This is a genomic window from Aerococcus sp. HMSC062A02, assembly GCF_001809535.1.
GTDB lineage: Bacteria > Bacillota > Bacilli > Lactobacillales > Aerococcaceae > Aerococcus.
In genome coordinates this window covers 21,957-79,627 of sequence record NZ_KV797910.1, presented here as the reverse complement: position 1 = coordinate 79,627, position 57,671 = coordinate 21,957, and the positions used below count along the sequence as shown (strand labels likewise).

General features: G+C 47.5%; 53 protein-coding genes (1 of these 53 only partly in view). 11 read left to right on the top strand and 42 right to left on the bottom strand.

Annotation, left to right across the window (positions count from 1 at the left end; translation table 11 throughout):
* From HMPREF2626_RS01185 to nagA, 13 genes are all read right to left on the bottom strand, one after another.
* On the bottom strand, window positions 1–677 hold the 5' portion of the coding sequence (locus HMPREF2626_RS01185) for a DHH family phosphoesterase (RefSeq protein WP_070616793.1). It extends 283 nt beyond the left edge of the window; 677 of the gene's 960 nt are visible here — the first part of the coding sequence; its start codon is at window positions 675–677; its stop codon lies off the left edge, out of view.
* Window positions 678–684: 7 nt separating this feature from the next.
* Window positions 685–2,007 carry a DRTGG domain-containing protein gene (locus HMPREF2626_RS01180; protein ID WP_070616792.1) on the bottom strand — a complete coding sequence of 441 codons (1,323 nt, stop codon included), beginning with the start codon at window positions 2,005–2,007 and terminating at the stop codon, window positions 685–687.
* Window positions 1,997–3,166 (bottom strand): DNA polymerase IV, encoded by a 1,170-nt coding sequence (gene dinB, locus HMPREF2626_RS01175; RefSeq protein ID WP_070616790.1) that lies wholly within the window; start codon window positions 3,164–3,166, stop codon window positions 1,997–1,999. Before dinB ends, HMPREF2626_RS01180 begins: the two co-directional genes overlap by 11 nt.
* A gap of 143 nt (window positions 3,167–3,309) precedes the next feature.
* On the bottom strand, window positions 3,310–3,966 hold the full coding sequence (locus tag HMPREF2626_RS01170; protein ID WP_070616788.1) for a metal-dependent transcriptional regulator: 657 nt from the start codon (window positions 3,964–3,966) through the stop codon (window positions 3,310–3,312).
* Between the two features lie 186 nt (window positions 3,967–4,152).
* Window positions 4,153–4,449 carry a post-transcriptional regulator gene (locus HMPREF2626_RS01165; protein ID WP_067975630.1) on the bottom strand — a complete coding sequence of 99 codons (297 nt, stop codon included), beginning with the start codon at window positions 4,447–4,449 and terminating at the stop codon, window positions 4,153–4,155.
* A gap of 6 nt (window positions 4,450–4,455) precedes the next feature.
* Complete coding sequence (gene yajC / locus HMPREF2626_RS01160) at window positions 4,456–4,917, bottom strand: preprotein translocase subunit YajC (RefSeq protein WP_070616786.1); 462 nt, start codon at window positions 4,915–4,917, stop codon at window positions 4,456–4,458.
* Window positions 4,918–5,009: 92 nt separating this feature from the next.
* Window positions 5,010–6,149, bottom strand: a complete 1,140-nt coding sequence (tgt, locus tag HMPREF2626_RS01155) for a tRNA guanosine(34) transglycosylase Tgt (protein ID WP_070616784.1) — start codon at window positions 6,147–6,149, stop codon at window positions 5,010–5,012.
* Window positions 6,150–6,452: 303 nt separating this feature from the next.
* Complete coding sequence (gene ptsP / locus HMPREF2626_RS01150; RefSeq protein ID WP_070616782.1) at window positions 6,453–8,180, bottom strand: phosphoenolpyruvate--protein phosphotransferase; 1,728 nt, start codon at window positions 8,178–8,180, stop codon at window positions 6,453–6,455.
* Window positions 8,181–8,259: 79 nt separating this feature from the next.
* Window positions 8,260–10,218 (bottom strand): PTS fructose transporter subunit IIABC, encoded by a 1,959-nt coding sequence (locus HMPREF2626_RS01145; protein WP_070616780.1) that lies wholly within the window; start codon window positions 10,216–10,218, stop codon window positions 8,260–8,262.
* A 25-nt stretch (window positions 10,219–10,243) separates the two neighbouring features.
* A complete protein-coding gene (gene pfkB, locus HMPREF2626_RS01140; RefSeq protein WP_070616778.1) occupies window positions 10,244–11,167 on the bottom strand; it encodes a 1-phosphofructokinase in 924 nt (307 codons plus the stop codon).
* A complete protein-coding gene (locus tag HMPREF2626_RS01135; RefSeq protein ID WP_256374727.1) occupies window positions 11,164–11,925 on the bottom strand; it encodes a DeoR/GlpR family DNA-binding transcription regulator in 762 nt (253 codons plus the stop codon). Before HMPREF2626_RS01135 ends, pfkB begins: the two co-directional genes overlap by 4 nt.
* 174 nt (window positions 11,926–12,099) lie before the next feature.
* Window positions 12,100–13,170 (bottom strand): alpha/beta fold hydrolase, encoded by a 1,071-nt coding sequence (locus tag HMPREF2626_RS01130; protein WP_070616775.1) that lies wholly within the window; start codon window positions 13,168–13,170, stop codon window positions 12,100–12,102.
* 28 nt (window positions 13,171–13,198) lie between these two features.
* A complete protein-coding gene (gene nagA, locus HMPREF2626_RS01125) occupies window positions 13,199–14,347 on the bottom strand; it encodes an N-acetylglucosamine-6-phosphate deacetylase (protein ID WP_070616773.1) in 1,149 nt (382 codons plus the stop codon).
* 202 nt (window positions 14,348–14,549) lie between these two features.
* Between nagA and HMPREF2626_RS01120 the strand changes: the two genes are divergently transcribed.
* Window positions 14,550–15,257, top strand: a complete 708-nt coding sequence (locus HMPREF2626_RS01120; protein ID WP_070616771.1) for a glucosamine-6-phosphate deaminase — start codon at window positions 14,550–14,552, stop codon at window positions 15,255–15,257.
* A gap of 59 nt (window positions 15,258–15,316) precedes the next feature.
* Here HMPREF2626_RS01120 and thrB read toward each other — a convergent pair whose 3' ends face one another.
* The 5 genes from thrB to HMPREF2626_RS01095 form a co-directional block, all read right to left on the bottom strand.
* A complete protein-coding gene (thrB, locus tag HMPREF2626_RS01115; RefSeq protein ID WP_070616769.1) occupies window positions 15,317–16,192 on the bottom strand; it encodes a homoserine kinase in 876 nt (291 codons plus the stop codon).
* Window positions 16,193–16,204: 12 nt separating this feature from the next.
* Window positions 16,205–17,485 (bottom strand): homoserine dehydrogenase, encoded by a 1,281-nt coding sequence (locus HMPREF2626_RS01110; protein ID WP_070616768.1) that lies wholly within the window; start codon window positions 17,483–17,485, stop codon window positions 16,205–16,207.
* Window positions 17,486–17,506: 21 nt separating this feature from the next.
* Window positions 17,507–19,042, bottom strand: coding sequence for a Mur ligase family protein (locus HMPREF2626_RS01105; protein ID WP_070616765.1), 1,536 nt, complete (start codon window positions 19,040–19,042; stop codon window positions 17,507–17,509).
* Window positions 19,043–19,139: 97 nt separating this feature from the next.
* A complete protein-coding gene (locus HMPREF2626_RS01100; RefSeq protein WP_067975593.1) occupies window positions 19,140–19,367 on the bottom strand; it encodes a YkuJ family protein in 228 nt (75 codons plus the stop codon).
* Between the two features lie 444 nt (window positions 19,368–19,811).
* Complete coding sequence (locus HMPREF2626_RS01095) at window positions 19,812–20,078, bottom strand: phosphocarrier protein HPr (RefSeq protein WP_067975590.1); 267 nt, start codon at window positions 20,076–20,078, stop codon at window positions 19,812–19,814.
* A gap of 367 nt (window positions 20,079–20,445) precedes the next feature.
* Here HMPREF2626_RS01095 and HMPREF2626_RS01090 point away from each other — a divergent pair, with 367 nt between their 5' ends.
* The gene (locus HMPREF2626_RS01090; RefSeq protein WP_070616763.1) at window positions 20,446–22,704 is read left to right on the top strand and encodes an ATP-dependent Clp protease ATP-binding subunit; all 2,259 of its coding nucleotides are present in this window, start codon (window positions 20,446–20,448) and stop codon (window positions 22,702–22,704) included.
* Between the two features lie 66 nt (window positions 22,705–22,770).
* Here HMPREF2626_RS01090 and HMPREF2626_RS01085 read toward each other — a convergent pair whose 3' ends face one another.
* Window positions 22,771–24,345, bottom strand: a complete 1,575-nt coding sequence (locus HMPREF2626_RS01085; protein ID WP_070616761.1) for a peptide chain release factor 3 — start codon at window positions 24,343–24,345, stop codon at window positions 22,771–22,773.
* Window positions 24,346–24,488: 143 nt separating this feature from the next.
* On the opposite strand from HMPREF2626_RS01085, the gene HMPREF2626_RS01080 reads away from it, so the two are divergent.
* The 4 genes from HMPREF2626_RS01080 (at window position 24,489) to HMPREF2626_RS01065 (ending at window position 29,307) form a co-directional block, all read left to right on the top strand.
* Window positions 24,489–24,929 carry a GNAT family N-acetyltransferase gene (locus HMPREF2626_RS01080; RefSeq protein WP_070616759.1) on the top strand — a complete coding sequence of 147 codons (441 nt, stop codon included), beginning with the start codon at window positions 24,489–24,491 and terminating at the stop codon, window positions 24,927–24,929.
* Between the two features lie 268 nt (window positions 24,930–25,197).
* Window positions 25,198–27,828, top strand: a complete 2,631-nt coding sequence (gene ppdK, locus HMPREF2626_RS01075; protein ID WP_070616756.1) for a pyruvate, phosphate dikinase — start codon at window positions 25,198–25,200, stop codon at window positions 27,826–27,828.
* A 40-nt stretch (window positions 27,829–27,868) separates the two neighbouring features.
* The gene (locus HMPREF2626_RS01070; protein WP_070616755.1) at window positions 27,869–28,501 is read left to right on the top strand and encodes a CBS domain-containing protein; all 633 of its coding nucleotides are present in this window, start codon (window positions 27,869–27,871) and stop codon (window positions 28,499–28,501) included.
* Window positions 28,498–29,307 carry a pyruvate, water dikinase regulatory protein gene (locus tag HMPREF2626_RS01065; protein ID WP_070616753.1) on the top strand — a complete coding sequence of 270 codons (810 nt, stop codon included), beginning with the start codon at window positions 28,498–28,500 and terminating at the stop codon, window positions 29,305–29,307. The genes HMPREF2626_RS01070 and HMPREF2626_RS01065 overlap by 4 nt, the downstream gene beginning before the upstream one ends.
* A gap of 156 nt (window positions 29,308–29,463) precedes the next feature.
* Here HMPREF2626_RS01065 and metA read toward each other — a convergent pair whose 3' ends face one another.
* The 4 genes from metA to HMPREF2626_RS01045 form a co-directional block, all read right to left on the bottom strand.
* The gene (gene metA, locus HMPREF2626_RS01060; RefSeq protein ID WP_070616751.1) at window positions 29,464–30,402 is read right to left on the bottom strand and encodes a homoserine O-acetyltransferase MetA; all 939 of its coding nucleotides are present in this window, start codon (window positions 30,400–30,402) and stop codon (window positions 29,464–29,466) included.
* Window positions 30,403–30,868: 466 nt separating this feature from the next.
* Window positions 30,869–32,239, bottom strand: coding sequence for a magnesium transporter (mgtE, locus tag HMPREF2626_RS01055; protein ID WP_210382781.1), 1,371 nt, complete (start codon window positions 32,237–32,239; stop codon window positions 30,869–30,871).
* Between the two features lie 31 nt (window positions 32,240–32,270).
* A complete protein-coding gene (locus HMPREF2626_RS01050) occupies window positions 32,271–33,194 on the bottom strand; it encodes an RluA family pseudouridine synthase (protein WP_083294276.1) in 924 nt (307 codons plus the stop codon).
* 34 nt (window positions 33,195–33,228) lie between these two features.
* Window positions 33,229–34,023 (bottom strand): NAD kinase, encoded by a 795-nt coding sequence (locus tag HMPREF2626_RS01045; RefSeq protein WP_067975559.1) that lies wholly within the window; start codon window positions 34,021–34,023, stop codon window positions 33,229–33,231.
* 357 nt (window positions 34,024–34,380) lie between these two features.
* On the opposite strand from HMPREF2626_RS01045, the gene HMPREF2626_RS01040 reads away from it, so the two are divergent.
* Window positions 34,381–34,971 carry a CYTH domain-containing protein gene (locus tag HMPREF2626_RS01040; protein ID WP_070616747.1) on the top strand — a complete coding sequence of 197 codons (591 nt, stop codon included), beginning with the start codon at window positions 34,381–34,383 and terminating at the stop codon, window positions 34,969–34,971.
* 33 nt (window positions 34,972–35,004) lie between these two features.
* Window positions 35,005–35,742, top strand: a complete 738-nt coding sequence (locus tag HMPREF2626_RS01035; protein WP_070616746.1) for a DsbA family protein — start codon at window positions 35,005–35,007, stop codon at window positions 35,740–35,742.
* Window positions 35,743–35,838: 96 nt separating this feature from the next.
* Here the strand turns inward: HMPREF2626_RS01035 and pepF are convergent, their stop codons facing one another.
* From pepF to trpS, 3 genes are all read right to left on the bottom strand, one after another.
* On the bottom strand, window positions 35,839–37,635 hold the full coding sequence (gene pepF, locus HMPREF2626_RS01030) for an oligoendopeptidase F (RefSeq protein WP_070616745.1): 1,797 nt from the start codon (window positions 37,633–37,635) through the stop codon (window positions 35,839–35,841).
* A 26-nt stretch (window positions 37,636–37,661) separates the two neighbouring features.
* Window positions 37,662–38,681, bottom strand: coding sequence for a competence protein CoiA (locus HMPREF2626_RS01025; protein ID WP_070616744.1), 1,020 nt, complete (start codon window positions 38,679–38,681; stop codon window positions 37,662–37,664).
* A gap of 245 nt (window positions 38,682–38,926) precedes the next feature.
* A complete protein-coding gene (trpS, locus tag HMPREF2626_RS01020) occupies window positions 38,927–39,919 on the bottom strand; it encodes a tryptophan--tRNA ligase (protein WP_070616743.1) in 993 nt (330 codons plus the stop codon).
* 450 nt (window positions 39,920–40,369) lie between these two features.
* Here trpS and spxA point away from each other — a divergent pair, with 450 nt between their 5' ends.
* A complete protein-coding gene (spxA, locus tag HMPREF2626_RS01015) occupies window positions 40,370–40,765 on the top strand; it encodes a transcriptional regulator SpxA (RefSeq protein WP_070430294.1) in 396 nt (131 codons plus the stop codon).
* A gap of 270 nt (window positions 40,766–41,035) precedes the next feature.
* A complete protein-coding gene (locus HMPREF2626_RS01010) occupies window positions 41,036–41,683 on the top strand; it encodes an adaptor protein MecA (protein WP_070616742.1) in 648 nt (215 codons plus the stop codon).
* A gap of 472 nt (window positions 41,684–42,155) precedes the next feature.
* On the opposite strand, the gene HMPREF2626_RS01005 is transcribed toward HMPREF2626_RS01010, so the two are convergent.
* From HMPREF2626_RS01005 to HMPREF2626_RS00945, 13 genes are all read right to left on the bottom strand, one after another.
* Window positions 42,156–43,175, bottom strand: coding sequence for a lipoate--protein ligase (locus tag HMPREF2626_RS01005; protein WP_070616741.1), 1,020 nt, complete (start codon window positions 43,173–43,175; stop codon window positions 42,156–42,158).
* 10 nt (window positions 43,176–43,185) lie between these two features.
* On the bottom strand, window positions 43,186–43,701 hold the full coding sequence (locus tag HMPREF2626_RS01000; RefSeq protein WP_070616738.1) for a GNAT family N-acetyltransferase: 516 nt from the start codon (window positions 43,699–43,701) through the stop codon (window positions 43,186–43,188).
* Window positions 43,702–43,839: 138 nt separating this feature from the next.
* Window positions 43,840–44,757, bottom strand: coding sequence for a MetQ/NlpA family ABC transporter substrate-binding protein (locus tag HMPREF2626_RS00995; RefSeq protein ID WP_070616736.1), 918 nt, complete (start codon window positions 44,755–44,757; stop codon window positions 43,840–43,842).
* A gap of 26 nt (window positions 44,758–44,783) precedes the next feature.
* Window positions 44,784–45,464 (bottom strand): methionine ABC transporter permease, encoded by a 681-nt coding sequence (locus HMPREF2626_RS00990; RefSeq protein ID WP_371325972.1) that lies wholly within the window; start codon window positions 45,462–45,464, stop codon window positions 44,784–44,786.
* On the bottom strand, window positions 45,461–46,513 hold the full coding sequence (locus HMPREF2626_RS00985) for a methionine ABC transporter ATP-binding protein (RefSeq protein WP_070616734.1): 1,053 nt from the start codon (window positions 46,511–46,513) through the stop codon (window positions 45,461–45,463). Before HMPREF2626_RS00985 ends, HMPREF2626_RS00990 begins: the two co-directional genes overlap by 4 nt.
* 343 nt (window positions 46,514–46,856) lie before the next feature.
* Complete coding sequence (locus HMPREF2626_RS00980; protein ID WP_070616732.1) at window positions 46,857–47,768, bottom strand: DUF975 family protein; 912 nt, start codon at window positions 47,766–47,768, stop codon at window positions 46,857–46,859.
* 54 nt (window positions 47,769–47,822) lie between these two features.
* Window positions 47,823–48,770: an LCP family glycopolymer transferase gene (locus tag HMPREF2626_RS00975; RefSeq protein ID WP_168162683.1), complete on the bottom strand. Its 948-nt coding sequence runs from the start codon at window positions 48,768–48,770 to the stop codon at window positions 47,823–47,825.
* 115 nt (window positions 48,771–48,885) lie between these two features.
* Window positions 48,886–50,217 (bottom strand): branched-chain amino acid transport system II carrier protein, encoded by a 1,332-nt coding sequence (gene brnQ, locus HMPREF2626_RS00970; protein ID WP_083294273.1) that lies wholly within the window; start codon window positions 50,215–50,217, stop codon window positions 48,886–48,888.
* 237 nt (window positions 50,218–50,454) lie between these two features.
* Complete coding sequence (locus HMPREF2626_RS00965) at window positions 50,455–51,045, bottom strand: YdcF family protein (RefSeq protein WP_070616728.1); 591 nt, start codon at window positions 51,043–51,045, stop codon at window positions 50,455–50,457.
* Window positions 51,046–51,183: 138 nt separating this feature from the next.
* On the bottom strand, window positions 51,184–51,543 hold the full coding sequence (locus HMPREF2626_RS00960) for a metal-sulfur cluster assembly factor (RefSeq protein ID WP_070616726.1): 360 nt from the start codon (window positions 51,541–51,543) through the stop codon (window positions 51,184–51,186).
* Window positions 51,544–51,558: 15 nt separating this feature from the next.
* A complete protein-coding gene (locus HMPREF2626_RS00955) occupies window positions 51,559–52,023 on the bottom strand; it encodes a hypothetical protein (protein ID WP_070616724.1) in 465 nt (154 codons plus the stop codon).
* A 59-nt stretch (window positions 52,024–52,082) separates the two neighbouring features.
* On the bottom strand, window positions 52,083–52,676 hold the full coding sequence (locus HMPREF2626_RS00950; RefSeq protein WP_070616723.1) for a sugar O-acetyltransferase: 594 nt from the start codon (window positions 52,674–52,676) through the stop codon (window positions 52,083–52,085).
* A 9-nt stretch (window positions 52,677–52,685) separates the two neighbouring features.
* Window positions 52,686–54,173, bottom strand: coding sequence for an FAD/NAD(P)-binding protein (locus HMPREF2626_RS00945; RefSeq protein ID WP_070616720.1), 1,488 nt, complete (start codon window positions 54,171–54,173; stop codon window positions 52,686–52,688).
* 246 nt (window positions 54,174–54,419) lie between these two features.
* Between HMPREF2626_RS00945 and HMPREF2626_RS00940 the strand changes: the two genes are divergently transcribed.
* A complete protein-coding gene (locus HMPREF2626_RS00940) occupies window positions 54,420–54,920 on the top strand; it encodes an ECF transporter S component (protein ID WP_070616719.1) in 501 nt (166 codons plus the stop codon).
* A 72-nt stretch (window positions 54,921–54,992) separates the two neighbouring features.
* Here HMPREF2626_RS00940 and HMPREF2626_RS00935 read toward each other — a convergent pair whose 3' ends face one another.
* From HMPREF2626_RS00935 to HMPREF2626_RS00925, 3 genes are all read right to left on the bottom strand, one after another.
* On the bottom strand, window positions 54,993–55,739 hold the full coding sequence (locus HMPREF2626_RS00935; RefSeq protein ID WP_070616717.1) for an SDR family NAD(P)-dependent oxidoreductase: 747 nt from the start codon (window positions 55,737–55,739) through the stop codon (window positions 54,993–54,995).
* Window positions 55,740–55,767: 28 nt separating this feature from the next.
* The gene (locus tag HMPREF2626_RS10175) at window positions 55,768–56,661 is read right to left on the bottom strand and encodes a methylated-DNA--[protein]-cysteine S-methyltransferase (RefSeq protein WP_070616715.1); all 894 of its coding nucleotides are present in this window, start codon (window positions 56,659–56,661) and stop codon (window positions 55,768–55,770) included.
* 82 nt (window positions 56,662–56,743) lie between these two features.
* The gene (locus tag HMPREF2626_RS00925; protein ID WP_246818909.1) at window positions 56,744–57,400 is read right to left on the bottom strand and encodes a TVP38/TMEM64 family protein; all 657 of its coding nucleotides are present in this window, start codon (window positions 57,398–57,400) and stop codon (window positions 56,744–56,746) included.
* Between the last annotated feature and the right edge of the window lie 271 nt (window positions 57,401–57,671).

The window sequence follows — 57,671 nt, the reverse complement described above, 5'->3', positions numbered from 1 at the left end:
TCACTAAGGCTTGCTTGGCTCAGGCTGACACTAGCAACGAGACCATCTTGACTTCTTTGTGTATGGTCGAGGACATAGGCTTGGAGCCGGGCTTGGCCAGGCGTTATCTCCATGGAGGCCTGCATCAATTGACTAGCCGGGAAGTCAAAGGCCAAAAGTTTACCTGCTATAGCTAAGGTTTCTGGACTTGTATTGTCGAAGAGGAAACGTCCGGTATCTCCTACGATCCCTAAGAAAAAATTCTGAGCAGCTTGATCCGTCATTTTTAAGGCATTTTGCGGGTCTAAGACCGTCCGCGCCCAAATTTCTGAACAAGAGCTCGCTGTGGTATCCACATAAGAAAGATCTCCATAAGCTTCATTATCGGGATGGTGGTCAACTTTGACCAAGCGTTCGCCCGAGCTATAGCGGTCATCATCGATGCGAGCCGTATTGGCTGTGTCGTTAACAATCACTAGGGCCTGATTAAAGGTCTCACCATCTACCTGGTCCATGGCCCCAAACTGGGCTAAGGAAGGCTCCGTTTGCCCAACTGCATATATTTTTTTTTCAGGATAAGTCGCTTCCAGCACTGCCTTTAAGCCGAGCTGGGAGCCTAAAGCATCAGGATCTGGCCGCTGGTGGCGGTGAATAATTATCGTGTCATAGGCTTCAATAGCTTGTAAAATATCTTCCATAAAGAATCTACTCCTTCATATCCAAGGGAATTTGCATGGTTAAAGTGGCTTTGGCCATCAGCTGCTGACCATGGTATACATGGACCTCAACATAGGCATGACGGCGGCCCAAGGTCAAGATACGGGGGTGGATTTCCAAGGTACTATTCAATTGCACCAACCGCAAGTTAAGAAAATTAACACTTTCAATAATGGCTGTTTTTTGGACGACATCGGCAAAGTATTGTTCAACCACTAATTGGATGACTCCTAAGAGCAATCCAGTTGATAGGGTGCCTAATTGGTTAGACATGGTGGCATCTGACAGCATTCGGTAGCGTGGATTTTCTAGGCTATCATCGAGGCATTCTAACTTCTCTTCGAGCATAGACTCCAGGCGACTATTGCGGTTGACCTGGTGTTGCTTGTATTCAAGAGTTCGCAAGACATCTTGGCGGGAGACAATCCCTAGGAGACGGTTGCTGTCATCCACTACCGGCAGGAGCTCCAGACCATCCCATACCATCATGTGGGTCACACTGACCACACTCATAGAGAGCTTAGCTACCAAGGGATCAGCGGTCATACAAGATTCAATAACTTCCCGGTCTTCCTTGCCGAGCAAGTCCTTAGCTGTTACAATCCCCTGCAATTCATAGTTCTTATTCACTACTGGAAAACGACTGTGGCGGGTTTTCTCATTGAGCTTACGATAGTCAACCACATGGCTATCGGTAAAGAGATAAAAGGTCTTCTCAAAAGGAATAAAGATGTCTTCAACTAAGACAATATCTTGCTGGATGGCCCGCTCAATCATGGCCTTATTAATCACCGTCGCTGTAGAATAGGTGTCAAAAGCCACGCTCATGATAGGGATCTGCTTCTGGTTGGCCAGGTCGATGTTAGCTTGAGAGGGTTGGAAGCCCCCGGTAATCAGAACAGCCATTCCATGCTCTAGGGCCACTCGTTGGATATCTTCCCGGTCCCCGACAATCATCAGGGCTTCAGGTCTCAGATAGGTCATCACAGCTTCCTCTTGCATGGCACCAATAATGAATTTGGTAATTTCGCCATCCAGGCCTCGTTCGCCCCCATGGACGGTACAATCCGTCAAGCGGACAATTTCGCGGATGGTCAAGCGCTTGGTTTGGTCGTAATCATAGGGTTCAATCCGAACAGTGCCGACTCGTTCGACAGTCCGGACGAGGTTTTGATTTTCGGCCTCTTTGATGGCCCGATAGGCGGTACCATCGGATACCTTCAAATCACGAGCAATACGCCGCACGGAAATCTTCGTATCAATTGGTAAATCGCGGATATAATTCAATATTTGCTCATGCTTAGTCGTCATCTTTCTTCTCCTTTGTTTCTGCTTGATAGTCTGGAGTTGGCGGCTTAAGGGGCAGGCTCAGATTTTCAAAATCTTGAGCAGTAAGTTCAGACAAACCGACCCCCAAGAGGCGGATGCCCTGGTCAACTTGGCCAAATTCCTCCCATAAGTCTTCGGCGTGGAAGGCGATCTCCTCCGCATCAAAGATAGGCGTCTGCAAAGACCGCTGCCTAGTCATAGTAGCAAAATCTGGGTAACGGAATTTAAGGGTGACCACCTGGCCGTGGAGCCCTTTATCTTCTGCCGATTGACTGACCTCAGCTGCTAGTCGCTGGAGCTGCTGGCGAACCTCATCTTCATGGTAGAGGAAGGGATAGAGTGTGGTTTCCTTACTAATTGACTTGCGTTGGCGCTTGACCCGGACTGGCCGCTCGTCAACGCCTCGGATCCGTTCGTAGATCCGCAAGCCAAGTTTCCCAAAAATGTCCAGGCATTCTTCCTGACTCAAGGCCCGCAAATCGCTTCCCTTATGAACCCCTCGCTCATGGAGGCGCTCAGCTGACTTTTTGCCGATGCCATAGAAGTCATCGACTGGCAGCCCGTCCAAAAAGGCTAGCGCTCGCTTGGGCGTAATTACCGTCATTCCCCCCGGCTTCCGATAATCTGAAGCGAGTTTAGCTAAGAACTTGTTATAAGAAACACCAATACTGGCAGTCAATCGGAGCTCCTGGTAGATACTTTCTTGGATATCACGGGCCAAATACATAGCATAGGGCTGGTTGAGCTTATTCTCCGTCACATCTAGGAAGGCCTCATCAATGGACAAAGGCTCAATTAAATCCGTATAGCGGGCAAAGATTTCCCGGACTTGGGCTGAAACCTCCCGGTAATACGCATGACGGGCAGGAACAAAAATCGCCTGGGGACATAAACGGTAGGCTTCTGCCGCACTCATGGCCGAATGAATGCCAAATTTACGTGCTTCATAGCTGGCCGTTGCGACCACTCCCTTACCGCTATTCTCTTTGGGATGGCGGGCAATCACTAAGGGCTTACCGCGGTAGCTGGGTTCATCCCGCTGCTCGATGGAAGCATAGAAGGCATCCATGTCGACGTGTAAAATTTTTCTTTTAGCTTCAATTTTGGGTTCCTCAAATTCTAGAATCCCAATCGTCCGCATACTAGCCCTCCATTCTCCCTAGACTTAAAAACTTCGGCCTCTTTTTTGACTAAGGAACTTTCTAGCAAAAAGCTGTTCCAAAAATCAATCCTGACACCCAGTTCCATAGTAGGCTCCAATGGTCTAGGCCTAAGCAGCTTTTGTCACAGGCTTACTTCCACAAATATATTTTGACTAGCTCCAGCATTTAAACGTAAGCTCTGCCCTTGGTCTAAATCTTTCAGGACCAGGTCATTACTATAGGCTTCCCGGTCAACAAGTTCATAAGCTTTATTCATGCGCAGGCCATGTTCATCCAAATAGGCTAGGAGCTGGTCATCATCTACCACCCGGCGCACGATAAAGGAAGTCCCTAAGTTAATATTTGCCAAGGCCTCCATGGCTTCATGTTCTGAATGCCCTTCTTGGTCAGGAATCGCACCACCATGAGGACAGTACTTTGGGTAACCCAGATAGGCCTCTAAGCGGTTGATGAAGTCGTCCGAAACATAGTGCTCTAAGACTTCGGCTTCGGGGTGGACTTCATCCCAAGGGTAACGCAATTCATCGTGTAAGAAAACTTCCCAGAGCCGGTGGCGGCGAATAATCTGCGAGGCAAAATAGCTTCCTTCCTCCGTTAAACGAACGCCCTGGTAGGGAACATAGACAAGATAGCCTTCAGCCTGCAGCTTGTTCAACATCTCAGTGACGGAAGCGGCTGAGACATGGAGCGCTTGACTAATTTCCTTATTCGAGATATTACGCTCATCACCCTTCAATTGGTAGATTGCTTTCATGTAATCATCTTTACTTCTAGACATAAGACCTTCATTCACTCCCTCATTTGATATGGTTCAACTTGGCCAAGCCCATAAATTATCTACCCTCTATTATACATGAAATTAATAATTTTCAGAACGATAGAAATTTCCTCCGTCTTGAAATTTAACCAAGAAAAAACAGGATGACCAGCTGGCAAAAGCTTCCTTCTGGCATCCTGTTTCCGACTATAAAAGATTAGAGATATCCATATCATCAAGCTTAGGAACCGACAGTGTGGACGCTTCCAGATAGGCGTAATCGAAGTAGTCATTGGCCGTGAGCGCGTTCACAGCTTGGCGTTTCTGACGAATACGCTTGGGTTTCTCCTTCTTCCAGGCATAAGTCGTAAAGTAGGCTTCAATATCCTGACTCCTAATCTCTGGATAGCCTTCTTCTTGAAATTGCTTGGCCTTACGCTCAAAGGCTGCTTTCAGCCAGAAGCGTTCCCAGTCACTAAGTGCGATCGCTTCCGCTAGTGGCATGTTTCCCTATTCCTCGTCTTGAGGATCCGCTTGACCTTCGCGCACTTCAAGTCCATCCTTTTCTTCAACTTGGTCGGCTTCCTGAGTTTGGACTGTTTCTTCTTCTGCTTTTTCAGCAGCTTGAGCCTCAGCAGCATTAGAAATAGCTGCATTAGCCGCTTCAGTCCCCGCTGGATCCGCCTTTTGTGTCCGAGCAATCGCTGAACGTTCGAATACGAGCAGGACCCCTTCACAATCTAAGGTAATGGTGTTCTTCACTTCATCGATCTCATAGATGACACCATGAAGGCCGCCAATCGTTACCGCATGGTCACCGACGCCCATAGAGGATAACATGTCCTTATGCTTCTCTTGGCGTTTTTTCTGTGGACGGATCATTAAGAAGTACATAATCCCACCAACAACAATAAAGTATAACAAGAGACTCATTAAGCCTCCGCCAGATGCTGCAATATAATATGAATTCATTCTAATTAGTCGCTCCTTTCAAAAGTAAATGCCGTTAATACGTCTATTCTAACATAGCTCGTCTCCTAAGAGGCTAATTAGCCCTTTAATTCCTAAAAGTTTTTAGGATTTTTAGTATTTAGGCCATATGCTTCGAAGAATTCTTCCTTGAAGTCTAAAAGATTATCATCACGGATCGCTTGGCGGACCTGGGCCATGAGATCTAAGAGGAAGTGGAGGTTATGGATAGAAGTTAGGCGCAGACCAAATGTCTCATCCGCCTTAAAGAGGTGGCGGACATAGGCCCGGCTGAAATTCTGGCAGGTATAGCAAGAACAGTTTGGATCGATGGGGTTAAAGTCCCTCTGATAAGGGGCATTCTTAACCACCAAACGCCCTTGACTAGTCATGCATGTCCCATTCCGAGCAATCCGGGTTGCCAAGACGCAGTCAAACATATCGACGCCACGAATGACACCTTCAATTAAGGCATCTGGGCTCCCTACCCCCATCAGGTAACGGGGTTTGTGTTCGGGCATGACGGGGGTCAGATAATCGAGGACTTGGTACATCTCGTCCTTGGATTCCCCTACCGATAAGCCACCAATGGAATAACCTGGGAAGTCCAGACTGATCATATCCTTAGCGTGTTGGAGGCGCAGATCCTTATAACCTGCGCCCTGGAGGATCCCGAAGAGAGCCTGGTCGTCTGGTCTCTGATGGGCCTTGAGCCCCCGTTCAGCCCAGCGTGTCGTCCGATCAATGCTGTGTTTAACATAGTCATAATCATGGTTAAAGTCCGGACACTCATCCAAGGACATGATAATGTCTGCGCCCAAATTATTTTCGATTTCAATCGCTTTTTCAGGGCTCAAGAAGAGCTTACGTCCATCCAAGTGGCTCTTAAAGTGGACCCCTTCTTCGGTCAATTTCCGGCTGTCGCTCAAAGAAAAAACTTGGAAGCCACCGGAATCTGTTAAAATGGGCCGGTCCCAATTCATAAACTGGTGGAGTCCGCCTGCCTCTTTAACAATATCATCACCTGGCCTTAACCAGAGATGGTAGGTATTCGATAGAATAATCTGAGCATTCATAGCCTTTAATTCTTCCGGTGACAAGCTCTTCACCGTGGCCAAGGTACCTACTGGCATAAAGATAGGCGTTTCAATAATGCCGTGGGGGGTCTTAATTTCCCCCAAACGGGCCCCTGTGTGTTTTTCTTTTTTGATTAATCGATATTCCAAAGCTGGCATGGACTGGCATCCTTTCTATCAAAGCTAAAGCCTAGCATTCATTGCTTCAATCATCATTTAATCCTACCACATTCTACGCCCCAGCTGCAAGCTCGGGACATATGTATAAGAAAAAAGAGAGTGTGACAAAAGTCGATCAGGCCTGAACCACTGGAGCGAACTATGAGAAAACGTTTACTAACGATTTCTCATAGTTCGTGAAGTGGATGTCAGGCCTGACTTTTGGAGCAGGTTTTTGAAAAATGTTCGCTATTTAAAAAGAGGTTGGAACTTTTGTCCCAGCCTCTCGCGCATTGGCGCTAATTAATCAATTTTAACAGCTTCCTTGACCAGAGCCACAACTTCATCTGCTGTTGTAGCTTCATTTAAGGCTTTATCAGCCAGAGCTGCCATTTCCTTGGTATCTAATTCCGCCATCAAGGCCTTGGTTCTCAGGATGCTTGAAGCAGACATGGAGAATTCATCCAAGCCCATACCAACGAGCAATGGTGCAGCGATTTGGTCGCCGGCCATTTCCCCACACATCCCGGTCCATTTACCTTCTTTATGTGATGAATCAATCACATGCTTGATCAGACGAAGGACAGATGGATTGTAGGGTTGGTAGAGGTAAGACACATGCTCATTCATCCGGTCTGCTGCCATAGTGTATTGGATCAAGTCATTGGTCCCGATAGAGAAGAAGTCGACTTCCTTAGCGAACTGGTCAGCAAGAACAGCTGCTGCAGGGATTTCAATCATGATACCGACTTCAATATCTGAAGCTACTTCATGGCCTTCTCCTTCAAGTTCTTGGCGCACTTCTTCTAGGAAGGATTTAGCTTCACGAAACTCTTGCAGGCTAGCAATCATTGGGAACATGATCTTCAAGTGACCGTGTGCTGAAGCACGGAGCAGGGCCCGAAGTTGGGTGCGGAAGAGATCCTTTTGGTCGAGGGCAATCCGGATGGCCCGGTAGCCCAAGAAGGGGTTCATCTCTTCAGGCAGGTCCATATAAGGCAATTCCTTATCACCACCGATATCCATGGTCCGGATCACAACCGCCTTGTCGCCCATAGCTTCTAGGACTTTCTTGTAGGATTCATACTGGGCCTCTTCTGTTGGCATTTCATCAGAATCCATGTAGAGGAATTCTGTCCGGTAGAGGCCAATCCCTTCTGCCCCATTATTGAGGGCCCCGTCCACATCCTTAGGGGTCCCAATATTAGCGCAGAGTTCAAAATGTTGACCGTCTTTCGTTACGGTTTCAGCATCTTTTAGGAGTGCCCATTGCTTGCGTTTTTCTTCAAAAGCAGCCGCCTTTTCACGGTAAGTGGCGAGTTCTTCTTCAGTCGGGTTAACAATAACTTCCCCATCTAAACCGTCAATAACAACGATATCGCCATCATTTACGGATTGGGAAATCTTAGCTGTCCCTACGACAGCAGGAATTTCTAAAGAGCGGGCCATAATCGCGGAGTGAGAAGTCCGGCCCCCAATGTCTGTCGCAAAACCGAGCACGTATTGCTTGTTCAATTGCGCCGTATCACTTGGGGTTAAGTCGCGGGCGATCACAATGGCTTCTTCATCGATCGTCGCTGCATTGGGGATGTTCACCCCTAATAACTTAGCTAGGATCCGGTTAGAAACATCACGCACGTCCGCTGCCCGTTCTTGCATATAGGCATTATCTACCATGGCTTCAAAAGTTTGAATAAAGAAGTCTGCCACTTGGCGTAGGGCCGCTTCAGCATTGACTTGGTCGCTCTCGATCTTCGCTGTAATCTGTCCGTTAAATTCAGGGTCATCGATCATCTGTAAGTGAGCATCAAAGACAGCCGCGGCTTCTGGTCCAACATTTTCTAATGCTGACTCATAAACTTTTTCAATTTCTTGACGGGCTTCTAAGCGAGCCGCTTCAAAGCGTTGCTGTTCGGCTTTGATATCTTCAATGGTTTTTTCTTCGAAACTTAAGTCTGGTTCAGCTAGTGAGTAGGCCTTGGCAATTGCAATCCCATCACTTGCTGCAATACCTGTTAATTGTAAGGTCATAGGTCCTCCTTAGTTAAAAAGCTTTTTAATGCGTTTACATATCTATTTTACTATATCTTTCGATAAAAGCCCATAGGAATTACTTAGCTTTTGGGTCACGTTTGAGGAAGAAGTTTAGGAGTAAGGCCCCAACTACAGAACCAACTAACCAAGCAATCACATATTGAACGGGGTTAGTCACACCATTGGTCAATACCGCAAAGATCCCACCGTGTGGTACATAGCTGACACAGTTAAAGAACATGCTCAAGGCACCGGCTACCCCAGCCCCAATGGCTAAGGAAGGAATCACGCGGACTGGGTTAGAGGCTGCAAAAGGAATAGCCCCTTCAGTAATGAAGGCTGCCCCCATCACATAGTTGACCATAGCTGAGTTGCGTTGGGCTTCTGGCCATAGGTTACGGTTTAGGGTTGCTGAGATAGCAATAGCCATTGGTGGCACCATCCCACCGACCATAACGGCAGCCATAACATCTGAACCTGCCCCATTAGCCTGAGTAACTAAAGCTGTCCCTGTCACATAAGCTGCCTTGTTTAAAGGACCACCCATATCAATAGACATCATGGCACCGACGATGAAGCCGAGGACAACCCCTAATTCGCTAGGAATAGAAGCCAGGCCATTGGTTAAGGCATCCATGATCATGCCCATTGGCGTATTGACAACAAAGAACATGGCTAAGCCCATGAGCAGGACACCGAAGAGTGGGTAGATGAAGATTGGTTTCATCCCTTCCAAGGACTTAGGTAACCAAGCGAAGGCTTTCTTCAAGAGCCAGATAATCCCACCGGCTAAGAAACCTGCAACTAAAGCACCCAAGAAGCCAGATGGCGCTGCAGTGGCGAAGTAGCCTTCTTGGTTAAAGGCAGTCAAAATCCCTGGATTGGCAAAGACGCCCCCCATAGCCCCTACAACTAAACCTGGCGTATCAGCAATAGATTGCCCGATAAAACCAGCCAAGACTGGGAGCATCATGGCAAAGGCTAAACCACCTAGGGTATTTAAAAAGTGGGCGATTGCATTAAAGCTTGGGTCTGCTGGGTCTGCAGAATTAATCCCCCAGAAGAAGGAAATGGCAATTAACATCCCCCCTGCCACAACAAATGGCAGCATGTGGGAAACCCCATTCATCAAGTGCTTGTAGATTTGACGGCCGAGTGATTCATTGCTTGAATCTTCCTCTTCCTCATGGGTAGATTCACTAGCATGGAAGGTCTTCGCTTCCCCTTCTGCTGCCTGACGAATCAATTCATCTGCCATATTAATCCCATCCGCTACCTTACGGAAGATGACAGGTTTACCATCGAAGCGATTAATTTCTACTTTACGGTCAGCAGCTACAATAATAGCTGTGGCTGCATCGATATCCGCCTTGGTCAAGCGGTGGTTAACCCCCCCCTGGCCATTGGTTTCAACTTTGATCTTGTAGCCAGCTTTTTCAGCGGCCTGTTTGAGTTTTTCTTCGGCCATATAGGTATGGGCAATCCCGGTTGGGCAGGCAGTAACGGCTAGGATGTACACATCGTCATCAGCAACAGCTGGTGCGGCTTCCACTTCCTCTTCTTCAGCCTCTTCTTCCTTATCCGGATCAAATTTGTCCATGATAGCAACCACATCGGCAGTTGTTTCAGCTTCTAATAATGCTGCCTTGGCTTCAGGTTTCATCAAGACACCAGATAATTTAGAGAGGGCTTGTAAGTGCTCATTGCCTTCGCCTTCAGGTGCTGCAATCATGAAGATTAATTTAGCCGGTTGCCCGTCCATAGATTCCCATTCGATGCCTTCCTTGCTGCGGCCAAAGATAACCGCTGCTTGCTTAATGGAAGGATGTTGGGCATGCGGAATCGCGATCTCATCGCCTACCCCAGTGGTTGACATTTCTTCGCGGGCCTCTAATTTTGCCACATACTCATCGACATTGGTCACACCGCCAGCTTGGGCAAATTTTTCTGCCAGGTGCTTGAGCGTGTCGGTCTTCGTTGTTGTCTGTAAGTCCAAGTCCATTGCGTCTTGGATAAATAAATCTGCTAATGCCATAAATAACTCCCCTCAAATGCTTCTATTAAATTTCTTTGACATTAATTTCTTGGTAAAGTGCATAAACTTTGTCGGCTGTTGCAATCCCTGCGGAATAAGTGGTGGCAGAGCCAGAAGCCGCACCTTGTTGCAAGCTTTGGGCATAGTCTTCTGTTTCCAAGTACTTGGCCATAAAGCCAGCCAGCATGGAATCCCCAGCACCAGTTGGGTTGACCACTTGGCCATTTGGTACGTCTGACTGGTAAACTTCCCCATTAGCTGCTACCAGGAGGGCACCCTTAGCCCCTAAGGAAACCAGCACATTCTCTGCACCTTCCTCTTGAAGCTTCTTAGCATAGTAGATGATGTCTTCAACACTTTCAATCTTGACATTGAAAATTTCACTCAACTCTTCATTATTCGGCTTAATAATGAAGGGCTTAGAAGCGAGGCAGGCACGCAAGAGATCGCGGTTAGTGTCTAAGACAAAACGCGCGCCCTTGTCCAAGCAAATATCGGCAATTTTCTTGAAGTCATCAGCTGTCATCCCGGGTGCCTTGTTGCCCATTAGGAAAACCACATCACCGGCCTGGAGTTCTTTTTGGAAGAAGACTGCTAGTTCCTCGCGTTTTGCTTGTGGAATCTGAGGGCCTTCGCCGTTAACCTCTGTTGCCGTTGCTTGACGGGTATTGATCTTCGCATTAATCCGGGTAAAGCCATCGACCTCAATAAAATAAGGATCGATGCCTTCAGCTTGGAGCTCATCTTTAATGAACTGACCGGTAAAGCCACCTAGAAAGCCCGTTGCCCGGTTCTCATGACCCAAGCGCCGTAAAAGAATGGACGCATTGACCCCTTTACCCCCAGCGACATAGCTTTCTTCAGCTGAGCGATTCAATCCGCCTTCAACTAATTGATCAAGCTGGTAGACCATGTCGACGGCCGGATTGAAAGTAATTGTATAAATCATCCCTTCACCTCTCTTAAATTAATTTGTTCGCTACATTGTTGCTTGAGCTCAGGGCTCAGCTCGCTCGTTATCACAATTCCTGTGTCCGCATCAGCTACCTTGGCAAAAGACATCTTGTCCAATTTGCTGCTGTCAGCGAGGAAATACACCTGGCCGCCTTGGCTGATCGCCTCTTGCTTAATATTAGCCTCCTCGATATCTGGAGTCGTCATGCCAAAATCGGGGTGGATAGCATTGATCCCCATGAAGACCTTGTTAAAGTGATAATTCGCAAGTTGCTGAAAAGCTTGGGAACCGACGACAGCCCGCGTGTTTTTTTTCAGATTACCGCCCAACATAATCGTATCGATAGCTAAAGCATTCAAAGCCATGGCTTGTTCAATTCCATTGGTAACCACCAAAATATCGAGGCCCGCTAAATGGGGAACCATCTGCAAGGTGGTTGTCCCAGCATCTAAATAAATAATATCCTTATCTTGAACCAAGTCAGCTGCTGCCTTAGCAATCGCTTCTTTCTCTTCAATATGTTGGGTCAACTTCTCGTCGAGTGACTTCTCATTATCCAATGAATAATGCCGTCTAGCGCCACCATGAACGCGGGTTAGCTTCCCTTCATCTTCTAAAGTGGATAAGTCACGTCGGATGGTCGCCTCAGAAGCACCGAGTTGGTCAACCAGACTGGTTACCTTGACTAGGGACTCTTTCTCGAGCATCTCCACAATGAGTTGCCTTCTTTCTGTCGCAAGCGTTTTCAACACCCCCTCTCAATTAATAGAATACCATGTTCGAAGGATCGTTTCAATCATTTTCGATCATATTCGATCACTTTTTTTGATAGTAAAGCCCTTAACTGGTCAATTATGGTCACCATCAATCATATATCGCTCGACATAAAAAGAAAATTATGTAAAAAGAGGCTGAAAATTTCAGCCTCAATCTTTCAAATGATAGTATAAATAATCCTTCAGGCAATGGCTAAAGAGCTTCTCATGCGAGAGGAAGGGACTGTGGCCTGCTCCAGGGATAATACGGAAAGCCTTCTGGGGAGCTTGGACCTGGTCAAAGAAGTCAAAGACTTGGTCTAGGGGGGCCTGCCAGTCCAGAGCTCCTGAGACTAGGAGCAGGGGGACCTCCAAGCGATCGATAGCTGTTAAGTCCATACGCTGGGCCTCTTCCATCAGGTCAGCTTGGATCTGGGTAAAGCGCGTCCCTTGGCAGGCCATAAGCCCGTACCAACGCAGGTCGGCCCAGCTTAGATCAGGTGAGCTGAGAGCTTGCCAAAAGACCTTTGCTTGGGCCTTCCAGGGAATCGTCCGCAGATAATCTTGGGCCAAGCGCTCCACCTTAAGATAGTTCTTCGCTTCGATATAGCGAGACTGAAGGGCATGGCGGGTGGCTCGCTTGGCCTTGGTCAAGGAAGCCAGGGCCTGGCGGTCACCAAGACGGTTGATGACCCCCTCAGCCATATCCAAGATGAGGAAGTTACCGGCAATCATGTCCGTAATCTGACTGATCCCCACATAGGCTAAGAGCTTGCCTGGATGGGCCTTGGCATAGCCTAGACCCAAGATGGACCCAAAAGAATGGCCGACCAAGATCAGCTTATCCTTACCGTAACGCTGGCAAAGTTTATCGACTAAGTCATCCAGGCTCCCTTCCAATTCCTGGTAGCTGGGGCCCTCTTGACAACGGTCCGGATTAAGGTAGTAAGATCGGCCAGATCCAGCCTGGGTCCAGTAGCAAATAATAAAATCGTCTTCCAATGCTTTCTGGTAGCTATAAGTAAGCGCCGGATTAGGAAGACCTGGCCCTCCGTGGATCCATAAGATAAGGGGCTTGGTCCGGTCTTGCCCCCGCACCTGGACTGCCTGCCGGTAAGCTCGAGGTCCGAGGTCAAATACCAAGTCCTCAGCCAGTTCAGCTCGGTAGAGACGCTGGTTGACTTTTCGATAAATATAGAGAAAAGCAAAGGCGAGGACGAGACAAATCAGGCAAATGATCATAAATGAGCTCCTTTTTAGGGCGGTCAGGCTAGGCTTGGTAGCGGCATTCTCCCTTGAGATAGGTAGCTTTAAGATCCAAGTTTTCGTCCAGAATAATGAAGTCCGCATCCAGGCCAGGCTTAATTTGACCGCAGACATTTTCCAAACCTAGCGATTTGGCTGGGTAATAGGAAGCCATCCGGACAGCTTCGGGGAGCGATGCCAAGCCCCATTCCACCACATGCTTAACGGCTGTCTTTAGTTCTAGGATGGAACCAGCCAAGTTACCTCCCTCTTTCAAGCGGGCCGCTCCATCTTTAACGATGACTTCAAACTCACCTAGCTTGGAAGGCCCATCTGCTAAGCCCCCTGCTCGCATGCAGTCGGTTACGAGGAGGCTTTCTTTCGGTCCACGTTGATCGACTAGAATTTGAGCAGCGCGCGGATGGACATGGTAACCATCACAGATGAGTTCGGCATAAACCTCCTTGAAGCTTAGCGCCGCCCCCACCATACCTGGTTCACGATGATGGAGGCCAGACATGCCATTGTAGGTGTGAACGAAGAAGTCAGCCCCCGCTTCATGGCAGGCCTTGGCTTGGTCATAGGTCGCATTAGAGTGGCCTAAGCCAACATGGACGCCCAGTTCTTTGGCAGCTTTGACAAAGTCAACTGACCCTTCACGTTCCGGTGCAATCCCGATCCGGTTAACTAAGCCCTGGGAAAGTTGCCGCCAATTTTTCAGCTGGTCAATTTCTGGATCTAACATGTAATTAGGGTTCTGTGCGCCCTTGTATTTCTCAGTGAAGAAAGGGCCTTCTAGGAAAATTCCTTGAACCCTAGCTCCACTTAAGTGAGGTGCTGTATCACCAATCATCTGGCAAACTTGGTTGAGTTCTTCCGTCGGTGCAGTCAGGGTCGTTGGCAACCAAGAAGTGACCCCACAAGACAATAAGCCTTCCGCAATCGCTGCTAGGCCTTGGGGATCTGCATCCATTACATCATGGCCCAAGAAGCCATGGATATGGAGGTCAAAGAGGCCCGGTGCCAGGGTGACTTCCCCTAGGTCCACATAGTCTCGCCCCTCCTCAAGTTCAGTGTAAATGCCAACGAATTTGCCGTCTGCTACTTCAATATAGGCATCACTTAGGTCTTCCTGGCTGAGGATCACCCGCTTGGCCCTGTAAATTTCTGACATCTCTGTTCATTCCTTTCTCATATCTACCCCGATCACTTATCACATGGCAGAGCTTATTACTGACCTTTATTTTACTCTGTCCCCCTAGAAATTCAAGGCTCTTTCACCCGCTAATTTTTCTTTAATTACAGAATGAAAGTTTTTTCACCGGCATTCATGGTAAAATAGTCCTAAAGCTTAAAATAGAAAGAAGGACTTAGACATGCCCTACCAAGTATATGCCGACAAAGAGACTGCCTCACAAGCCGTATTTGAGCTTTTTAAGGAAGAGCTCAGCACTAATCCGCAGACCGTCTTTGGCTTAGCAACCGGCTCAACGCCAGAAAAACTCTACCAGTTACTCAGAGAATCTGATCTTGATTTCAGCCAGGCCACTTCAATCAACCTGGATGAATACTACGGTCTGCCGGCTGACCATCCCCAGTCCTACCATTATTTCATGCAAAAAGAACTTTTTGCTGCCAAGCCATTCCGAGCTTCCTACCTTCCTGACGGTAGTACGGATGACCCTCAAGCAGAAGTTAAGGCCTATGAAGCCATTATTGACCAAAACCCCATCCAGGTCCAAATACTAGGCATCGGCCACAATGGCCACATTGGCTTCAATGAACCAGGTTCACCTTTCGATAGTTTAACCCGCCTAGTTGACCTCACCCAATCGACCATCGAAGCTAACCAACGCTTCTTCGATAGCATTGACGAGGTCCCCACCCAGGCTTTGAGCATGGGGATTGCGAGCATTATGAAGGCGGACAAGGTTATTCTCATGGCCTTCGGTGAAGAAAAAGCCAAAATCGTCCAAGCGGCATTAGAAGGGCCGGTGACCGAAGAGGTGCCAGCCAGCATCCTCCAAAACCACCCCAATGCCCTCTTCATCCTCGACCAAGCTGCCGCTAAATACCTAAAGTAAAACTTAATAGGCGATTAAAAAGGCAGCCCGCAAATTTTCTGTGGGCTGCCTTTTTTCATTTAATCTAGCCATCGTGCCCCCTCTTCGTCGAGGTCCAGTACACGAATTTGAGCATCTTGGATGTCATGGCTGAGTATGTCAGCTAAGTCTTCGGCATTCTCCTTATGGGCCAGGGTCATGATCGTTGGACCGGCACCACTTAAGTAAGTACCATAAAGACCAGGCTGTCCGTCTAAGGCTTGGCGCACTTGCTTAAGTTCAGGAACCAAGGGGCTACGGTAAGTCTCATGCAAGAGGTCCATCTCCATAAGATGGCCAGCTTCTTCCAATTCACCGATAGCTAGCTTACTGGCTAGGACATTGCCAATACCATTAGCTCTCACGGCTTGGGCGAAGTCCAATTTTTTGGGGAGGACAGCCCTTGCCTGACTAGTTAGGAGCTGCTTATTAGGAATGGTCACCACGAAGGCAATGTGGGGGAAGGTATGCTTGGTCCATAAGACCCGGTCGGCTTCCAAGGCCACCCCTATCACTAAGCCCCCTGCAAGAGCGGGCGCCACATTATCCGGGTGTCCCTCAATAGCATTGGCCATATTAATCTTCTCTCCTTCTGACCAGCCTTTTTGTCCCAAACGGTCGGCCAGTTCAATGCCTGCAATAATGGCACTAGAACTTGAACCTAAGCCTCGTGCTGAAGGAATGTCGGAATGCATGGCTAATTTATGGGCAGGCACTTCTGGCGCCAATTTTTGGATGGTTTGGATGATTAGGTTGTCCTCACCGTGAGGAATATCATCGCCCAAGTCATGGTCAATCCACCAAGCATCAGCCGGCTCTAATACATCCATGGTTAAGTAGAGGCTAACCGCTACACCAATTGAATCAAAGCCAGGGCCCAGATTAGCTGACGTCGCAGGTACAAGTAAACGCGTCATCATCTGCCTCCCCTAGTCTAAGACATTATAAGAAGCAGCGCATGCCATCTGGTCAGCTTCCTCAACGAGTTCAAGCAAATAGGCCTTCTCTTCCATAGTCATCAAATCTGTCACCACAACTACTTCAGCTTCTTCACTTTCGCTAGGCAGTTGGAGGACATGAGCTAGGCTGATATTCGCCTTGGCAAAAAGTTCCGTCAAACGGGCAAAAGAGCCAGTTTGGTTGACCAATTTAAAGCGGAAAAAGGCTCTTCCCGTCACATCCTTGGCTTTTGACCAAGTGCTTGCTCGGTTAAAGCGGGCGAAAGGTGCGCCAACTGTGCTTTCATTCATGTTGCGGCCAATCGCAATAATGTCAGCCACAACTGCAGAGCCAGTTGGTAGGGCGCCAGCCCCCGCACCATAGAACATCAATTCCCCACTAGCTTGGCCAACCGTATAAACAGCATTCATTTCTGCATTAACCGTAGCAAGGGGGTGGCTATTAGGAACAAGGGTAGGAGCCACTTCAGCATAAATCTGGCCATCCTGGCAAGAAGTCGAACCTAATAATTTGATGGTATAACCGAGCTGCTTAGCCACTTGAATATCAGCTTGTTTAATTTGACTAATCCCTTGAATGGGAAGGTCATCTAAGCTAATTTCAGCTCCAAAAGCCATCTTAGTCAGAATAACTACCTTACGGGCTGCATCCAGACCTTCAACATCAGCGGTTGGATCAGCTTCTGCGAAGCCAAGTTCTTGGGCATCCTTTAAGACCCTTGCATAGTCTGCCCCCTCTTGGGTCATCCGGCTGAGGATATAATTCGTGGTTCCATTGAGGATGCCCCGCACCTGGACCAATTCATCAGCCACAAGCGAATTAGATAGGGCACGGAGAATAGGAATACCCCCAGCAACAGCCGCTTCGTAATAAAGGTCGAGACCTTTTTCTTGGGCTAAGTGACTGAGACTTGCACCATGGACAGCGATCAAGTCTTTATTCGCTGTCACCACATGCTTGCCGGCATTAAGGGCCGCTTCAATACAGTGTTTAGGGAAATCTATCCCCCCCATCAATTCAGCTACAATCGCAATTTCAGGGTCATTTAGGATATCATCCAGCGATTCTGTTAAAGGAATTTGTTCAGCTAAAGGCCCAGTGACTTCATCCACAGACTTCACCAAGGCCGCCTTCACAACAACTTCCTTACCGAGGATAGCTTGCATCTTCTCCTGGTGTTGGAGGATAATTTCTGCCGTTCCTCCCCCTACTGTCCCTAAACCTAGTAATCCAATATATAGTTTATCCATCTTTCGGACCTCCTCTTTCTCTTACTTAGAAGCTGACTGCGCTTTATCATAGGCTTTCAGTTCAGCCTGGGCATAGTGCACATCCCCTAAATAGTCTTCTTTATTACCATTAATCTTCATAAAACATTCATCGCCTTTGCCGGCTAAAAGAACTACATTTGGCGCTTGGTCAGCCGCTGCATCCACAAAAGCTTGGTGGATGGCTTGAGGTCGGTCCAGTATAATCTCTGCTTGGCCACCAGCCTCTAAGACATGTTGGTGGAGAGTTTGGCAGATCGCTTCAACAGACTCGGTATCCGGATCATCCATGGTCAAGTAAATGGCGTCCGCCTCCTGGGCAGCAACCTGGGGCAAGTCTTCGCGCCGACCAATCCCGCGATTACCCGGTGCCCCAAAGACAATCCGGTAGCGGTGGTCAGGAAACATCTGCTTAGCGGCGTGAAAGAGCTGCTCAAAACTCAAGAGATTGTGGGCAAAGTCCACGATAGCCTTCAGCTGGCCATCAGCTGACTGAAAAACCTCCATGCGTCCTGGTGCTTTAATTTGAGCCAAGGCTTGGTTAATCAAGGCATAAGGAACACCGTAATGACGGGCAATGGCGATAGCGACCAGGGCATTTTCTACATTGAAGATTCCCTGCATGCTCATGGTCATTTCTTCCTGGCCTTCCGGATCGTGGAGGGTAAAACGCTGGCCATCCGTTTGCGCCTGGATATCTGTCGCATAATAATCAGCGCTCGCATCATTGAGACTTACTGTAATAATTTCTTCGACTTCAGGACTCCTTTGGGCACGGTCTAGAATACGGTCATAGTGGTCGCTATCTTTAGCGAGAACGGCACACTTGGCCCGGTCAAAAATTTTAAGCTTACTTTCAAAATAATCCTCAAAATTAGGGTGTTCATTAGGGCTGATATGGTCCCTTGAAATATTTAAAAAGGCTGCCACATCAAATACAACTTGATCCACCCGACGATACTTCAAGGCCTGGCTGGATACTTCCATGGTCATGAAATCGCGCTGGCTCTGACGGGCATGGTCGAAGTGCTTAAACAAGGGCAAGGATTCCGGCGTCGTTAGCTGGGAAGCGCCCCGATCAACCCCATCATCGAAACGATTAGAGGAGAGGAAGGCTGTTGCTGGCTTGCCCTGGTCCTCCTGGTAGGCATCGAGGATGGCATGGAGATAGGCTGTGGTCGTCGTCTTGCCCTTGGTTCCCGTAATCCCAATCAAGTCAAAGGCCCGGTAGGGAGCCCCATAGAAAGCGTCAGCCACTAAGGGCATCGCCCGCCGGACATCGTGCACCTGGCAGTAAGGAAGGTCAACTTGGGGATAATGATCTTCCGCTATATAAGCGACCGCTCCCTTGGCCTTAGCCTGGTCAAGAAATTTCGGATCAAAATGTGCCCCCTTACAAAAGAACAAGCAGCCCGGCTCAACCTCTCTGGAATCATAGCTAATTTGCTTAACTTCCAGAGCTCCCGGCCAATTCAAGTCCACAATTTCATCTGCTTCAGCTAGTCTATCTGCCAGCTTATCCAAGTTCAATGCATTCACTACCGCTCTTCACCCTTCCTTATCCGCTTCAAAAAAAGAGCCGTGCCAAACACGACCCAGCGTTTCAGCAGTTAACTGCCGATAATCGGATTTCGTTCTATTGCAACAATTCAAAGATTTCAATGGCAACTAAGTCAATATCGTCAAATTGGAAGCTTTCATTAATTGTATGGTCATGCAATTCAAAGCTCTCAGTTTCACGATCATAACGAACTTGGCAGCGTTCCTGACCTTCAAATTCGAAACGTCTTACCTCAATCTCAGAATCATCTGCCGTCATCGCTTCTAAACGGTTAAGAATCGCTTTTAACTGTGATGTTTTCATAAGAAAACTCCTTTCACTATATCCCAAATTACCCTATTAAATATAAAGTAACTTAGCTAAAATTGTACACTAAATCCTTGCTTCTGTGAACAATTATTCTAAATTTCTTAGCCAGAGCTATCCATTCCTCTAGCGTCTTACTTTATTCTAGCATAGTCTCCTAGAGACTTCTCGAACAATGCATGAAAAAATCCCTAAATTATTAGAAATTAAGAAAAAAGGTCTTGCGATAAAAGTTGATAATTGAATGGATAGAAGTCGAAGAGCTCGGGACAAAAGCCCCAGCCTCTTTAAAAAAGGAGCTTTTTCAAAAACAGTTCCAAAAGTCAGACCTGACATCGGTCGTGAAGTAATCCAGGCCTAAATGACTTTTGTCACACTCTCAATTTTTATAAAGGAGCAAAAAAATAACCGGTGCGAGCACCGGTTAATGAAAGTTTTTTATTATTCAGACAAACCTTCGTTTGACATCGTTTCTTTAATGGCTGCGATAGCTTCTTCTTCGTCGCTACCTTCAGCAGTAATTTCAACATCTGCGCCTTTACCAACACCTAAAGACATAACGCCCATGATGGATTTAAGGTTAACAGATTTACCTTTATATTCCAAGTTGATTTCAGATTCAAACTTGCTAGCAGTTTGAACTAATAAAGTAGCTGGACGTGCGTGGATACCAGTTTCAGCAGTAATATTGAAAGTTTCTTTTTGCATAATAAATATCTCCTTAATCTATATTATTGACTTCACTTCGTAGCAGAATACTCAAACTCAAGAGAGATGAACATACTCCTAAATAATAATTTACCACGTTTGCGCACTTGAAACAAGGCCCTGTGGTAAAGATTACTTAATCATATGATACCGCTATCAGTTTTTTTATGCAAGTCTTTGCTTAAATTTTTAGCAGATTCACATCTTTATTTTTTTCAGATAATTTGTACACTTACCGGGATAAATTTAAGGCTTAAGACTTGAAAGTCAGTAAAGGTCAATGTATAATATGGGTATAGTCAGTATTGGTCAAGATATTTTGACTAGGTACTTGACCAAGTATTTGTAAAGATAAAGGAGTGACCCTATGATTTGTCAACGCTGTGGCAAGCGCCAAGCCGCGATCCATATGTATGCCAATGTTAACGGCAAGCGCCAAGCCATCAACCTCTGCCAACATTGTTATCGCGAAGTCATCAATGATGGCGGCTCCCAAGAAAACTATAAACAAAATAAGCCAAACCAAGACCTCCCCTGGAATGACCTTGATAGTATTTTTAGAAGCCTCCGCCAGAACCCGGCAGGCTTCCAAGCCTCTTCTAAACAGGGAGAGAATCCCTTTGCTAACTTCACCGCTGGTCAAGGGCAAAGTACAAATAATGAACAGAGCCTGCTGTCAACTTATGGCACGAATATGACGGACCTAGCTCAGAATGACCACTTCGATCCCATTATTGGACGCGACAATGAAATTCGCCGAGTGATCGAAATCCTCAACCGTCGGAACAAAAACAACCCTGTCCTAATCGGAGAAGCCGGTGTTGGGAAAACGGCGGTGGTTGAAGGCCTCGCCCAAAAAATTGTAGCGAAAGAAGTTCCTGAAAAACTTCAAAATAAGGAAGTGATTTCCTTAGATGTGGCCTCCTTGGTCCAAGGAACCGGCGTGCGCGGGCAATTCGAGGAAAAAATGCAACAATTAATCCAAGAAGTCAGTGCCAATGATGACATTATCCTTTTCATTGATGAAATTCATGAAATTGTCGGTGCCGGTAGTGCTGAAGGCTCCATGGACGCAGGCAATATCCTCAAGCCAGCCCTAGCTCGGGGTGAGCTCCAATTAGTTGGGGCTACCACCCTCAATGAATTCCGCCAAATCGAAAAAGATGGGGCCCTCGCCCGTCGCCTCCAACCCGTTTATGTGGAAGAACCAAGCGTGGAAGAAACCCTTGAAATTATCCAGGGCATTACGGATAAGTATGAAAAGTACCACAATGTTATCTACAGCCCAGAGGCCATTGAAGCCACTGTCCGCCTATCTGACCGCTACATCACTGACCGTCAGCTCCCGGACAAGGCCATCGACCTCTTAGATGAATCTGGGTCGCGTAAGAATCTTACCATTCCTTTTGTGGACTTGGAATCGCTCGACAAGCAAATTACGCAATTGAATGACCTGAAGCAGATGGCAACCGAAGCCGAAGACTATGAAAAAGCGGCCTACTACCGGGACCAATTAGCCAAATACCAAGAAATGCGCGACAACCATGTGGATGTCCCTGAAAAACGCCCCCGGGTGGAAGTCGAAGACATTCAATCCATTGTGGAAGAAAAAACCGGCATCCCTGTCTCTGACCTCCAAGAGCAAGAACAAAACCAGCTCATCAACTTAGAGGAAAACTTACAGTCCCGTGTCATCGGCCAAGATGAAGCGATTGAAGCTGTCAGTCGGGCTATCCGACGCAACCGGGTTGGCTTGACTGCTGGTGAGCGTCCGATCGGTAGCTTCCTCTTCGTCGGGCCAACTGGTGTGGGTAAGACAGAACTTGCCCGTCAACTCGCCCGCGAACTCTTCGGCAGCAAGGATGCCATGGTACGCTTTGATATGAGTGAATACATGGAGAAACATAGTGTCAGCAAGCTGATTGGTTCACCACCTGGCTATGTGGGCTACGAAGAAGCTGGTCGCTTAACCGAACAAGTCCGGCGCCGCCCTTACTCCCTGATCCTTCTCGACGAGATTGAAAAGGCCCACCCCGATGTCCTCAACCTCTTCTTGCAGATCATGGATGACGGCCGACTGACTGATTCCCAAGGTCGGGTGGTTTCCTTTAAAGACACCATCATCATTATGACTTCTAATGCGGGATCAGCCGGTGTCGAATCCAGCGTCGGTTTCGCCGCCAGCCAGCAAGGTAAGACCAAGACGGTTCTCGACAAGCTGGACGACTACTTCAAGCCGGAATTCCTTAACCGCTTCGACGCCATTGTCGAATTTGAACCATTGACTAAAGAAGAGCTCATTGTCATTATTGACCTCATGATCAAAGAAATGAACAACTTGCTCAAAGGTCAAGGCATTCAGGTTCAAGTGAGTCCAGAAGCCAAGGATGAACTCGTGGAACTGGGTTATAATCCTAAACTCGGTGCTCGGCCCCTCCGCCGTGTTCTCCAAGAACATATTGAAGACCAAATCGCGGATGCCTACCTCAAGCACCCAGACCTGAAGGAAATCAGCTTTGACCTCGATGGTGACAAGAAGATTACCGTCAGTGACCTGGAGGAAAATAATACGTCTGACTCGGAATCAGGTACTGATAGTGCGAGTGATGACGGAGAAACTGAATAAGTTCAAAAGATAAAAGTGCAGTCCTGAAAATTTGGGACTGCACTTTTTGATTGTTAAAATTTTTTCTTAAAGCAAGCTCTTCAATTCGACATCCGGATACTTATCTTGGAACCAACGCTCAGCGAAATTGTTTTCAAAGAGGAAGACAGGCTGGCCGTAGCGGTCCTTGCAGAGCAGGTTCCGGCTCGATGACATATTCGGGTCGAGATCGTCTTCGTCAATCCAGCGCGCGGTCTTAGAGCCCATAGAGGACATAATAACTTCTGAATTGTACTCGTTCTTCAGGCGGTCTTCAAAGACTTCAAACTGCAAGTGACCCACAGCGCCAAGGATATACTCTTCGGTAAACCAGGTCTTATAGAGTTGGATGGCCCCTTCTTGGACCAGCTGCTCTACCCCCTTGTGGAAGGATTTTTGCTTCATCACATTCTTAGGTGTCACCTTCATAAAGAGCTCTGGCGTAAACTGGGGCAGGGGCTTGAACTGAACCTTCTGGCCGCCTGCATAAATAGAGTCTCCGATCTGGAAATTCCCCGTGTCATAGAGACCGATAATGTCTCCTGCAACCGCTTCGCTCGCGTTCTCCCGGCTGTCGGCCATAAAGCGAGTCGTATTATTGAGTTTCAGCTTCTTATCATTGCGGGCCAATTTGACGGTCATCCCCTCTTCGAAACTCCCCGAACAAATCCGTACAAAGGCAATTCGGTCACGGTGCCGGGGATCCATATTAGCTTGGATTTTGAAGATAAAACCAGACATCTCTGGATCTAAGGGACTGACCATTTCGCCATCCTGAGTCTCCACTGGAGCCGGCGCTGGCGCGAAGTCAACAAAGCTATCCAGGAAGGTTTGGACGCCAAAACCGGTCAGGGCAGAGCCAAAGAAGACAGGAGTCAGCTTCCCCTTAAGGATGGCTTCCTTATCAAAGTCATTGCCAGCTTCCTGGAGCAATTGGACATTCTCCAAGGCTTCTTCGTAGAAGATAGAAGACTGGATCGGATGACTTTGGGCGAGATCGCCGGATTCATCCAAGGCGAGGAAAGGATCCTCCGCTTCTGGATGGTTGAGCTCGATCCGTTGGTTATAGATATCATAAATGCCTTCCAGGCTCTTACCCATGCCGATTGGCCAATTCATTGGATAGGCATCAATCCCTAAGATATCCTCCAGTTCGGCCACCAAGTCCATGGGCTCACGGCCATCACGGTCCAACTTATTCATAAAAGTAAAGATAGGAATGCCCCGCATGGCACAAACTTGGAAAAGTTTTTTAGTCTGGGGTTCGATCCCCTTAGCTGAGTCGATCACCATGACAGCCGCATCCACAGCCATCAACGTCCGGTAAGTATCTTCAGAGAAATCCTCGTGCCCAGGGGTATCTACAATATTGACCTGGTGACCATCATAATCGACCTCCATAACGGAAGAAGTAACGGAAATTCCCCGTTTCTTCTCAATATCCATCCAGTCAGACTTGGCATATTGACCAGTCTTTTTCCCTTTGACGGTCCCAGCTTGACGGATGGCCCCAGAGAATAGTAAGAGCTGCTCAGTAATCGTTGTTTTCCCCGCATCCGGGTGGGAAATAATGGCAAAAGTGCGCCGTTTTTGAACTTCTTCTTTAAGATTCATCTTCTTCATCCTTTATATTTAACACTAACTGTTTTTTACATCCCCTCATTCTATCATAACTTCCAAGCAAGTAAAATATTAGTCGCTAGATATTTTATTAGCTTTACCCAAAGCTTTAGTGCTAGAATTAAGCAAAAAAAGGAATGATGCGCATGAAATTTAAATGGACCCAAGACCTCAACTCCCAAACTTACCAGGATGCCCTGGCAATCCGCAAAGCCGTTTTTATCGGTGAACAAGGGGTCAACCCCGCACTGGAAATCGATGATAAGGAAAAGCTAGCCAGACACCTGGTGGCCTATCGAGCTGGTGAGCCCTTAGCCTGCGCCCGACTCCTCCCCCTCTCCGAAGAGACGGCCAAGGTCCAACGCGTCGCTGTCTTGAAGGCCCAGAGAGACCATGGGATCGGGCGAGAACTGATGGCTGAATGCCAAGCTTATAGCCAAGAACAAGGCTTTAAAGAACTTATCCTCCATGCCCAAGCCGGTCGCGAGAACTTCTACCAGCTATGTGGTTACCAAGGGGAAGGGGACTACTTTGAGGAAGCCGGCATCCCCCACCTGCAAATGCGCCTCCCCTTAGCTGAAAAATAGAAAGAACAGGAAAACAGTTAAACTGACTGCTTTCCTGTTTTTTCTTTGAGGATATATTTTTATCTATAATGCATCACATATAATATATAAGCTCTAATATCACATAAAACATTTGTGAAAAAAAAGAATTTATCCTTCATAGATTTGCATTTTAAAAGCTATTCCGCTCCCTAAGTAGCTATTCACAATCAAAAGAAGCGCTTGCAATTATATATGATGCATTATATAATCTTTGTGACGTATCACTTAGCAGTCAAAGGAGGCTATTATGTCACAAAATGTTTATGCTTTCACAGAAGGTCATGCTGGAATGCGCGATTTACTGGGCGGCAAGGGAGCTAACTTGGCCGAACTCTGTCGTTTGGGACTCCCTGTTCCCCAAGGTTTTACCATCACGACCCAAGCTTGTCTCGCCTATCTCAAAGACCCTAAGCAGGATCTGAGTACTGACCTTAAAACGGATATTCAAAAAGCCATCCAAGATTTGGAAGCACAAACCCACAAACAATTTAACCAAAAAGACCAACTCTTACTGGTTTCTGTCCGCAGTGGGGCCAAAATCTCCATGCCAGGGATGATGGATACCATCCTGAATGTGGGCTTAAACGACGAGAATGTGGAGGCTTTAGCCCAAATGACGGATAACCCCCACTTCGCCTATGACTGCTACCGACGGCTCTTACAGATGTACGCCGATGTGGTCTACGGCTTGGACAGTCAATTATTTGAAGACCGACTCAGCCAGGCCCGCCGCAAAGAAAAGGTCACTGCCGATTACGAGCTCAGTAGCCAGGCTCTAAAAGATTTAGTGGAAGACTTCAAAGCCATCTACCAAGAAGAATTGAACTTCCCCTTCCCCCAAGATGTCCACCAACAAATCTATGATGCTGTCGAAGCTGTCTTTAAATCTTGGAACAATAAGCGAGCCCGCGTCTACCGCCAGCTTCACGATATTCCAGATGACCTGGGCACAGCCGTCAACATCCAAGAGATGGTCTTTGGTAATCTGGGACCTCATTCAGGCACGGGCGTTCTCTTCACCCGCCATCCTGCAACAGGGGAAAAGGCCCTTTTTGGCGAATTCCTAGTCAATGCCCAGGGAGAAGACGTGGTAGCCGGTATCCGAACCCCTCAAGCCCTCGATGAAATCAACCAAGAAGCCCCTCAGATCTACCAAGAAATTGAAAGCTTAGCGAATAAACTCGAAGCCCATTACCATAATATGCAAGATATCGAATTTACGATCGAGGAAGACAAGCTCTACTTCCTCCAAACCCGGGATGGGAAGCGGACTGCCAAGGCTGCAGTTAAAATTGCGGTAGATATGGTCAAGGAAGGACTCATCACCAAGGCCGAAGCTCTCCAACAAGTCGACGCCAAGAGCCTTGACCAATTGCTCCACCCTAGCTTTACAGAAGAAAACTTAAGCCAGGCAGAACTCCTATCAGAAGCTGGACTAGCAGCCAGCCCAGGAGCCGCCAGTGGGGCGATTGTATTCACGGCAGACAAGGCCAAGGCCTGGGTCGAAGCTGGCAAAGCTTGTATCCTCGTCCGTCAAGAAACCTCGCCCGAAGATATTGAAGGCATGACGGCTGCCCAAGCTATCCTCACTTGCCATGGTGGCATGACCTCCCACGCAGCGGTTGTCGCTCGCGGCATGGGCAAGTGCTGCGTGACCGGATGCCATGACTTAAGCGTTGATGAAGGTCAAGGCCTTCTCCAATGCGGTGACCGTTTGCTCCACGAAGGCGATAGCATATCCGTCGACGGCAATACAGGCAAGGTCTACCTGGGCCAAGTTCCAAGCAGCCCCAGCAAGGCCGGAGCTGACTTCGAAGCCTTAATGACCTGGGCCCGTGAAGAGAGCCGCCTAGCCGTTCGCATGAATGCTGAAAATCCCCAAGACATCCAGACAGGCTTGGCCTTCAAGGCACAAGGGATTGGTCTCGTGCGCACTGAGCACATGTTCTTCCAGGCTGAACGCCTCTTAGAAATTCGCCGCTTTATCCTTTCTTCTAACAACGACGACCGCCATGCGGCACTAGAGAGAATTGCCGGCTACCAAGAAGCAGACTTCAAAGCTATCTTTGATCTCAGCCAGGGGCAAAAAACGGTCATCCGCTTACTGGACCCACCCCTCCATGAATTCCTGCCCCAGGATGAACAAGAAATCCAAAGCCTGGCGCAGTCGCTTGAACTCTCTGAAGAAGCACTCAAGGACCGGATCCAACAATTGAAGGAAGTTAACCCGATGCTGGGTCACCGGGGCTGCCGGCTCGCCATGACCTATCCCGAACTTTATGAAATGCAAGTTCACGCCATCCTAGCTGGTGCTCTGGCCAGCCAAGAAGCCGGTGGCCAGGACTTAAAAGTGGAAATCATGATTCCCCTAGTTAGCCTAGGCAAAGAATTACAGTTTTTAAAACAAAGACTAGAGGAAACAGCAGACCGCTATCTAGCTGAACACCAGATGACTTTATCTTATAAAATTGGTACAATGATAGAGATTCCAAGGGCTTGTCTAACGGCTGACCAAATTGCCCTGGATGCCGACTTTATGAGCTTTGGGACTAATGACCTGACCCAAATGACTTTTGGTTATTCCAGGGACGATGCTGGCAAGTTTATCCACCAATACCTGGCAGATGGCACCCTAGCCAAGGATCCCTTCCAAAGTCTCGACCTGGAAGGCGTGGGAGCCTTGATCAAGCTTGCTTGTCAAAAAGCCCGGTCCGCTAAAGCTGATATTCCGATTGGGGTATGTGGCGAAGTCGCAGGAGATCCCGCTTCCATCGCCTTCTTTGATGCGATTGGACTCGACTATATCTCCTGCTCGCCCTTCCGTCTCCCCATTGCCCAATTAGCAGCCGCCCAGGCCAGTCTTCGCAACCGGGCCTAACCATTTGTCGTCGCTAAGAATTAGAAATTGAGGAAGATGCATGAAATTTAGCCAACGCCAAGAGGAAATTATCCGCATTGTCAAGAAGAAACAGCCCATCACAGCTGATGCCATTGCTGACCATTTCCAGCTCACCAAGTCTACCCTGCGTAGCGACCTAGCTGTCCTCACCATGGTCGGGATACTAGACGCTAAACCAAAAATTGGTTACTTCTATACCGGGCAAAATGTTGAACCGCTCTGGTCCGACCAATTTGCTGACTTGACAGTGGCGGATGTGATGGGATCTGCTATCCAAGTGAGCCCAGATAGTTCCGTCCAAGAGGCAATCACCCTGCTCTTCCTCTATGATTCCGGTTCGCTCTATGTGAGCCTTCCCGAAGACCAGGAGCTCTTAGGGATTGTCTCGCGCAAGGACCTCCTGCGGGCCAGCCTTTCGGGAGGCGACCAAGGTCAAACGGCTCTAGCGGTCATTATGACCCGGATGCCCAATATTCTGGTCACCCGTGCGGATACCCCCCTCATCGAAGCGGCCAAAATCCTAGTTAAACACGAGGTGGACTCCTTGCCCGTGGTCGAAGACCTAGAACACTTTAAAATTTTGGGAAAACTATCCAAAACCCATCTTGTCCGTTTATTTGTTCAATCCCTAGTTAGCGAGGAAGATTTATGATTCACAAAAATATCTATATCCTATCAGATGCTGTTGGCGAAAGCGCCCGCCTCATGGCCCAAGCTGTTCTTGCCCAGTTCCAGCACGGTCTCAAGCCCCAGGTTAAACGCTACCCCTTCATCCAGGAGACAGAAGACCTCCTCCCCATCCTGGAAGACGCTAAGAAAGAAGAGGCTCTTTTGGCCGCCACCTTTGTGAATCAAACGCTCGACCACTGTGCCCGCAACTTTGCCCAAGACCAGGGTCTGGCTTATGTCAACTTTATGCAGGAGATGATTAACCAAGTCAGCCAGACCACTCAGTTAGCGCCGAGCCAAGAAATCGGGGCCCAGCGCCGGGTCAACCAAGATTACTTCAACCGCATGGCCGCCATGGAATACGCCATCAAGCATGACGACGGCAAGCTCAGTCAGAAGAGCCTGCTGGAAGCAGATATTATCCTCCTCGGTGTTTCGCGCTCGGGTAAAACGCCCCTCTCCATGTACCTGGCTAACCATTCCTGGAAGGTTGCCAACTTCCCTCTCATGCCAGAACTTCAGCTCCCGGAAACCCTCCGTCAAGTTCCCCCTAAGAAAGTCTTTGGTCTGATTGCTTCCCCGCGCTACATCCTCAATGTGCGTACCCACCGCTTGAAAGACCTGGGCTTAACCGGGGAGGCCCCTTATAGCCAGCTAGACCGTATCAAGCACGAACTCCAACATGCCCGGTCCATCTACCAAGAACTCGGCATCCAGGAAATCTCCATTGAATACAAGTCCATTGAAGAGAGTGGTTCCGAGATCGAACACTTGCTTAACCTGTCCTAAAGATAAAAATCGATACATAAAAAGGAAGCCAACAGTTGGCTTCCTTTTTGTGTTGATTTCATTCCGTCGACATTTAGTAGACCCTATTCCTTAAATAGCGAACTTTTTCAAAAACGTATTCCAAAAGTCTGGTCTGACCGACTTTTGGAACACTCTCTATTTCTTAACCCGCCATTTCTCCGGAATCTGTTCAATAACAAATGGCGTATCTTGGTAGACATAATAGTTCAGCCAGTTGCTAAAGAGCATATTAGCAGCTGTCCGCCACTTCAAGGGTGGAGCTTGCTTGGGATCATCGTTTGGATAGTAATTACGGGGCATCTGGATGGTCTTCCCCGCATCAAGGTCGCGGCGGTACTCCTTGTCCAAGGTATCAGCATCATATTCCACATGGCCAAAAATAAAGACAAAGCGCTGGTCCTTGCTGTAGGCGACACTCACGCTGCCATCTTCCGAATAAGCGAGAACTTCCAGCTCATCCTGTGCTTCAATATCTTCACGACGAACTTCCGTATGCCGGGAATGAGGCATGAGGAAGACATCATCCAGGCCCCGTCCCAGACTATTTTCCCGGTCATTGAGCCGCTGCTCGTAGATACCGAATAGCTTGTCCTTGAGAGGGAACTTATTGATCCCATAATGATGATAAAGGGCAGCCTGGGCCCCCCAGCAAATGTGCATGGTGGAGAAGACATGGCCCTCACTCCAATTCATAATGGCCTCAAGCTCTTCCCAGTAATTGACTTCTTCAAAGGGCATGGTCTCCACCGGCGCCCCAGTAATGATCATCCCATCAAAGTAACGGTCCTTAATATCTTCAAAAGTCCGATAGAAAGTTCGCAAGTGCTTTTCCGAAATATGCTTAGAAGTGTGACTAGCCGTATGAAGAAAAGTGATATTGACCTGCAAGGGCGAGTTACTCAATAGACGGAGCAGCTGCTCTTCGGTCGCTTCCTTAGTCGGCATCAGATTCACAATCACAATTTCAAGGGTACGGAAGTCTTGCATCTCCGCCCGTCGATCATTCATAACAAAAATATTTTCCTCTGCTAAACGGTGAATCGCTGGTAAATTACCCGCAACTTTAATCGGCATATCCTCAACCTCCTAATATCATTCGAAACGTTGCTACTGCTCACAAGTCATTGATATGAAAACTATTCTTTAACCACTAGCTAGCCAGGCTAAACATCAGGTCAGCTTTTTGAGCTTCCTATCAAATAAAAACGTCCCTACAGTACTCCACTGTAAGGACGTTGATAACGTGTTACCACCTTAGTTTACAGGCTTAGACAGCCTGCCTCATTCGCCATAAGCTATGGCAGTGCTTTAATGGGCACTAAACAGAAGGACTCACGAGCCTAAATACGGCTTATTCTATCCTTCCCTGCTCACAGACCATATTCAATCGCTTCAACGCATCCGTTCTCAGCTTATCGGATTCTCTGTGCCGCGCCACCATCTACTCATCTGTTCTTCGCTTTAATCTTGATATCACTAAACTATCACTATTTTAATCTATTTATAAACTAAAATCAAGTTTCCGGTCTTAGCTCGATAATTACATCAACAAAGGCAGGAATTGCGCCGCGATCGTAAAGTAAATTAATACCGAAGTCAAGTCACTCAAGGTCGTAATAAAGGGACCCGAAGCAACGGCGGGATCGAAGCCTAAACGGTCCATTAAGATGGGGATCAAGCTCCCCGCTAAGTTGGCTACAGTAATGGCACAGAGCATAGCAATTCCAACCACAGCCCCTAAGACAAAGTTAGACTGCCAGAAACCAACAATCAACATAATGGTCAGACCTGTAATCGCCCCACAGAGGAGCCCCGTTACAATTTCTCGCATAATCATCGAAAAAAGCGAGGTCGACTGGTCATCAGGCAAGGCAAGCTTGCGAACCGCCACGGCCAAGGACTGGGTCCCCGCATTCCCTGCCGTCCCTGTGATCAGGGTGATAAAGAGGGACAAGGTAGCGACTTCTGAAATCATGCCTTCAAATTGGCTAATCAAGCTCGATGTCCCCATACCCAGGCAAAGCAAGGTAATCAACCAGGGTAACCGGGACTTGGCAGACTTGGATGGACTCTCATACTGCTCATCCACGTCCACCCCTGCCAGACCAGAATAATCGGCCATGGCTTCGTCATCCATAACATCGAGGATATCATCAACGGTAATAATCCCCAGCAATTCGCCGGTTGCTTCCACCACCGGAATGGCGAAGAAGTCATAGTCCTTAATGGTTCGGGCCACCTGGCTCTGCTCCTCATCGACATCCACCGAGATCACCCGGCTAGACATGACATCAGAGACTAGGACATGGCCTTCACTGAGGATGAGGTCACGCAGGGAGAGAACGCCCACTAAGCGGTTATCATCGTCAACAATATAGAGATAGTAGATACTCTCCGCATTTTCGGCCTTGGCCCGAAGCAGGGTCATAGCTGAACGGATGGTTTGGTTGGCCTTAATCGAGACAAACTCCGTGGTCATAATCCCCCCGGCCGTTTCATCCCCATAATTCATCAGGACCTTAAGTTCATCCGCTCGCGCTTTCGGCATCAGGCGCAGGTAGGTTCGCATCTTCTCCGGTTTCAGGTCATTCAAGATATCCGCAGCATTATCGGTGTACATCTCGCCCAGGACCACTGCCGAATACTGGTCATTCATTTCATTCAGGAAGGCTAAGATCAGGCTTTCATCTTCATCATCGATAATATCATAGATTTCAGCCAGCTCCTGGGGCTCCAGGAATTCATGGACGAGCTGGCGGTCAGCAAATTCCAAATTCAAATAAATCTGAGCTTGAACAAAGGTATGGTTTTTGAAGAATTCTTCACGAAAAGCCACCCGGTCATTTCGCCTCAAACAGGCCATGACCCCTTCAAAAACCTCTTCATCGGTCATTTGTTGACTTTCATAGATTTCAGGATTTTCAGCGTTTTGGACTTCTTTTTTATCTACCATCTTCACACTCTTTCTCTTGGTCTTCAAAATAACGCATCTGCCAATCCGACAATTCATCAGCTAAAGGGGCAATAATCTGCAAGTGGTCGCCGGTCAAGGGGTGGTTGAAGGATAAGCTCCGGCAGTGGAGGGCCTGGCGGTCAAGACCGGCTGCCAGGTCTCCGCCGTATAGGCTGTCACCATACAAGGGCGCTCCCGCATAGGCAAAGTGGACACGGATCTGATGGGTGCGCCCGGTATGGAGGCGGACCCCATAGAGGTAACCAGCTGCCGTCTCCCGCAAGAGCTGGTATTCCGTTAAGGCCGGCTTACCGTCTGGGTCAACCCGACGTTCAATGATCGAGCCCGGCTTCCGACCAATGCCCGCTTCAATAAAACCCTGGTCCTTGGGCTGCAGAGGGTCAGGGGTAAAGGCCCAGTAACGCTTATCAATCCCGCCCTGACGCAAGCTCTGGTCCAGGAGCGAATGGGCAAATTGGTGCTTGGCAAAAAGCATCACGCCGCTGGTATCTCGGTCCAAGCGTGTCACGACATGGATGACCTGGTTATCATAATTCTGTGCTTGGTAATAGGCCTTCAAGATATTCGCCATCGACCCCTGGGGATTATGGAAAGAAGGAATCGAAGTATAATAGGCCGGCTTATTGACAGCCAAATAATGGTCATCCTCAAAGAGAATTTCCAAGGGCCCTGGCATCCCCTCAATCTCCTCCTGCTTCCCTTCATCTGGGATTAAGACTTTAATCCGATCACCCACCACGGCCTGGGTCCCCACATAACGGGGCTCATCATTCAAGAGGACCTCCCCGCCATGGTATTTAATCCGAGCTAGGAGACGGCGCGAAATCCCCTTCCCCCGCAAAAAAGTACGAACATACATGTCTTGGTGGACCGTCCATTCAAAAGATAACACAGTGCTTCATTCCTCCCTCGTGTCCTATGCAGAGCTAACCAATAAAGCTTGTCTTGACACGGTTCCAAAAGTGTAAGTGACGGTAACGTGCAAAATGAATCCGCTCTTCGGCAATCCGAAATTCAATCTGCTTAACCTCCTCCAGAGGGGCTGAATATTGGTCAACAAACAAATAGACGCCTGAAATCTCCCCATCACCTGGTCGGAGCACAATCCATTCATCCGGTGCAATCAACATCGAAGAGCTCAAGGTACGGAAGACCCGGTTGTTGAGCGAGGCGATCTCTGTCAGCTGGAGGGTCTGCAAACGCGGATGGACCACAGCTCCCCCTAAGGATTTATTGAGCCCAGTTGAGCCAGTGGGAGTCGATACACAAAGGCCATCCCCTCGAAAGACTTCAAAGAGCTCATCGCGGATATAAACTTCGCAAGTCATGGTCCCCTCATAACGTCGAATAGCCGATTCATTCAGAGCCAAGCGTCGGCTGCTTAGCCCATCACTATGAACGAGGCGCACTTCCAAGAGGGGGTAGGAGACATGCTCACCCTGGTCCCGGCTGATGGCATCGACCAGTTCAGCCACTTGGTTGTCCTTCCAGTCCGTATAGAAACCTAGGTGGCCAGTATGTAAGCCGATAAACCGCACCCGGTCAAGCTGGTCTTGGTAGGCATGGAAGGCATGGAGCAAGGTGCCATCCCCGCCTATACTGATCACGATATCCGGTTGGTCTTGGTCAAGCAAGATCCCCCGCTCTAAAAACAATTCTAGTATTTTTTCTTTTACTGCCAAGGACTGTGTCTTTGGATTATTTACAATAGCAACTTTCATGCGAGCCAGTCCCCCTTTCTTTTCAAACAAACACCCCTATTTTATCATAAAAAGCTTAATAAGCTAGAAAAAATCCCTCTCTCATGAAGACATAAACCGTGACAAAGTCGCTTTCTTCTAGCTCATTTTCCACTAAAGCCCTGAGCAATAGTCTTTATCTATAAACTTTATATTCAATTATAATAAGCGCAAAACCTTGCCTAGTCCTTCTTTATCAGTTACAATTCATATGATTAAAGATTATTTTTTGGTCATCCTAAATTTAATCTTATGAGACTTCAGCCAAGCACATTAGTTTCTATCTCCCCTGAGAATTGCTATAATGGCCTTGAAACAGGGAAGGGAAGGAGCGATCAAATGGAAGAAGAAGTTGAAATCGAATATAAGAATATCCTTTCCCCAACTGAGTACCAGACGCTTATCAGCGAATTTGAAGATTGCGAGCAAAGGATCAAACACTTACACAATATGTATTATGATACGGCTGACCGGCAACTCAAAGCCAGGGGAATGGGCTTACGTATTCGCCAAGCGGATAACTACCAGCACCTCACCCTTAAGGTCCGCCAAGCTGACCAAGAGATGTGGGAATATACGGAGATACTCTCAGTAGAAGAAGTTACAGCCAGTCTAGCCCAGGGACGCCCCGTCATCAAAGAGAGCCTCAAGCAGGTCCTCAATCAGGCTGGTATCACCTGGCAAAGCCTGGAAATGATTGGGCACTTCCAGACCTTGAGGCGGGAGCTCCCCTACCAAGGCCAGCTCCTTGTCCTCGATGCCTGCCAATTCGACCACTACCAAGACTATGAACTTGAGATGGAGGTCAACAATTCCCAAAAAGGCTGGCAAATTTTCCAAAACTTTTTAGAGGAACGGCAAATTGAACGGCGACCTGCTGCCGTCAAAGTCGCCCGTATGCAAGCGACTGTTCCGGATTATACATTTTAGCATAGGCTCAATTGGAAGGAGGTTATCAGCCTTATGAAGCAATTTCAGTATTCTCACAAGCAGACGACCGACCTAACCGCAGAAGACCACGACCATGTCTTCGAGCTCTTCCTATTCGTTAACCCAATGGGAAGTAATTGCCATTCTTGTGAAGAGGAAGTTCTAGACTTTATGGAGCATACCGACAAGCGAGTGTACTATCGCTTCATTGCCTGTAATGACTTCCGCTTATTCAACGAATACTTAAAACAAAAAAACTGGACCAAGCTTAGCCTGGGCGAGCGCAACCGCCTCTACTGCCACATGCACCAGATTGCAGTGGGCTACAAGGCTGCCTTGCTCCAAGGCAAGAGAGTGGGCCGACAATTTCTCATGACCATGCAGGAGCACTTTGGTCTCGCTGAAGAAGAATTTACCAAAGAACGAATGCTTGAACTCGCCAAAGAAGCCCGCGTCGACCTCGGGATGTGGCAGGAAGATATTTATTCTGGTTCTGCCCTTAAGTCTTACCATACAGATCTCAAAATCGCCCAGCAGATGAAGATTCGTTCTAACCCTAGCCTGGTCATCTTCGACAATTTGGATTTTCGCTACGGTCTCAAATTAGACCAGGATATCACTAAGGACAACCTGGACTATATCACCGACCAAATGATTCATCCAACAGAAGATAGTTTATTCAATTACCAAGCCAGCCATTATCATAACAAGGCCAACAAAAGCCAAGTGTCCACCATTAACACCGGCAACCTGCGCCTACTCAATAAATAAAAAAAGAGACCCCTTGAAAAGCCAGCTTAACTCGCCAGCTCTTCAAGATTGGGTCTCTTTTTTTCTTGTTCTCTATTTTTAATAAAGGAAGCTTTTTTAAGCCATTAATTGTTTCAGTTCTTGGAGGCGAGCCTTGAATTGGACAAAGGCAGAATCCAAGTAGTCACCCTTGGTCATATCCACACCAGCGCGCTGCATCACCTGAATCGGGTAATCGCTAGAGCCCGCTGATAAGTAGCTTAGGTAAGCACTAACAGCCCCCTCTTCCCCACGACTAATCCGTTCAGCCAAACGATTGGCAGCAGAGAAACCTGTCGCATATTGGTAGACATAGAAATTATAATAGAAATGCGGAATCCGTGCCCATTCCATAGCAATCGTCTGGTCTTCAGGATCAACAGCTGACCCGTAGTAGCGTTGGTTGAGTTCGAAATAGGCCTTATTGAGGGTCTCTGCCGTCAAACTTCGCCCTGCGGCTGCCTCTTCATGCATCCACTGTTCGAATTCAGCGAACTGGGTCTGTCTAAAGAGCGTCCCCTTCACGCTATCCAAGTATTGGTTGAGAATATAGATCCGGGTCTCCGTATCTTCCACGGTCGCTAAGAGATATTCAGTTAAGAGATTCTCATTCGTGGTCGAGGCAATCTCAGCCAAGAAGATCGAATAATCTCCATAAACATAAGGCTGGTGCTTGCGGGTGTAGTAAGAATGCATACTGTGACCCAGTTCATGGACCAGAGTATAGACATCATTTAAGGAATCTTGCCAGTTGAGCAGAACATAAGGCTTGGTGTCATAGGCACCAGATGAATAAGCCCCTGACCTTTTACCGATATTCTCATAGACATCAATCCAGCCTTCCTCAAAGGCCTGTTCCAGATCAGCCAAATAAGCCTGGCCGAGGGGCGCTAGGGCCTTGCGGGTAAGTGCCTTAGCCTCTTCAAAAGTAAAGCGGATAGGCGCCTCACCAGCTAGGGGCGTATAGAGGTCATACATCTGCATCTTTTCCAAGCCAAGTTGGTCTTTACGGAAGTTTAAGTAGTCGTGGAAGTCTCCTAGGTGGTCGTTCACCTTTTCTACCAGACGATCATAGACAGCCACGGGAATATGATTTTGCGCCAGAGCAGCTTCGCGTGCACTATCATAGTGACGGAGCTTGGCCTTGTAATTGTGGCTCTTCACATTATTACTCATATTCTCGGCCAGGGTATGAATCAAGCCTTCATAGCCCTGGTAGAGATTGTGGAAGGCCTGACGGCGCAAGTTGCGGTCCGAGTGTTCTAATAAGCGGCCATAACTCCCATGAGTTAAGGAAATTTTCTGACCATCCGCCGCTTCAACCGGCTCAAAAGTTAAGTCAGCGTTATTAATCATGCTAAAAATCCGTCCTGGGCTAGAGAAGATTTCACCCGCTGCTGCTAGGGCCTTTTCCAATTCAGGATCAAGGACATGGGCCTTCTGGTCTCTCAATTCCTTAAAGAATTGCCCGTAATCCTCACGCTCAGCGAGGCGGTCCAAACTGTCATCGGGCAAGGCCAAGACTTCAGGCTCAAACCAAGACAGAGCACTTGAGACCTCAGTCAAGAGACCACTGGCTTTGTTATTATAGTCCAAATACTTGGCGTTAGTCGTATCCTGGTCGTGCTTGAGATGGGCATAGACATAGAGCCGTTCCAGTTGCCGGCTAATCTCTAAAAGAACCTCTAGGGCGCCAATCACCTGGTCTTCCCCCTTATGGAGCTGGCCTTGGTAAGGGGCGAGACGGTCTAAATGTTGGCTAAAATTAGCTAAATCTTTTTCAAAGTCTTCATCTTGGGCATAAATTGAGCTCAGGTCCCACTGGTAGGCGGGATCCATAGCCTCTCTGGCTTGGGCTTCTTTAATTTCTGACATATGATATCCTCCTTTATTCTCTCTTCCTATTCTAGCATAGTCTCACCCGCCTTCAAAAACTGAGGCAAGCTCTGGAAGAGATAGTTCAAAAAATCTTCTCTTAATGCTAACTCAAAAACAGGATGCGGGCGCCAAGACAAGGCTTGGGCCAAGTCCTCTCGAGTCAAAAAGCCCTGGTTAACCAAGTAAGTATAGGCTAAAACTAGCCAAAAGGGCTCTTCAGTGAGTAAAGATTTGTCTGTGACTAAGACCAAGATCTGGGGCAAATCCATGAGAGAGAGGCCGACCTGATAGAGGCAATTGAGCAAACGCCGCTCCGACTGGCTGGGCCGCCTTAGGATCTCCAGTAAGCGACGCTGGTAATGTGAGGGAGACAGACTATGGATGGCCTGCTTAGGGATCAGTTGACTAAAGTTGAAATCCTCCTCCCAGCCTGTCAACTGACAGAGGGCGAGGTAGTCCGGGAGCGATAGCCGGTAGACTGTCCCGAGCCTCCCATAATAATCAAGAGCATATAGACGAACATCAGCCGCTTCCTCGTGCCAATAAGGCAGGCAGAGGCCTAGCTGGGCAAAGGGCTTGAGGAAGGGCCACAAACGCTTTAAATAAGCTGGTCGCAGCTTGAAGTGGGGCGACTGGTGGCCGAGCAACCAGAGCAAATTAAAGCCTGCAAAATGATAATCACTAGTCCGCTGCCCTGCTTCCTCAGCTGACATTTGCGCATATTGGATCTCTAAAACCCAGCGCTTATCTACGCATAAGTCAGCCCGTCGTTTAATCGTATCGATAGGCAGTTCCGTCAAGACCTCATAGCCTCCTGCCCTTAGGATTTCGGCCATTTGTTCCTTAGAAGCCCGGTGGCGGTCAGATTCCCCTCCCCCAGTAGAACGCTTAGCTTGGTGGGCAAAGTAAGGGCGACCTCGCCGCGGTTGGCAGAAGTTTACTTGCTTGTGGCAAGTCGGACAATAAAAGCGCGGCTGGCTCTCCAAAGCCCCCACCTGGCTCGCTGCAATCAATTGATTATTTTCGATATGTGCAAAAAACATCTCACGCACCTCCTATAGATATATAAACCAAATTGCGCCAAATCCACGAAAGTTTATTTAGAATATAGGAAGCCAAAAAGATGCTCTAATTTTTTTGATGACGAGTAATCGAAAAAAATTAATAGCGGCTAGTTTTGTTTAAAAAGTAAACGTATGCTCACCCAGACAATTTAAATAACGAGCAGATAAAAAAGCAAGTCCCCTTTTTGATAGGAAACTTGCTTGCTTTGACTATAAAACTTGCATTAATAACGCAGCCCCATAGCATCTTCCATCTCAGCCAGGGTTTGGTTGGCAATGACTTCTGCCTTCTTAGCCCCTTCGCGCAAGATATCTTCCAGTTCATCAGACTCGAGCAAGTCATAATAACGGGCTTGCATCGGTGATAAGAAATCAGCCATCACTTCAGCCAAGTCGCCTTTAAAGGCCCCATAGCCTGAACCCTCATACTCAGTGACTAAGTCGTCAATGCTCCGATTCGAGAAAGCTGAATAGATGTCTAAGAGATTGGAGACCCCTGGTTTTTCTTCAGGATCATAGCTAATGACACCAGAAGAATCCGTCACAGCAGACTTGATCTTCTTAGCAGCCTTCTTGGGTTCATCCAAGAGCGAGATAAAGGCCTTCTGATTATCATCTGACTTGGACATCTTCTGACTTGGATCCTGCAAGCTCATAATCCGGCCCCCTGACTTAGGCGTCAAGTGTTCTGGCTTGGTTAGGATAGGCTGGTCCTTGCTGGCAAAGCGCTTGTTAAAGCGGTCCACAAAATTCCGGGTCAGTTCCATATGTTGCTTCTGGTCATCCCCCACAGGCACTAAGTCGGCATGGTAGAGGATAATATCTGCCACCATCAAGGTTGGATAGGTCAAGAGCCCTGACATAACAGACTGTTTCTTGGCTGACTTATCCTTAAACTGAGTCATCCGTTCCAACTCGCCCAGAGGAATCAGGCATTGGACCAACCAGCCTGCCTTAGCATGAGCCGCAACATCCCCCTGTACGAAGATGGTTGACTGATCTGGATCGACCCCCAAGGCAAGATAGAGAGCCGCTAAACGCCGTGTATTCTCTCTTAAGCTTTCTGGATCTTGGGGCACCGTGATGGCATGCTGGTTCATAATACAATAGATGGCATCGTGGTCATTTTGCAGGTCAACAAATTGCTTGAGCGCGCCCACATAGTTCCCTATGGTCGGGATACCACTCGGTTGAACCCCTGAAAAAATTTTTTTCATTCCTGCTTCCTCCTAGTTAGTAAATTACCTTCTTATTATAGCATTAGCCCTCAAGGAATTCAGTAGAAGACTGTTTTTTTCCTGCGACTTTTAATTCAAAAGTTGCTTTTAATGGTATTAAATCAGATCTGTGGTAGAATAATGAGTTGCACATTTTTATTCCAAAAAACTATATCTCCTTAAAAGGCGCGAGATCTTAAGCTTTAATTATTGCGAGTGAATAAAAAAAGAAATAAAAATACAAAAAATGTTTTTATTTTTTCTTTATTGTAGATAAATCCATTTCTTTACAAATTACTTACAATTTAAAAGCCCTTCATGTCAGGCTTTTAACCCATCTTCGTATTTAATCAAATTCTTACTTTCGAAAGTAGCTTTAAATGGATTTTAATAATTGTTATAATAAGTATGTTGAATGATGCATTAGTCATTTCTTAAGGAGAGATGCAAATGGTAAAATTATACACGTCACCAAGTTGCACTTCATGCCGTAAAGCGCGCGCTTGGCTAGAAGAGAACGACATAGCTTACGAAGAGCGCAATATCTTTTCCGATCCCCTCAGTTCAGATGAAATCAAAGACATTTTACGTATGACTGAAAATGGGACTGAAGAAATTATTTCAACAAGATCTAAGGCTTTCCAAGAATTGGACCTCAATCTTGAAGAAATCGGTTTGAATGAACTGTTTGATTTAATTCAAACAACGCCAGGCTTACTTCGCCGTCCAATTATTATGGATGAGAAGCGCCTGCAAGTAGGATACAACGAAGATGAAATTCGTCGCTTCCTACCTCGTAAAGTTCGTAAGATTGAACTGCATGAAGCTTTACGTAAGATGGGCTAATAATTCATCTAAGGAGTGTGTTTTACGCACTCTTTTTTATTTACTTCCCTAGCTAATTAACATTGACAATTAGTCCTAAAAAGCAAATTCAAAAGCAGAGCGGATGCTTACTTAAAGGCTATACACTTTTATTCTTCCAAAGATTTCTGTGTCATTCAAGCAAAAAAGCTTAAAATTGCTTCTTTTCGCATTTTTCAATCAGAATCAATTTACTATTCTCGCTTTTTACGATAGACTAGAATAAACAGCAAGAGATTGAGGTGAGACCCAATGGAAATGGAATATATCAATGAAAATACTATGCGTGTCTTTATCGCGTCAGAAGACCTCGTCGACCGAGGAATTTCCTTCACCGATATTATTAGTGACCAGAAGGCTGTCGAAAGTTTCTTCCTATCTGTCTTGGAAGAAATGGATACCTCCCGGCGCTTCCAAGACTCGGAAGCCCTCACCTTCCAAGTGATGCCTAAAAAGGGAGGAATTGATCTCTATATCAGCAAGACAGGACCTGAAACCTCCCCTGAAGAAGAGCGCCGAGCCTATAAGAAATTGCTCGATATTATCGAAGAAGGCGAAAGTGCCTTAGACGAAGAAGATAGTATCTTGAGCAAGGACTGGGACCAAGAAGACTGGAATCAGGTCATTCTTGGCTTCCAAAAATTCGATGACCTTATCGCCTTCAGCCACGCCTATCCCCTAAGAGATGTCCAAGTCGACCTCTACCAGCTAGGCGGCCAATTTTATTATCTTTTAACCTTTAACCCGACTGAATATGATCCAGGAACCATCGAGAACGCCATCTATTGTGCCCTCGAATACGGACAACTTCCATCCATCAACCAAGCAGTCCTAAGAGAACACGGCCAAATCCTAGCAGAAGGCCGCGCCAACCAAACCATCGCCCAAAACTTTAAATAAAGGGTGTGAGGGCTGGCGCTTAGCTTTCCTTCACTGGAACAAGTCAACAGAGCAGTCTAAAGGACTGCGGCGGAGACTTGTGAAGAGGAGCCCTTTCTGCATCCTCGAACCCAACTAGACCAGGGTGTGAGACTTGGCGTTTAGGCTTGGATGATTAAAGTAAGTCGGAATAAGACTTTGACCACATAAGCACCCTACCAAGAAGCTAACCAGCTATAATTCAGTCTGGCTAGCTTCTTTTTTACTAAAATACATATTCTTTAGATAAACTATCGCGAGGCGAGCCCTCAGTAGACAAATTAGCTAGCCTTCCTTCAAGCCATCGCCAACAAAATGAATCCTCTAACAGCATAACAAAGGCCCCAAAACCATCACTCAGCGGATCGTTTTGGGGCTTTTCCCTTCTTTATGAAAATTTGAGAACAAAACCAAGACAGGCAAACTTGCTCACACATGCCACTTCCCTGAGCAACTAATAAATCAAGTCAATCAAGTCTTCGACGGAGATGTTGCCAAAATATTTATTAATATCAAGGGTTGAGAAAGTCTCTCTTAAACCCTCTTCCGTATAGTCCGAGCCTCTGAGGGCCTCTTCTACATCGGAGATTTCGCCCAGGCCGAAGAAATCCCCATAAATTGAAATTTCTTGAATTTTTCCTTTAGAGATATTGAATTGAAATTCAATTTGACCAGCTGGCGTCCGGCCTTCGCGGATCAGTTCATAGTCTGGATCCTTGCCATAATTCCAATCATCATTGCCGGTATAGCGATCTCTAAAGCGGAAGATTTCTTCCCAGTCTTCATCCGTCAATTGATACTCTTTGACTTGGTCTAGGCGATCGACATCAAAAATAAATTTCAATAGAATTTCACGGAATTCATGGATAGAAATATTTTGATAATCATCGTTCAAGAAAGGTTTAATATTCGTCACCCGGCTGCGAACTGATTTAACCCCCTTAGACGTTAATTTTTCTTTCTTAGGCTTTAAGACCTCTGTCGTTACCGAAATATCCACGTCAAACATCAGGGTCCCGTGGGCGGTCATCCGGCCCTTGTGGCTGTACATGGCATTACCGGAGAACTTCTTGCCATCAATCACCAAGTCATTGCGACCGCGTAACTCTGCTCCCTCAACCCCCATCTTATGCAAGGCATCGATCACAGGGTCTGTAAACTTCTTGAAATTGCGGAAGGAATTACCATCGTCATCGGTGATAAAGCAGAAGGAAATATTGCCTAGGTCATGGTAGACCGCACCCCCACCAGAAAAGCGGCGGACGACATGGATATTATGGTCACGCACATAGTCCTGGTTGATTTCGGCCCGGGTGTTCTGGTTTTTACCAATAATAATAGAAGGCTCATTAATATAAAAAAGAAGAATGGGCTCATCTAAACGTTTCTCATTGAGTAAATAGTATTCAATGGCTAAATTAAGCCTAGGATCATAGATTTCTTCACCTTGGTATTCATTCTTTACGTAATACATCGTTTCCTCCTTAAATTAATGCATAGTCATAGGTCCAGCGAAAGCCCCCATTGGCTAAGTAAGTCGACCCCGTGCGCTTAAAGCCCTCCCGTTCAAGGATATGCTGCATGACTCGATTATCTGGATGGGTATCCACCCGCAGCGACCGCTTCTCATCTGCTTTAGCAATGTTTTTGATCATTGCGAAGACAGTCCAGCTGAGGCCCTGACCTCTTTGCTTAAGGCTGATCATCACCCGGTGGATCGCATAGTAAGGGGCCTCTGTCTGCCAAGCCCCCTCAGCTAAGTCATCATAGGCTGGGTCTTCATCAGCTAAGACGAAAAAGGCTAAAATGTTTTTTCCTTCATCTAAGCAGACATAGGCCTGGTCAGCCTCAATCACTGAGCGAAGATGGTCAATGGTTACTTCCCCATTCTGCCACTGGTCCACTCCCTGGTCGGCCAAGTATTGGATGCTAGCCTTCAAAATATCTTCTAATCGATCGAGATCAGCCAAGCTGGCCTTGCGATAAGCTACACTTTCCATAGTCGGCCTTCTTTCCTTATAAGATACTTACATTATAGCAAAAGATAAGGCTTTCATCTAGACCGAGCCAAGCCAAGAAAAAAGCTAGTCCCCAGCACACTTTTTCCAAAGTTATACTGGGAAACCAGCTAATCAATACTATTTCTTTTTGGCAGCCTTCACTTGCTCATCGAGAGCCTTATAATCTGCAGAGATATTATCATTATCAGACCAAGCCTTTTGGTCAGCGCCATCGGTTACTTCCTTAATCTTGGCCTCTGTTTCAGGCGTTTGATAGGTTTCAACAACCTTCTTAATGGCTTCATCATTGGCCCGATCTTTCTGAGTGGCGATGATACACTTGTACTGGGTCCCAACCTTGGCTAAATCTTCAGTATCGACGAAGATTCCATCCTTAAAGGGATTCAAGCCAGCATCTACGGCATAGTTAGTGTTGGCAACAACGGCATCAGCATCCCCAAGTGAACGTGGCACTTGAGCCGCATCCAATTCAGTAATCTTAACGTTCTTTGGATTCTCAGTGATATCATTAGGGGTTGGTGAAATGCCGGCGTTGTCATCAATTTCAATAACGCCCGCTAATTCTAAGAGGAGCAAGGCCCGACCGCCATTGGTTGCATCGTTAGGAATCGCAATTTCAGCGCCATCTTTGAGATCATCCAATGACTCAACCTTGTCGGAGTAAGCGGCCATGGCAGAAATATAGGTATAGCCGACAGGTTGGAGATCTTGTTGTTCACTGCTATTGAAGTCATGCAAGAAGGCCATGTGTTGGAAGGCGTTAAGGTCGAGTGACCCATCAGCTAAAGCCTTATTAGGTTGAACATAGTCAGTAAAGACTTGGACATCTAGGTCAACCCCCTTGTCCTTAGCGCGCTCTGCAACATCTTCCCAAACTTCGCGTTCCACATCACCAACTACCCCTACTTTTAGCTTGGTTGGCTCAGCGGATGAATCGCTGCTTGCTTGGTCATCACTGCTAGCCCCGTTCGAACAAGCTACCAAGGCAAAGGCAGCCGCTGTTAAGAGCCCTAATTTTTTAAAACTTGTTTTCATAAATAAATTCTCCTTTAATTGTTAATCTAATGCTCAATGCGGCGGACATACCAGTCAGCGACCGCTTGTGAAATAAAGACAATAATCAGAATAATGATAGTTGAAACAATCGTCACATCGGTTTGGAAACGGTTGTAACCCCGGGTGATGGCTAGGTTACCCAAGCCCCCACCACCGATGGTACCAGCCATAGCGGTTAAGCCAATCACATTAATGATCGATAAGGCAGAAACCCGGATAATACCTGGCAGCGCTTCTTTAAGATAAACACGACTAACGATTTGCCAAGTGCTCAAACCCATAGAGAGGGCGGCTTCAATCACACCCGGATTCACTTCGATCAAGGCATTCTGAATCTGACGGGCGAAGAAAGGCACTGTAGCTACAACAAGTGGCACAATAGCAGCCGTTGTCCCGATTGATGTCCCAACGATAAAGCGGGTAACGCCCACTAAGAGAGCCATCATAATAACAAAAGGAATGGAACGGAAGATGTTCACTATCTTATCCAGAATGCTGTAAGCCACACGATTTTCCTTCAAGCCACCCGGCATGGTCAGAACGAGGAAGATCCCCACCACAATCCCCAGGGCAAAACCGATGATACAGGTCAGGATGGTCATATAAATCGTTTCAATCGTCGCTGTGACAAATTCGTCTGGAATTTCACTCACATTAGGCAATAAATTCGTTAAAAAATCCATTATTCAACACCACCATTTCCTTCAACTTGATATTCCCGCCACTTAACGCCATTGTCGTCAATAAACTTAACGGCATCAGCCATGGCTTGATCATCCCCACTAATCGATACCAACATGGTCCCTGTCGGAATGCCTTGGAGAACTTCAATATTCGCATAAAGAATACTTGGAAGAACGCCGAAATCGCGTGCTAGCCGGGCTACCAGAGGGTCTCCTGTATCCGCCCCCGCAAAGTCAATACGGATAATCCGATCAGACGAGTTCACATCGACCAACTGGGAATTGGCTAGGACGGAAGCGATCCCCTTCTCAGTAGGACTCGCTGACTCGATAAAGTTCCTGGTTAATTCCGTCTGTGGATTAGAGAAGATATCAAAGATCGATCCCTCTTCCATGACATAACCATCCTGCATGACCGCTACCCGGTCACAGATCTCTTTAATCACGCTCATCTCATGGGTAATAATGACAATGGTTACTCCGAGCTGTTCATTGACAGTCTTTAACAATTGCAAAATCGACCGGGTTGTCTTAGGGTCCAAGGCTGATGTCGCCTCGTCACAGAGGAGAACATCAGGGTCATTGGCTAGGGCCCGGGCAATGGCTACCCGCTGCTTTTGTCCCCCGGATAATTGGGAAGGATAAGCATCCCGGCGGTCCGATAAATTAACCAGTTCTAAGAGCCGGTCCACTTTTTCACGAATTTCTTCCTTGGATAAGCCTGAATCCTGGAGGGGGAAGGCCACATTGCCGGCAATCGTCCGCGCATTCATCAGGTTGAAGTGTTGGAAGATCATCCCGATATTTTTGCGGGCCTTTCTTAAGTCACTATCGTTGAGTGCGGTCATTTCATAGTCACTCACCCGCACCGTTCCACTTGTTGGAGCTTGGAGCATGTTAATAGTACGGACTAAGGTCGACTTCCCGGCCCCAGAATAACCAATCACACCAAAGATTTCACCCTTAGCAATCGACAAGCTCACATCTCGAACGGCATGGACTTTGCCACTTGCTGTATCAAAGCTGACATCGACATTTTGTAAATCAATCATAGCCATCATCCTTTACTCTCTCAATTGAAGCCTCAGTCCAAATACATATACATGGCTGGCTCCTTAACTGCCAATGAACCTCAGCGATTCATTTTCATCTACTTTTTCTAAGAAAAGTAGACAAGTATCTATACTAATTTATTTTATCATTTTTTTAGCTTTTAGAAAGCATTGATTTCCAATAGCCTTTGATCGATTATAACGATCACTACTTAATGATAAAACACGGAGATTGCACATCATTTTATCATTTAAGGCAAGCTTTTCCTAGCTTTTTGTGAATTGTTTATTCATGATCACTAAAAAAGCCCAAGGCACAAGGCCTTGAGCTTAATTAAATCGCTTAGAGGGCTTCCCCTTGCCCTGCTAGACCCTGTCCAGGGAAACAAGACGTTCCCTTTTCCTTATCTACTAGAGCGGTGTAGAAGAGGGCCTTGGCCACATTCAGGCGCAGACCGTAATAGAGTCCAATTAAAGCCGCAACTAAGAGGGCAAAGAAGAAGAGTGAGAAAGCCAGGACATAGCTAGGGCCTTGAACAGGACTTGCAGCAATGGCGTAAGCAAAGAAAGCGACAATGCTGGCAATGAGGATTAGGATTGGAATCCAGATATAAGTTAGGATCAAGCCTAGAAGTTTCCAGCGGTTGCCCTTCATCATACGGAAGCTTTCCTTCATCACTTGCCAAGCCCCCATCTCTGGATAATCACCTAAGAGCGGCGAAACCATAGCCAGGGATAAGTCCAACCAAGTGACGACAATCCCTAGTATAATTCCTGCTAAAATAAAAATCCCAAAGAAGGCTGCATCAGCTTGCCAAGCTTCAGTAGACAGTATACTGGCACCGATCAAACCGAAGCCAGAAGCCAGCCCTATCACTATCGTTGGAATTAAGCCGATTAAGGCAAGGAGGAAGAGGGCTAAGATATTACGGCCCAATTTTTCTTTAAAGGGCTGAACCAAGCTTCCCTGGTCATAGGAGCCGCCATGGCGGACCAGACGTACTAAGCCCCACATGATCCCCATAGAGAAGAGACTGGAAGCTAGCGTTGAGATCAGATTGAGTAAGGGAACTAGGCCAAAGCGAAGGCTGAGACCTTCCTGGGGATCCAAGCTAATTACCTGGTCAATGAGATAATCGATGGCAAAAACAACGATAAAGCTAATGACCATATCCCCTAAAATGCGCCAAAAATTACTGTGACTGATAGTTTTTTCGTGCTGATGGATGGTTCGATTACTTAGGTCAAGTTTCATTTGAATTGCCTCCTTAATGGCTTGCAAAGTGTACGGTTAGGTGGAAGCTTGCCCTTAGTCACTTAGCGATGCTTTAGGCAGTTCCAGGTGTTGGCGCAGACGGTTGGAAGCCTCTTGGCGGTCTTCTTCTGAGACAATGCTCAGATAAGTTCCTGTTGACATATCATCCGTTCCCTTGAGAACCCCCTGTTCAATGGCGTCGGCCGTATTGCGGTAGTCCTTGGCCAGGACCATCATATCGGACAGCTGGAGGTCTGTACGGACATTTTGGCGGACAATATCTGATAAGTCTTTGAGGTGGGTCAGGCTTTGAACGGAACGCAGAGAATCTAGGATTCCTCTGAGAACCACTTGTTCACGCCGGGCACGGCCAAAGTCCCCTTCCGGATCTTCGTAGCGCATGCGGATATAGGCCATGGCTTCCTGACCATCATGGAGGGTAATACGACCTTGAGGGAAGCTATAACCCATATTGCTGAAGCTGAGGGGATTATCGACCTGGATGCCACCCAGGCTATCCACAATATTCACTAGCCCAGTCATATTAACCAAGGCATAGTAATCAACAGGAACATTCAAGAGCTCTTGGACAGCTCCAATGGTCGCCTCAATCCCCCCTTGTCCGTAGGCTGCATTGATCTTCGTGCCAACTTGTTCGCTGTAGGTGTCCCGGGGAATACTCAGCATTTTAGCGGACCCTGTCTTGGGATTGAGAGTCAGCAAGATGAGGGCATCCGTATTCTGTTCTCCAGTGGTCCGCCCATTGCCTGAGTCCATACCTACCAAGAGGACAGAGATGGGATCTTCCCCTAATTCTGGATCCCGCTGACCTGCCCCCTTGTCCTGGTCCCTCCCCTGAGTTGGCGCATAGAGGTCATCTGCTACCTGCTTAGCACCAAAGTAAGTCCCCCCTAGAACAATGAGGACTAAGAGAACAAGTCCGGCCAAGATCCAAGGCCATATTCTCCTCTTGTGCCGTCGGTAGTGGTCACGTTGAGGCATCATACCCTTCCTTTCTATCATCGTATTCTACTTTTATTATAAAGTGTTTTAGCCAACAGTACAATTATAATCAAAAAACTCCAGTCATTACCAACTGGAGTTTTGAATAAATCGCTTAATCTTTTCTAATAACGTAGGAATGAACGAGACCAATTAATAGGCCAAGAATGGCTGGTAGGACCCAGGCAAAACCATAGTTATAAAAAGGAAAAACGGCCCCAGCAAAATGATCCAATGCTGCAATCGATCCTGTAGGCAGGGCATGCTGGAGGTCAAAACAGGCAGGAACCAGGGTAAAGCCCAGGGTCCAGCGCATAATCACTGGTCGCTTCGTCCAAGCTGGCACCAAGTGAAGGAGGGCAATCACAATCGAGAGGGGGTACATAAAGGCCAGAAAGGGAACTGCCCAAGCTAGGATCGCATTCAAGCCCGCATTAGCAATCACAAAGGAAATACCAATGAAAACATAGGTCCATTTCTCCTGGTTGAGCAAATTGGGATAAATCTCCGCAAAGGTTTCCGCACAGGAGATGATAAGGCCAATGGCGGTCTTGAGGCAGGCCACAAACATGACTACGAAGAGCAGGATCCCCGCAAAGACGCCAAACTTAGTGGATACAATTTGGATCAAGGCTTCGCCCCCATTTTGAGCCAGGTCAATATCTTCCAAGCTCCGGGCCCCCAACATGGTTAGGAGGAAGTAGATCACAGCCATCAAGCCCATGCTCAAGGCCCCACTCTTAATGGTTCCCATGGCTACGTCCCGGTCTTCTGTCACACCAACTTGGTGGATGGACCGCACCACCAAGATGCCAAAGATCAAACCAGCAATCACATCCATGGTATTATAACCATTTAAGAAACCTTGAAGAAAGGGGGCCTCCTGGTACTTAGGAGCAACCGGGAAAGCGGTAAAGGAAAAACTATCAGCAGTCAATAAAACGCCCGCTAAAATCAAGGCTAGAAAAATGAGAAAGACCGGATTCATCCACTTGCCCACCCAGGTCATAATCCCTGAAGGCTTGAGAGAGAAATAAGCCACACAAATAAAAAAGAAAATCGAATAAGCAAATAATAAAAGCGGATGTTGGGTAAACTGGCTAAAGCCAATTTCATAAGACACCGTCGCTGTCCGGGGAATCGATAAAAGCGGCCCGAGAACAAAATACAAGAGCGCCGTAAAGATATGCCCGTACTTGGGAAGGACCCGCTCCGACATATCATTGAGTCCCTTAGATCCCGACACTCCAATAGCTACCACAGATAGGAGGGGCAAGCCCACCGCTGTTACCACAAAGCCGAGAGCAGCCGTCCAGAGATTAGCTCCAGCTTCCTGCCCCATTTGAACGGGAAAAATCAGATTACCAGCCCCAAAAAATAAGCCAAATAACATAGACCCGATGACGGTTGACTGACGCCAGCTCAAAGTCTGGTGTTGATTCTTCAATGCAATCACTCCTCTTTCGCAAATTTATACCAATGATTAAAATTTTAGCATAAATCAAAGGTACTTAAATTAATTTATGATGAGGATAAGCCCATAACTATCTCTATTCTATCATTTTCCCCTATTTCTGAAGATAAAATCATCTTATCCAATAAAGTTTTAAGGTCCAAATTCAAAAGCGCAAGGTATGCTCTCCAGCGCAATTCACTAAAAAAGCTGGAGCCCAAACACTCCAGCCTAATGGTTCACAAAATGGTAAAGATACAAGAGATAAGCCCAGTACTTGTAGAATTCTTGCTGGGCAAAGTCTTGGATATAGTCCGGTCCTTCCTTCCAAGTCACCCAATGATCCCCCTGGCGGTGGTAGGCAGCAACGAAGGTAAGATCGAAGTCATAGCGACGGTTAACTCGCTCGAAGATCATCTTGGTCCTCAACATATGATAGTCTGAGGAAACCACCAAAGCGGAGCTATAGCCCGCCTCTTCCATCATCTTCAAGCTATGGGTCGCATTCTCATAGGTAGAGGTCGCTGTGGCATCATTGACGATAGCGGACTCTGGCACGCCATGTTCGGCATAGTATGCGCCATTAATTTGGTCATAGGGCGACACAATCAGCTTACCAGACCGGCTATAGCCTCCCCGGTAAAGGTTAGCCGCCCTCTCGGCCCGTTCCTCAGTAATCATCCCCTCTGGCACAATAATCACATCAGCTTGCTTGGGCGTCTCATCCACAATTAAATGATCCATGATCACAAAATATGACAAAGAAATAAAAGCCAAAGCTAGCCCGAGAGCTAGAATGGCTCCTAAAAAAAATCGTTTCATATGCACCTTTCCAAGCCTAGTCGTGATTCTTTAAGAGACCTAAGTCCTCACAGTGCCCTCCCTAGGCTTTCCATCGGTCCAAGTTTTCTGGACCAAGCGAGGGATGTCCCAAGCCGGCCCCTTACTTTTTTCAATCAATTAGCGAATCCCTAAAGCGATGCGGGCGTAACGCGAAAGACGTTTGGTTGTCCAAGCAGGCACCCAAACCAAGTCAATCTTCATTTCTTTAATCGTATCGACATCATCCAGGGCAATGGCCGCCGATTCCATGAGCACATCCTGGAGAGGACAGCCCATAGTGGTTAGGGTCATCTTAATCAGGAGATGGCCCTCACCGTCATAGAGCAAGTCGTAAATCAGCCCCAGGTTGACAATATCAATGCCCAGTTCCGGGTCAATGACTTGCTCTAAGGCCTGGATACACTCCTCATAGAGGGCTTCGTCCATGAGTTTCAAATCTTCAAATTTGGAAAGGTCGGTAAAATTTTCTTCACTCATATAAACTTCCTTTCTTTATTCGGATCGTTCAGCGACTTTGACGGTCTTATTGTTGATGGCTTGCTCCAGTCGCGGATAGAGGTCCCGGGCAACGCTAGCACCCAAAGTCATGAGCTCATAGAGAACCCGGACGTCCTCACCGGTCCGCGACAAGCAGCGCGTATAGATTTCCCCATCGCCCGAGAGGATCAGGTTGTAATAGCCGCTCCGTTCACGGTTCAAATCATTGATGACTTCGAGGGCCTTGGCCGTCTGTTGGTAGTCTTCCACCTGGCAGAGCTGGCGGTAGTTAATTTGAAAGTCCGTGGTGGCTTCTCCCTCGTTAAAGTCCCGGGCAATGATATGGCAAGGCACGACCTTGTCTTCCCCTAACTGATAAGCTAAGGCAAAGAGGTGCTGGCCACCATCTAAAGGCCGGTATTCTACAGGAACCTTCATTTCTTTAAATAATTGGCTTAAAATATCCTGGATTGCTGGCATGACAAACTCCTTACTATTTTGTTGTCGTTTTCAAGAACTCGCTTTTTAACTCTAACATTCTAAGGCTCATTTGTAAATGAATTGCCCTGGTCCTGGTCGATCGTCTTAATCACCTGGCCGGGGACCCCCATGACGAGGGAGTTCTCTGGGATATCCTTGGTAACCACCGACCCGGCCCCAATTACAGAGCCTGAACCGATACTGACACCTGGCATCACTGAGACATTAGCCCCGAACCAGCAGTCAGAACCAACCTTAATAGGTCGGGCTTGCTCCAAGCCCGCATTGCGGGCTTCTGCCCTCAGGGGATGGGCAGCCGTATAGAAGCCACAATAAGGGCCGATAAAGACATGGTCCCCAAATTCAATCCGGGCCCCATCCATAAAGTAACAGGCGTGGTTGACAAAGCAGTGTTTGCCGAAGTGAATATTGTCGCCGTAGTCCACATAAAGCGGCGCCATGACTTCCAGGCCTTCAGGCAGGTCCCCTAGTAGCTTAGCTAAGGCAGTCTCAGCTTCTTTGCGATCAGCAGGATCGATCTGGTTGAAGCGGTGGGCCCTGCTTTTTGCTGCTTCTCGCTTGGCGAGGATATCCGGATCATAATTGGCGTCGTACCATTGGCCGGCACGCATTTTTTCATAGTGACTTAACATATATACCTCCTAAGGCCAGAGTCCTGATTGTCGGTAGTCTTGGCCGCAATAGTGCCAGTTGATCACATCCTGGGCATAGCGTTGGATGGTAGTCGTTGAATTATTGTGGTAGACCGAGGGGGCAATTAAGAGGCCGTGGGGATGGACATGGTCTAAGCGCCCAAAGCGCGGAGAAATTAGCTGGTAGCGGTTAACATCCAGGCTAACTCCCTGGGCTGGATCAGGATTTAACCAGCCTTGATCACGCAAGTCATAGAGGAGGCTATCTTGGGGCAAAGCTTGCCTTAAATCGAGATTGATCCCCGTCGCATTGACAATATAGTCCACTTCTTCAATGATCATGCCCTCCTGGTCGAGCAGGTAGTAGAGCCCAGTCTGCTTATCATAAATAATTTCTTCAACACCCGAACAGGAGCTGAGGCAGCCTTCATCGGCTAGGTCTAACAAACGCTGAGCCGACGCCAAGGGCATCTTACCCTTGGCCAGGGAAAAGACCTTGTCGTACTTGTCCGCAAATTGCTGACGGTCGCTTAGGCTCAGATATTGCCAGTAGTGGAAGAGGAGGCGGGTCACCCGGGTGGCCAAGGCCTCCAAAAGTGCTCCCTGGCTGGTCCAATCCATCGCACGACGGATCCCTTCAATTCCTTGGCTGAGACTCACTTCCTGGCAGTCTGCCCAATCTAGGCCTAGGTTCTGGCAGTCGGCCTGGATCCACTGGTCGACCTGCTGGTAGGTCAGCCCCTCTTCCGCTTCCTGGGCTGCCTGAAAATTCTCCTCACTGAGATAAGCCCAGGCCAGGTCTTCGGCCTCCTTACCGCTCACAATCGGAAATTGGTTGCCCCGGGAGAAGGCCAGAATTTGATTGGGCTGGCAAATATCAGCCAGGTATTTAATCACATCAATAGCTGATAAACTTGTTCCAATCACGGCCACCCGTCGCAACCCTTCCTCATCCATCTGATAGCGGTCAGCCTCTAGGGGATAGGCCTGGTTGAGATAGCGTGACGTTCCTTCCAATCGATAGAAGTCATTGGTCCCCAAGTCCCCACAGCAAAGATGGATGCGGTCGAAGCCCGTGTAGACCTGGCCAGATTCGGTCTCAAGACACCAAGTCTCCGCCTCTTGGTCGAAGTTGACTTTAGCCACATACTCCTTCACCAGCTGGGCCTGGAGATTCTCCAAGAGCGTCCCCACCCGTTCTCTTAAATAGCTTCCAAAGAGATAGCGGGAGCTATATTCAGGCCAGTCGCGGTCGGGATCCTTGGCCTTAAGCCAAGTTTCAAAATCACCGGAATAAGCTTGGTCATAGGTCAGACCAGCATTCCGAGTATTCATCAGGGCCCCTTCATAAGACTCTGTGAAGGGGATCCCCTGTCCCAAATAAGGCTCACGGTCAAAAACAACTAAGTCAAAGTCATGGGACTGAGCCAAGTGCTGGTAGGCTGCCAAACAAGCTGAGCCAGAAATCCCTAAACCTATAATCGCAATTTTTTCCATTGTCTCTAGTCGCTCCTTGTTCGCTTTTACTTTCTTTATTATAACATTTCTAAGCTAGAAGGCGAAAGCTTCTGCAGACTAAAGTAAACGCTCAGCAGAAGCTTCGCTTAGTCCCTATTATTTGAAGGCGAGTCTCTCTTTGACTTTAAGTTCAAACATGTGAACCCTTACACAAATATTTGCAGTTTAGCCCAAAACTCCTTATACTAAAGATTAAAGAAATATTAAGATAAAGGAGTCCTTTGCATGAAAACTAAGCTTCCCTTAATCGCCGTTCTGACGGCACTTACCACTGCCCTATCGATCCTAGTAGTTATCCCTATTCCAGCCACTAGCGGGATCTTCACCCTCTGTGATGCAGGCATCTATGCCTCTGCCCTCTTGCTTGGCCCAGTAGCTGGCGGCATCGTGGGTGCAGCCAGCGGGGCCCTTATCGACCTCATCTCCGGCTATCCCCAGTGGATTGTCTTTTCCTTTATCATCCACGGCCTCCAAGGTTATATTGCTGGTTGCTTAGCTAAGAAAAAATTACCTGGTGGCAACTGGACAGCGCTCATCCTAGCTAGTATCTGGATGATGGTCGGCTATGCCATTGGGACAGGGATCCTCTATAACTGGGCCGCAGCCATCCCATCCATTCCTGGCAACTCCTTGCAAAATATCTTCGGTATCCTCGTAGCTATCCCCCTCAACCGCAGCATCCGTCGCCTCCGCCTACCTGCCCTCCAAGCTTTTATAGAAGACTAAACTAAAGGACCTTCCTCATCAAACAAGAAGATGAGGGAGGTCCTTTCTAATTTTACAATTAAGCCTGGCGAATTAGCTCATGGTCCAGCCGCCGTCAACAGGGAGGGCATGACCCGTCGTATAAGAACCAAGGTCCGAAGCTAAGAAGAGGGCTGCTTTAGCCACATCTTCCGCTTCCCCAAAGCGTTGCATAGGGATAGGTGCTAGGAAGCCTTGGGCAATGTCAGGGTCTTCCAAGAGTTCATTAGTCATCCCCGTTTTACCTGTGCCTGGGCAAATGGCATTGCAGCGAATTCCCTCACTGGCATAGTCCACGGCAATCGCCTGGGTCATAGACACCACTGCCCCCTTAGTAGCGGCATAGGAGACCGCATCAGGGAAGCCGATCAGACCGGCAGCAGACGCCGTATTAATGATATTCCCCTTGTTTTCCTTGAGATAAGGCATAGCAAATTTAGAAGCTAGGAAAGCCGCCGTAACATTGATGGCCAAACTCTTCTGGAAGGCATCGAGCGGTGTTTCTTCCACATTGCCTGGAACATAGATGCCCGCATTATTGAAGAGAATATCAATGCTTTGGTAAGCCTCAACAGTTTCTTCAACCATGGCTTTGACAGCCGCTTCGTCAGCCACATCAGCTTGGATAGCCAGGGCTTGTCCCCCTGCTGCTTCAATTTGACTAACGGTTTCTTCAGCCGCTTCACGATTAATATCGACCGCAGCAACTTTGGCCCCTTCCTTGGCGAAAAGTAAGGCCGTCGCCCGACCAAAACCAGAACCGGCACCCGTAATTAAGGCAACTTTATTTTCTAATAACATAATATAATATCCTCCTTGGTATTCTGCTTTAACGTTTATCTTTGATACGAACTTGAATGGTGATCAGAGGCTCTATGCCCTGGTCAAAGTTTAGGCTTAAAATCCGTGCCTCTAGAATATTCCCATGGCCAAAATAAAGCAATTGGCTAATGAAGTGATTGTCATCTGCAGGGAGATAACCTAACTGATGGCCCTTATAAGCCACTTGGACAGCATCTGAATCATAAGGATTATCCGCTTCTGCCAAGAGGTCCACCGCCGTCCCCACTTTCAGATCATCAATCACATCCAAACCGTCATAGCAGCGAAAGCCCTTGACTTTGAAGCTATCTAATTCGCGCGAACGGTCATACTTGACCAAATATTTATCCTTTTTTGCCATTTCTTCAGCTCCTTTAGCTTTTAATTTAATTGACGAAAAATTAATGACTTGTCCCCGGTCATCAAAGGTCAGACCTTCCCCTTCTAAGAGGGCCTGCTTCCGATGGGGACCATAAGCATAGCCCGTCAGTTGTCCCCGACTAGAGACCACCCGGTGGCAAGGAACCAATAAGGCAATGGGATTGAGCCCTACTGCGCCGCCGATTGCCTGGGCAGACATGGGGGCCTGGTAGCGGTCTTCATAGGTCTGAGCCAGGTCCCCGTAAGTCGTCACCCGGCCATAGGGGATTTCTCTTAATAAAGCCCAAACCCGCTCCTGGAAGGGCGTTCCCTGGAGAACCAAGCTCTCAGGCGCTAGCTGGACGGCTTGCCCGGCGAAATAAGCATCTAAGGCCTGGCAAACTTCCTCTAATTCAGGGCAGCTCTCTGCCGGTTGACCATCTTGGGGCAGGTCATCGTCAAAAGCAAGCCCATATAAGCTTCGCCCTTGATAAGTCAGTTGGATGACTCCCAATTTAGATTGATAATAAGCACTCAGCATCCTAGGCCCCTTTCATTGAATCTGACCCTTCCAAGCTTCAAGTCAAGTGTACAAAATTTTATCCAGAGATGAAAGTAAAAAGCTAGTCCTTATCTTCCGGCTGGCGCATATACTTGGTAAGAAAGGCTGTTCCAACCACTAGAAGCAGAAGAAGGCCAATCGCTAAGACAAAGTCCCAGGTGTTAGGCGCGACCGCCTTGTCCCCCACATTGACATAAATCAGGGTTCCCGGCAAGATGGTGACTAAGGAAATCAGCAAGTAGTCGATAAAAGTAATGTCCGTTAAACCAAAAGCATAATTTTCAATATTATAGGGAATTAGAGGAATCAAGCGGGCAAGGGCCAGCACTAGGCGTAAGCGACTGGGTTTGCTGGACAAGATCTCCTGGGTGGAGGGATAACGTTCATAAAGGAAATTCTGTACAGGGCGTCGGAAGAGGTAGCGGGCTATTAAAAACATAAAGGACATATTAAAACTTGCCCCAATCACTGTCAGCAGCGATCCTTTCCATAGACCGAAGCCCATTCCCCCCGCCAGAGCCAGGATAGGCACCGGGAAGAAACCCATAGGCAGGAAGGTCCACAAGAGTACATAGAACCCTTCAGCATAGGAACTCGTCATCACCAAGTCCCTGACCCGGTTGAGATTAAAGGTCTTAAAGATCCACCAGCTCACAAGCACGAGTAATCCTAGGGCCAGCCAACGCCCCCATTTCGACCAATTAATTTTTTTACTCACTAGGCTAGCCAGCTCCTTTCTATAATAACTTTCTCTATTCATTATAACAGTTTGTGAAAACGTTTCAATATCAAAAAGCGATGGAAGTCCTGTCTGCCTATCGAGAAGAGTTGCTGGATAGGCTTTGGACTCCCACCACTTTTCGGGGATGGATTCATTCGGTGTGTCAAGCTACAATAGGAACTTTTAATTGGAGCTTGGTCAATTAAGCGTCAGCCCACACACCCTTTAGTCCGCTTCGACTTGGCAGACTCGGAGTGATTTCACAAGT

Coding starts and splice junctions, on each gene's coding strand:
- yajC (WP_070616786.1), bottom strand. CDS start 4,917: ATGAATTCATATTATATTGCAGCATCTGGCGGAGGCTTAATGAGTCTC.
- HMPREF2626_RS01110 (WP_070616768.1), bottom strand. CDS start 17,485: ATGGATAAACTATATATTGGATTACTAGGTTTAGGGACAGTAGGGGGA.
- pfkB (WP_070616778.1), bottom strand. CDS start 11,167: ATGATTTATACAATTACTTTCAATCCGGCCGTCGACATGGTCTACCAG.
- HMPREF2626_RS01145 (WP_070616780.1), bottom strand. CDS start 10,218: ATGGCATTAGCAGATTTATTTATCCAAGACGCAATGGACTTGGACTTA.
- HMPREF2626_RS01095 (WP_067975590.1), bottom strand. CDS start 20,078: ATGCAAAAAGAAACTTTCAATATTACTGCTGAAACTGGTATCCACGCA.
- HMPREF2626_RS01165 (WP_067975630.1), bottom strand. CDS start 4,449: ATGCCACTAGCGGAAGCGATCGCACTTAGTGACTGGGAACGCTTCTGG.
- HMPREF2626_RS00995 (WP_070616736.1), bottom strand. CDS start 44,757: ATGAAAACAAGTTTTAAAAAATTAGGGCTCTTAACAGCGGCTGCCTTT.
- HMPREF2626_RS00965 (WP_070616728.1), bottom strand. CDS start 51,045: ATGAAACGATTTTTTTTAGGAGCCATTCTAGCTCTCGGGCTAGCTTTG.
- HMPREF2626_RS01100 (WP_067975593.1), bottom strand. CDS start 19,367: ATGAAAACATCACAGTTAAAAGCGATTCTTAACCGTTTAGAAGCGATG.
- HMPREF2626_RS01070 (WP_070616755.1), top strand. CDS start 27,869: ATGAAATTTAGCCAACGCCAAGAGGAAATTATCCGCATTGTCAAGAAG.
- HMPREF2626_RS01005 (WP_070616741.1), bottom strand. CDS start 43,175: ATGTATTACGTAAAGAATGAATACCAAGGTGAAGAAATCTATGATCCT.
- HMPREF2626_RS01065 (WP_070616753.1), top strand. CDS start 28,498: ATGATTCACAAAAATATCTATATCCTATCAGATGCTGTTGGCGAAAGC.
- HMPREF2626_RS01170 (WP_070616788.1), bottom strand. CDS start 3,966: ATGTCTAGAAGTAAAGATGATTACATGAAAGCAATCTACCAATTGAAG.
- HMPREF2626_RS00980 (WP_070616732.1), bottom strand. CDS start 47,768: ATGAAACTTGACCTAAGTAATCGAACCATCCATCAGCACGAAAAAACT.
- HMPREF2626_RS00985 (WP_070616734.1), bottom strand. CDS start 46,513: ATGATTGATTTACAAAATGTCGATGTCAGCTTTGATACAGCAAGTGGC.
- thrB (WP_070616769.1), bottom strand. CDS start 16,192: ATGACGCGTTTACTTGTACCTGCGACGTCAGCTAATCTGGGCCCTGGC.
- HMPREF2626_RS01035 (WP_070616746.1), top strand. CDS start 35,005: ATGAAGCAATTTCAGTATTCTCACAAGCAGACGACCGACCTAACCGCA.
- HMPREF2626_RS00955 (WP_070616724.1), bottom strand. CDS start 52,023: ATGCCAGCAATCCAGGATATTTTAAGCCAATTATTTAAAGAAATGAAG.
- ptsP (WP_070616782.1), bottom strand. CDS start 8,180: ATGACCTTACAATTAACAGGTATTGCAGCAAGTGATGGGATTGCAATT.
- HMPREF2626_RS01045 (WP_067975559.1), bottom strand. CDS start 34,023: ATGAAAGTTGCTATTGTAAATAATCCAAAGACACAGTCCTTGGCAGTA.
- HMPREF2626_RS01040 (WP_070616747.1), top strand. CDS start 34,381: ATGGAAGAAGAAGTTGAAATCGAATATAAGAATATCCTTTCCCCAACT.
- HMPREF2626_RS00935 (WP_070616717.1), bottom strand. CDS start 55,739: ATGTTATTAGAAAATAAAGTTGCCTTAATTACGGGTGCCGGTTCTGGT.
- spxA (WP_070430294.1), top strand. CDS start 40,370: ATGGTAAAATTATACACGTCACCAAGTTGCACTTCATGCCGTAAAGCG.
- tgt (WP_070616784.1), bottom strand. CDS start 6,149: ATGCCAGCTTTGGAATATCGATTAATCAAAAAAGAAAAACACACAGGG.
- ppdK (WP_070616756.1), top strand. CDS start 25,198: ATGTCACAAAATGTTTATGCTTTCACAGAAGGTCATGCTGGAATGCGC.
- HMPREF2626_RS01085 (WP_070616761.1), bottom strand. CDS start 24,345: ATGAAGAAGATGAATCTTAAAGAAGAAGTTCAAAAACGGCGCACTTTT.
- HMPREF2626_RS00950 (WP_070616723.1), bottom strand. CDS start 52,676: ATGTTAAGTCACTATGAAAAAATGCGTGCCGGCCAATGGTACGACGCC.
- nagA (WP_070616773.1), bottom strand. CDS start 14,347: ATGTCAGAAATTTACAGGGCCAAGCGGGTGATCCTCAGCCAGGAAGAC.
- HMPREF2626_RS01180 (WP_070616792.1), bottom strand. CDS start 2,007: ATGACGACTAAGCATGAGCAAATATTGAATTATATCCGCGATTTACCA.
- trpS (WP_070616743.1), bottom strand. CDS start 39,919: ATGAAAAAAATTTTTTCAGGGGTTCAACCGAGTGGTATCCCGACCATA.
- HMPREF2626_RS00975 (WP_168162683.1), bottom strand. CDS start 48,770: ATGCCTCAACGTGACCACTACCGACGGCACAAGAGGAGAATATGGCCT.
- HMPREF2626_RS01120 (WP_070616771.1), top strand. CDS start 14,550: ATGCCCTACCAAGTATATGCCGACAAAGAGACTGCCTCACAAGCCGTA.
- dinB (WP_070616790.1), bottom strand. CDS start 3,166: ATGCGGACGATTGGGATTCTAGAATTTGAGGAACCCAAAATTGAAGCT.
- pepF (WP_070616745.1), bottom strand. CDS start 37,635: ATGTCAGAAATTAAAGAAGCCCAAGCCAGAGAGGCTATGGATCCCGCC.
- HMPREF2626_RS01090 (WP_070616763.1), top strand. CDS start 20,446: ATGATTTGTCAACGCTGTGGCAAGCGCCAAGCCGCGATCCATATGTAT.
- HMPREF2626_RS01010 (WP_070616742.1), top strand. CDS start 41,036: ATGGAAATGGAATATATCAATGAAAATACTATGCGTGTCTTTATCGCG.
- HMPREF2626_RS00940 (WP_070616719.1), top strand. CDS start 54,420: ATGAAAACTAAGCTTCCCTTAATCGCCGTTCTGACGGCACTTACCACT.
- HMPREF2626_RS01080 (WP_070616759.1), top strand. CDS start 24,489: ATGAAATTTAAATGGACCCAAGACCTCAACTCCCAAACTTACCAGGAT.
- HMPREF2626_RS00945 (WP_070616720.1), bottom strand. CDS start 54,173: ATGGAAAAAATTGCGATTATAGGTTTAGGGATTTCTGGCTCAGCTTGT.
- HMPREF2626_RS00960 (WP_070616726.1), bottom strand. CDS start 51,543: ATGAGTGAAGAAAATTTTACCGACCTTTCCAAATTTGAAGATTTGAAA.
- HMPREF2626_RS10175 (WP_070616715.1), bottom strand. CDS start 56,661: ATGCTGAGTGCTTATTATCAATCTAAATTGGGAGTCATCCAACTGACT.
- HMPREF2626_RS01000 (WP_070616738.1), bottom strand. CDS start 43,701: ATGGAAAGTGTAGCTTATCGCAAGGCCAGCTTGGCTGATCTCGATCGA.
- metA (WP_070616751.1), bottom strand. CDS start 30,402: ATGCCGATTAAAGTTGCGGGTAATTTACCAGCGATTCACCGTTTAGCA.
- HMPREF2626_RS01130 (WP_070616775.1), bottom strand. CDS start 13,170: ATGATCATTTGCCTGATTTGTCTCGTCCTCGCCTTTGCTTTTCTCTAT.
- HMPREF2626_RS01025 (WP_070616744.1), bottom strand. CDS start 38,681: ATGTTTTTTGCACATATCGAAAATAATCAATTGATTGCAGCGAGCCAG.